The following is a 56,380-nucleotide window of genomic DNA, read 5'->3' as shown; positions in this document are numbered from 1 at the left end:
CGCGGGCGGGTGACGCCGGGCGGCCGGGGTCGGCGGCTGCGGTTAGGCTGATGGCCGGGTCGAAACAGGAGGTGGCCGTGGCGGCAGCACGAGGCGGATCGACGGCGTCGAAGCCGAAGGCGAGCGCCAAGGTCGCCATCCCGCAGCTGGAATGGAACCAGGTGCGGCCCGCGCCGGTCATCCTGGTGTCCGGCACCGAGACCTTCCTGGCCGAGCGGGCGATCCGTCAGCTGCGCGATCTGCTGAAGGCGGAGGATCCGAGTCTCGAGGTGGCCGACATCGACGCGGCCTCGTACGCGCCCGGAGAGCTTCTGTCGATCGCCAGCCCTTCGCTGTTCGCCGAGCCGCGGCTGATCCGCATCGCCGCAGTCGAGAAGTGCTCCGACGCCCTGATCGAAGATGCCATCGCCTACCTCGGCTACCCGGCCGACGACACCTACGTGGTGCTGCGCCACGGCGGGGGAGTGCGCGGCAAGAAGCTGCTCGAGGCGGTGCGCGCCGCATCCGGCGTGGCCATCGAGATCGTGTGCACCGAGCTGAAGCGCGACTCCGACAAGCACGAATTCGCCTCGGCGGAGTTCCGGGCGGCGGGCAAGCGGGTCTCGCCCGGCGCGGTCCGCGCGCTGGTGTCGGCTTTCTCCGACGACCTGGCCGAGCTCTCGGCCGCCTGCGCGCAGCTGGCGTCCGACTCGGCGGACGAGATCACGGAGGTCACCGTTCAGCGCTACTACGCCGGGCGGGTCGAGACGAACGCCTTCGCCGTCGCCGATTCGGCGCTGGCCGGAAACTACGGCGAGTCCCTCGGCCTGTTGCGGCACGCCCTCGCCTCGGGCGCCGATCCGGTGCCCATCGTGGCGGCGTTCGCCATGAAGCTGCGCACGATGGCCAAGGTGCTCGGCACCCGCGGGGGTTCGGGTCAGCTCGCCGGTCAGCTCGGCATGGCGCCGTGGCAGATCGACCGCGCGCGTCGCGATCTCTCCGGCTGGACGGGTGAGGGCCTCGGCCGCAGCATCCAGGTACTCGCCGAGACCGACGAGAGCGTGAAGGGCGCCGGGCGCGATCCGGTGTTCGCCCTCGAACGGATGATCAGCATCGTCTCGGCCCGCGGAACCCTCTGAGTCTGGGCGACGAAGGAGGCTCCCCTCAGCCCGGGCACACGAAAAAGGCCCCGCCGAAGCGGAGCCTGATTCGCGGGGGACGCGGCTCAGAGAGCGGCGACCTGCTTCGCGATGGCCGACTTGCGGTTCGCGGCCTGGTTCTTGTGGATGACGCCCTTGGACACGGCCTTGTCGAGCTTCTTGCCGGCGAGGACCAGCGCGGTCTCGGCCTTGCTCTTGTCGCCGGCGACGACGGCCTCGCGGGTAGCGCGGATGGCGGTCTTGAGCCCGCTCTTGACTGCCTTGTTGCGCTCCTGAGCCTTCTTGTTGGTGCCGATGCGCTTGATCTGCGACTTGATGTTTGCCACGGAAATAACCTCTGTATCTGTTCGGATGAATGCGGTGCGATGCTCCGCTGCGGCCGGGCCGCGGAAGGAGCCACTCGCTGTTCGCATCCCGCCGAAAGCGTGAATGCGTAAGCCAACAGGCAACATTACCAGTTCTGCACCGTCTGGACAATCCGAACTCCGGCTGGAGTCGAAGCCCACGCGGTACCGTAGAAGCCTATGCCACGTCTCGCCTCGCACACCGACACGGTCCCGCCCTCGGGCATCCGCCGCATCTTCGAGCTCGCGCTGTCGCTGGAGGACGTCGTCTTCCTCGCCGTGGGCGAGCCCGACGTTCCGGTGGCGCCGGAGGTGCTCGCCGTGGGTGCCGCCGCCTGGGCGGCCGATGACACCGACTACACGCCGAACGGGGGCATCCCCGAGCTTCGGAACGCCATCGTGCAGACCGTCGCCGAACGCAACGGGATCGACACCGATCCCGAGCAGGTGTGGGTGACCGTCGGCGCCACCCAGGGCCTGTACCTGGCGATGACGCTGCTGCTGGACGCGGGCGACGAGGTGCTCGTCCCCGATCCGGGCTACACGACCTTCACGATGAACGCGCACCTGCTCTCCGCCGTGCCGGTGCCGTATCCGCTTCGCCCCTCGGCCGGATTCACCCCCGACCTCGACGAGCTCGAGCGACTCATCACCGACCGCACCCGGGTGATCATCGTCAACTCCCCGTCCAACCCGCTCGGTGCGGTCTTCGACGAGCCCACGCTGCGCGCACTGCTCGCGTTCGCCCGGCGGCACGATCTCTGGCTGATCAGCGACGAGGTGTACGAGCGCTTCACCTACGGCGCGCCGCACGTGAGCATCGCCGCTCTCGCCGCCGAGGGCGACGGGCGCGACCTCGAGCGTGTTCTGACCGTCTTCTCCGCGTCGAAGACCTACGCGCTCACCGGCGCGCGCGTGGGCTGGCTGTTGATGCCGCCCGGATTCTCGACCCTCTTGGGAGCCTCGCAGGAGGCGATGGTCAGCTGCGTGAACACGCCCGCCCAGCGCGCTGCGGTGGCGGCCCTCACCGGCTCGCAGGAGTCGGTCGAGCGCGCGGCCGAGCACTACGGCGAGAACCTGCGGCTGGCCACGAGCGCGCTGCGCGAGCGCGGCATCCGGTACCTCGAGCCCTCAGGCGCCTTCTATCTCTGGGTGGACGTGACCTACGCCAGCGGCGGTGACGTGGCCGCCTGGGCCGAGCGGCTCCTGCTCCAGCGACGCGTCGCCGTCGCACCCGGCAGCGCTTTCGGGCGGACGGGCGAGGGCTGGATCCGATTGTGCGTCGCCGCGTCGTCGGCCGATCTGCTCGAAGGCATCCGCCGCCTGCCCGACCCGGGGTCACCCGGCGCCGACCTCGTCTCCGCGCGATGAAACTCGCCGTGATCGGCGCGGGAGCCGTGGGCGGCGTGATCGCCGCGCTCGCCGACAGGAACGGCCACGAGGTGGCGGTCACGGCGCGCGGTGCCCAGCTCGCCGCCGTCCGTGAGCGAGGTCTGCACCTCACGGGTCACTGGGGCGAGCACACGGCGCGAGTGCACGCATCCGCGACCCTGGAACAGGCGCCCGACCTGGCCCTGATCTGCGTGAAGGCCCAGGATGCCCACCAGGCCCTGGCCGACAACGCGGCGGTGCTCGAGGGGGTGCCGCTGGTCGTCGTGCAGAACGGACTGGGTGGCGCGGAGGCGGCAGCCGAGCAGCTTCCCACCACGCCGGTGATCGGTGCGCTCGCGCTGTTCGCCGCGTCGTTCCTCTCGCCCGGCGAGGTGGCGATCACCACCCCCGCCTCGACTTATCTCGGCCGCCTCGACTCGACGCCGGATCCGGCGTTCGAGCTCGCCCGCGCGACCCTGAGCGACTTCCTGCCGATCGAGACCACGGCGAACTTCACCGGCGCGCAGTGGACGAAGCTGATCGTCAACCAGGTCAATGCGCTCCCGGCGATCACCGGACTCTCGGTGCAGGAGACGATCGCCGACCCGGGCCTTCGGGCGGTGCTCACGGCGAGCATGCGCGAGGCGGTCGGCGTCGCCCGCGCGCGCGGCGTGCGGTTCGAGACGCTGCTCGGCCTGAGCGACGCACTGCTCAGCGTGTTCGCGCGTGCACCGCGGCCGGTGGCGCAGCTGCTGCCGCGGCTGATGTCCAGGCGCATCGGCGCGACGCCGAATCCGGGTTCGACGCTGCAGAGCATCCGGCGCGGTCAGCTCACCGAGATCGACCACCTCAACGGCGCGGTCGTGACCGAGGCGCGCGCGGCCGACCGCGACGCCCCCGTCAACGAGGCTCTCGTTGCCCTCGTCCACCGTGTCGAGGTGCAGGGCGCCTTCATCGCCCCCGCCGAGGTGGCACGTCTCGCCCTCCGCGCCTGAGCCGCCCCCCCGCCTGAGTCATTCGATGGCCTCCCCTCGTCGCGCCCACGGCAGCGCGCCGTCAACGAGGTCGACGGCCGGTGCCCAACGCAAAAAAGGCTGCAAATAACGGAGACCGACGCCATGTACGGGGTCGGTCACCGTTATTTGCAGCCTTTTCGAACGCCACACCGCGCCGCGGGGACGCGCCTCAGCCCACGTACGAGCCCGAGCGCAGCTCGTCGAGCAGGGTGGGGCCGTTCGGCTCCCAGCCGAGGTCGATGCGGGCGGCCGATCCGGTGGCCTGCTGGTCGAGCAGCAGCGCGTCGCCGAAGCCCTCGCCGAGCCAGGCGTGAACCTGCTCGATCGAGGTCGGGGCGACCCGCCCCTCGAGGCCGACGCCCACCGAGGCCGCCTCGCCGATCTCGCGCACCGTCGGGTTCTCGCCGCTGGCGCCGATGTAGTACGAGCCGGCGTCGGCCAGGTCGAAGGCGAGCACGTACAGCTCGGCGAGGTCTTCGACGAACACCGTGGTCCAATGCTGCGACCCCGACCCCACGATCTGCAGCGCCGGGTCGCCCGAGGCATCCGACCGCCGAGGCGCCCCCGCCACCAGGGCGGGGATGCCGGCGCCGTGCCCGAACACGATTCCAGGAGCGATGATCGTCGTCTTGACGCCCGCGGCGCTGCGCACCCGCGCCTCGATCGGCACGCGCCACGAGGTGAGTGCGGGCGGATCGAACGGGGTGCGCTCGGTGAGGTCGGAGCCGTTGCCGAAGATCCAGATGCCGCCGGTGTGCACGTACGGCTTGTCGCTGCCCTCGAGCCCGGCGAACACGGCCGAGACGAACGTGTCGTCGGTGGCCGCGCTGGAGTCGTCGCCGGGGGAGGCGGTGTGGATCACGCCGTCGCTGTCGAGTGCGAGCTTGGTGACGAGCTCGCGGTCGGTGACCGAGCCGAGCACGGTGTGCGCGCCGGTCTGCTGAAGCTCCGCCGCCTTCTCCTCGCTGCGCACGAGGGCGACGACGTCGCGCCCCTGCGCGCGGAGCTGACGGAGGACTGCGGATCCGATGTAACCGGTCGCGCCGGTGAGGAAGATGGCCATGCTCCTATTCAACCCATCCCTCGGCCCGGTCGGCCAGCTCGGTGACGAGATGAGTCGCGACGAGACGAGAGGAGTCGCTCCCGGCGGCGCATGGCAGAATGGAACGTCCGCCGACCCAGAGGAATGCGTGAGCCCCCAATCACTGAAGGCCCTCCAACCGGCCTCCACCGACCCCGCATTCATCCGCAACTTCTGCATCATCGCGCACATCGACCACGGCAAGTCCACCCTGGCCGACCGGATGCTCGGCATCACCGGCGTCGTCAGCGACCGCGACATGCGCGCCCAGTACCTCGACCGGATGGACATCGAGCGCGAGCGCGGCATCACCATCAAGAGCCAAGCCGTGCGGATGCCGTGGTCGCTGGGCCCCGACACCTTCGCCCTCAACATGATCGACACCCCCGGTCACGTCGACTTCTCCTACGAGGTGAGCCGTTCCCTCGCCGCCTGCGAGGGCGCCATCCTGCTGGTCGACGCGGCCCAGGGCATCGAGGCCCAGACGCTCGCGAACCTCTACCTGGCGCTCGAGAACGACCTCACGATCATCCCGGTGCTGAACAAGATCGACCTCCCGGCGGCGGATCCCGACAAGTACGCCAAAGAGCTCGCGAGCCTCATCGGCGGCGACCCGAACGACGTGTTGCGCGTCAGCGGCAAGACCGGCATGGGCGTCGAAGACCTGCTCGACCGGGTCGTCGAGCGCATCCCGGCCCCGGTCGGGAATCCGGATGCCGCGGCCCGCGCCATGATCTTCGACTCCGTCTACGACGCCTACCGCGGCGTGGTCACCTACGTGCGCATGATCGACGGGCACCTCAGCCCGCGCGAGCGCATCCAGATGATGTCGACCCGGGCGACGCACGAGATCCTCGAGATCGGCGTCTCCAGCCCCGAGCCCACGCCCTCGAAGGGCCTCGGCGTCGGCGAGGTCGGCTACCTCATCACCGGTGTGAAAGACGTGCGCCAGTCCAAGGTCGGCGACACCGTCACCACCGCGATGAAGCCCGCCACGCAGGCGCTGCCCGGCTACACCGAACCGCTGCCGATGGTGTTCTCGGGCCTGTACCCGATCGACGGCAGCGACTACCCGGTGCTCCGCGAGGCGCTCGACAAGCTGAAGCTCAGCGACGCCGCCCTCGTCTACGAGCCCGAGACATCCGTCGCCCTCGGTTTCGGCTTCCGCTGCGGGTTCCTCGGCCTGCTGCACCTCGAGATCATCACCGAGCGGCTCGAGCGCGAATTCAACCTCGACCTGATCGCCACCGCGCCGTCGGTGATCTACGAGGTCACCACCGAAGACAAGAAGACCGTCACGGTCACGAACCCGAGCGAGTTCCCGGGCGGCAAGATCGTGAGCGTGCAGGAGCCCGTGGTGAACGCGGCCATCCTGGCGCCCAAGGATTACGTCGGCACCATCATGGAACTCTGCCAGAGCCGCCGCGGCATCCTGCAGGGCATGGACTACCTCGGCGAAGACCGGGTCGAGATCAAGTACACGATGCCGCTCGGCGAGATCGTGTTCGACTTCTTCGACAACCTGAAGTCGAAGACCGCGGGTTACGCGAGCCTCGACTACGAGCCCGCCGGCGAGCAGTCGGCCGACCTCGTGAAGGTCGACATCCTGTTGCAGGGCGAGCAGGTGGATGCGTTCAGCGCCATCGTGCACCGCGACAAGGCCTACGCCTACGGTGTGCTGATGACGGGACGGCTTCGCGAGCTCATCCCGCGCCAGCAGTTCGAGGTGCCCATCCAGGCCGCGATCGGTGCCCGCATCATCGCGCGCGAGTCGATCCGCGCCATGCGGAAGGACGTTCTGGCCAAGTGCTACGGCGGTGACATCACCCGAAAGCGCAAGCTGCTCGAGAAGCAGAAAGAGGGCAAGAAGCGCATGAAGATGGTGGGCCGCGTCGAGGTTCCGCAAGAGGCGTTCATCGCGGCGCTCAGCGGCGACGTCGAGAAGAAGGACAAGAAGTAGTGGCCGCCGCCGCTGTCCGAACCGGTGGTGCCGGCGGGCCGGTGCGTTCGACGCGCGCCGCCGCCGAGCAGAACGACGACCCGAGGGCGGCCACGTCGCTGAGCTATGCGGCGATCGGCGCCACGCAGGCCGAAGACCTCCTGTACTACCCGCCGAAGGGCTTCCGCCCGATGGAGCGGCGCGCGCGCCTGGGCAGCGGGGTCGAGCGCTTCGAGAACGCCTCCGCCCGGTTGCTCGCCTGGGGCGTGCAGCGCGGAGCCGGCATCGGAGTGGGCGACATCCGCCCCCCGGCCCCTTCTGAGACGGATTACGCCGGTCTCGTCTACGACGAACTCGGCACCCCGTCGGCCGCGCGCACGGCCGCATCCGAACAGGCCTACGGCGAAGACGGCACACCGCTGGTTTCGGCCGGCACCACGGCGATGCTCGCCATCAGCGTTCTCTGGTTCCGGATGTACGCCCCGGTGCGCGTGGTCTACGTCGTGAACGAGCCGGGCCGGATCGGCTTCGCCTACGGCACCCTCCCCGGCCACCCGGCATCGGGGGAGGAGAGCTTCCTGGTCGAGCACCTCTCCGACGACTCGGTGTGGATCGTGGTGCGCGCGTTCTCGCGCCCGAGCACCTGGTTCTACCGCCTGGGCGCGCCGGTGCTGCGGATCTTCCAGGCGCGCGCCACCAAGCGCTACCTGCGCTCGCTGCTGCCGAGCATGGCTGCCACCACCCCGGGCGCAGCTTCCGGCACGCCCGGCGGTTCCCCGGCCGTGCCGGCCCCCTCCGCGCTCAATGCCGCCCCGGCATCGGCCACCCCCGCCCGCTCCGGCGCGGGGGTCTAGGCGCCATCGTGCCCTCCATCCTCCCGGTGGGAGACCCCGCTCCGGCGGACGGCCTGCTGCCGCGCACGGGTTCGCCTGACGGCGCCGGTTCGTCGCTCGAGCGCGACTTCGGGCTGTACGTGCACGTGCCGTTCTGTCGCGTGCGCTGCGGCTACTGCGACTTCAACACCTACACGGCCACCGAGTTGCGCGGCGTGAAGCAGTCCGACTACGCGGCCCAGGCGATCGCCGAGATGCACTTCGCGCAGGGGGTGCTGGGCGCATCCGGAGTCGCCGAGCGCCCGCTCTCCACCGTCTTCTTCGGCGGCGGCACGCCCACGCTCCTGCCGGCGCAGCAGCTCGTGGCCATGCTCCACGCGGCGCGGGACACCTGGGGCTTCGCTCCGGATGCCGAGATCACCACCGAGGCCAACCCCGACTCGGTCGATGCGGCCTACCTGCAGGCGCTGGCGGATGCCGGGTTCACCCGGGTGAGCTTCGGGATGCAGTCGGCGGTGCCGAGCGTGCTGGCCACGTTGGAGCGCACGCACGATCCGGCCCGCGTCCCGCTGGTCGTGCGCTGGGCCCGCGAGGCCGGCCTGCACGTCAGCCTCGACCTCATCTACGGCACTCCCGGCGAGACGATCGACGACTGGCAGCGGTCGCTCGACGCGGTCGTGGCCGAGCAGCCCGACCACGTCTCGGCCTACGCCCTGATCGTGGAGGACGGCACGAAGCTCGCCCGCCAGATCCGCTCGGGCGTCGTGCCCGAACCCTCCGACGACCTCCAGGCCGACATGTACGAGCGAGCGGATGCGACGCTCGAGGCCGCCGGGTACGACTGGTACGAGGTGAGCAACTGGGCGCACCGCGACACCGGCGCGCCCTCGCGGCACAACCTCGGCTACTGGGTGGGCAACGACTGGTGGGGCATCGGCCCGGGCTCGCACAGCTACGTCGGCGACACCCGCTGGTGGAACGTGAAGCACCCCGCGGCCTACGCCCAGCGCATCGCCGCGGGCGAGTCGCCGGCGGCCGGCCGCGAGACCATCGACGGCGACACCCGGGAACTCGAGCGCATCCTCCTCCTCACCCGGGTGCGCGGTGCCCTCCGCATCCCCACCCTGGCCCCCGCCGCGCGCCGAGAGGTCGCCGGCCTGATCGCCGACGCCCTCGTCGAAGGGCCTGCAGCCCTCGCGGGCACCCTCACGCTCACCCTCAAGGGCCGCCTCCTCGCCGACGCCGTGGTCCGCCGTCTCACCTGACCTCTCCCCTCACCAGGAAACGACGAACGGGTTCTCTTTCCGTCGCCTCTGGGCGAAGCCCAGTCGAAGACGGAAAGAGAACCCGTTCGTCGTTCTTACGACCCCTTACTTGATGAAGCGGAAGTTGAAGAAGTAGCGGTAGGTGCCGCCCGCGTTGACGCGCAGGCCGGCGATGATCGCGAAGATCAGGCCGACGATCTGCACCGCCCAGGCGAGGAAGTAGAACAGGAAGCCGATGAAGATGAAGGCCGTGATGGTGCCCAGGATGTAGAGCCCCACCACGAAGATCGCCACCGTGATCTGGAAGTTGAGGGACTCCTTGGCCTCCTGGTTGGTCAGCGGGCCACGGTCTTTGAAGACCAGCCAGATGATCAGCGGCGGGATCCAGCCCAGGATGCCGCCCAGCTGGCCGAGGAAGGCCCACTGCTTGTCTTCGGCGGGGGAGAGCGGCGCGGCCGCGGCCGGTGCTCCCTGGTAGCCGGGCGGGGGCGCCTGGTACCCGGGCGGCGGGGCCTGGTAGCCGGGAGGAGGGGTCTGCCCGGGGGGAGGAGTCGGCTGCCCGGCTGCCGGGTCGTACGGCGGGGTTGCGTTGGGGTCAGTCATGTCTCGTGCCTTTCGGACGGGGGTCGATGGGTACGGCGATCGCGGACGACGGTCGTGTACAGGAGACAAGATAGTGCCACCTCTGCCCGGCGGCAATGATTATCACGCCGCAAGTCGAACATGGCTCATCAAGCGGACCGCGGGCCGGAACGGAGTCCACGCGGGCGTGCCCGGCGGATGCGGGATATAATTGGCACTCCGGCGGCGTGAGTGCCAGGCGCCGGCGAGGGGCCGGCGATCCGGCTCCCGGCGGCGGAGAGAGGATGGTGTTCAGATGGTCTCCGAACGCAGTCTCGAAGTGCTCCGCGTGATCGTGCAGGACTACGTGGCCTCCCGCGAGCCCGTCGGCTCGAAGAGCATCGCCGAACGGCACTCGTTCGGCGTGTCGGCCGCCACGATCCGCAACGACATGGCGCTGCTGGAGGAAGAGGAGCTCATCACCGCTCCGCACACCTCCAGCGGCCGCGTTCCCACCGACAAGGGCTACCGCCTGTTCGTCGACCACCTCTCCGACCTGCGCCCGCTCACCAGCGCTCAGCGGCACGCGATCGAGACCTTTCTCGACTCCTCGGTCGACGTCGACGACGTGCTCGCGCGCACCGTGCGCCTGCTCTCCCAGCTCACCCATCAGGTGGCGCTCGTGCAGTACCCGGTGCGCTCGCTGGCGCGCATCCGGCATCTCGAGCTGGTGTCGTTGGCTCCCCGCAAACTGATGACCGTGATCATCACCGACGGAGGCCATGTCGACCAGCGGATCGTCGACGTGCCGAGCGACCTCGACGACACGGCGGTGGCCGAGCTGCGCACCCGCTTCAACGAATCGATCGGCGGGCTCGGGCTCACCGAGGCCGTCGCGGCGCTCGGTGCCGTCGCCGACAAGTTCCCGCCCGGGCAGGCGGCCAACGCCGCGGCCGTGGCGCAGACCGTGCGCGAGCAGGTCTCGGCCAACCGGCAGGAGAAGCTGCTGATCGCCGGGGCGGCGAACCTGGTGCGCACCGAAGACGACTTCCACGGCAGCATCCTGCCCGTGCTGGAAGCGGTCGAGGAGCAGGTGGTGCTGTTGCGCCTGTTCAGCGAGATGGAGGCCGACCAGCGCGGCATCACCGTCTCGATCGGCCGCGAGAACGAATCGTTCGGCCTCGGCGAGACCTCGATCCTCGCCTCGGGCTACAGCGGCGTGGGCACCGCGGTGTCACGCCTCGGGGTGCTCGGCCCCACCCGGATGGATTACTCGAGCAACATCTCGGCGGTGCGCGCGGTGGCGCGCTACCTCTCCCGCACCCTCGGCGAACCCGGCGGCCCGGCCTGATCGGCGCCGCGTGATCGGCGCCCGATCCGATCGACGACTGCGAACCACACCCAACGAAGGAGTAGCCCCCGGTGGCTGACCATTACGACGTGCTCGGCGTCTCGCGCGAAGCGACGCCCGAAGAGATCAAGAAGGCGTACCGGCGCCTGGCCCGCGAACTGCACCCCGACGTCAATCCGAGCCCGGATGCGCAGGAGAAGTTCAAGCAGGTCACCCACGCCTACGACGTGCTGAGCGACCCCGGGCAGCGCCGTGACTACGATCGCGGACCGCAGCAGGGCTTCGGCGGCGGGGGAGGCCAGGGTTTCGGCGGCTTCGGCGACATCTTCGAGACCTTCTTCGGCGGCCAGGCCGGCGGATCGCGCGGCCCCAAGTCGCGCGCCGAGCGGGGCCAGGATGCGTTGCTGCGCGTGGAGGTCGACCTCGGCGAGGTCATCTTCGGCACCCACCGCGACCTCGAGGTCGACACGGCGGTGCTCTGCGAGACCTGCAACGGATCGTGCTGCCAGCCCGGCACGTCACCGGTCACCTGCGACATCTGCCGGGGATCCGGCTCCATCCAGCGCACCGTGCGCTCGCTGCTGGGCAACGTGGTCACGAGTGCTCCCTGCGGCACCTGCCGCGGCTACGGCACGGTCATCCCGAACCCCTGCCCCACCTGCCAGGGCCAGGGCCGCGTGCGCGCCCGCCGCACGATCCCGGTCGACATCCCGGCCGGCGTCGAGACGGGTCTGCGCCTGCAGATGCCTGGCCAGGGCGAGGTCGGCCCCGCCGGCGGCCCCCAGGGCGACGTGTACCTCGAGATGAAGGTGAAGCACCACGACATCTTCTCGCGCAACGAAGACGACCTGCTCTGCACCCTCGAGGTGCAGATGTGGGATGCGGTGCTCGGCACCACGACCACCATCCAGGCGCTGGACGGCGACATCGAGATCGAGATCAAGCCTGGCACGCAGAGCGCCGAGGTGCTGACGGTCAAGGGCCGGGGGGTCTCGCACCTGCGCGGCAACGGCCGCGGCGACCTGCGGGTGGGCATTCAGGTGGTCACGCCCACCAAGCTCGACCACAAGCAGCGCGAGCTGGTGAAGCAGCTGGCGACCGCGCACAAGTACCCGGCGCCGAGCCTCGGGCACTTCCAGCAGGGGCTGTTCGCCAAGTTGCGCGACCGCTTCCTGAACGTCTGACCGGGCAGACCCGCCGATGAGTTCGCTGTTCCTGCGCGAAGACCTGTCCGCCGTTCCGCACGAGGTCGGCGACGTCGTGGTGCTCTCGGGCGACGAAGCGCGCCACGCGGCCACGGTCAACCGGATGCGGGTCGGCGAGCACACGGCGATCTCCGACGGCCGGGGCCTCGTGGTCTCGGGCGTCGTGACGCGGGTGGAGCCGAGAGAACTGGATGTCGCGGTCGAGACCGCGGTGCGGCATCCGGAGCCCTCGCCCCCGCTCGTGCTCGTGCAGGCGCTCGCCAAGGGCGACCGCGACGAGCTGGCGATCCAGGCGGCCACCGAGCTCGGCGTCTCGGCGGTCGTGCCCTGGCAGGCCGAGCGGTCGATCTCCCGCTGGAGCGGCCCGAAGGTCGAGAAGGGGCTCGACCGCTGGGCGAGCATCGTGCGCGAGGCGGCCAAGCAGTCGATCCGTCCGTTCGTCCCCTCGGTGGGGGCGCTCGCCGACCTGGCCGGGCTGGTGAGGCTGGCGGGGGAGAACCGGATGCTCGTGCTCGAGCCGACCGCGTCCGAGCGGCTCACCCAGGTGGTGCTCGAGCCGGTCGACGCGGACGAGACGCCCATCCTGCTCGTGGTCGGTCCGGAGGGCGGCATCTCGCCCCGCGAGCTCGACGCGCTCACCGCAGCCGGTGCCCGCCCGGTGAAGCTGGGCGACGAAGTGCTGCGCACCTCGACCGCGGGCCCGGCGGCGCTCGCCGTGATCAACGCGGCTCTCGGCCGGTGGTGAGCCATCGAAAGTAGGATGGACCGCATGTCCACCGAAACCGACTCGCCCTCGATCTTCAGCCGCATCATCGCCCGGGAGATCCCGGCCACGATCCTCGCCGAGACCGAGAACGTCATCGCGTTCCCCGACATCGCGCCGCAGGCGCCGGTGCACGTGCTCGTCGTGCCGAAGACCGAGCAGTACCGCAACGTGGTCGAACTGGCCGCGGGCGACCCCGGGCTCCTCGCCGAGCTCGTCGAGGTCGCGAATTCCCTCGCCGCGGAATTGACCGACGGTGACTTCCGTTTGATCTTCAACACCGGCGAGAACGCCGGGCAGACCGTCTTCCATGTGCACGCCCACGTGCTCGGTGGAGGACTGAAGGAAGGAACCCTTGGAAAGGGCTGACGCAACTCCCACCACCCCACCCCAGGGCCCCACTGCTGAGGCCCGCCTGCACATCGACGGCATCGAGATGGTGCGCCTGCTCGGTCCGCAAGACCGGCTGCTCACCACCGTCGAGCGCCAGTTCCCGCTGGTCAGCGTCTTGGTGCGCGGCAACGACATCACGATCGCCGGCGACGCCGAGCAGGTGGAGTCCGCCCGCCGGCTGGTCGAAGAACTGCTGCAGATGGTGCGCCAGGGGCACGAGCTGACGCCGACGGAGGTCAACTCCTCGGCGCGCATCCTGGAGAAAGACCGAGGTTCGAGCCCGGCAGAACTGCTGAGCCAGTCGATCGTCACCGCGCGCGGCAAGAGCGTGCGCCCCAAGACGATGGGCCAGAAGAGCTACGTCGACGCCATCGACGAGAACACGATCGTATTCGGCATCGGCCCGGCCGGTACCGGCAAGACTTATCTCGCCATGGCCAAGGCCGTGCAGGCGCTGCAGCGCAAAGAGGTCGAGCGCATCATCCTCACCCGCCCCGCGGTGGAGGCCGGCGAGCGGCTGGGCTACCTGCCCGGCACGCTCACCGACAAGATCGACCCCTACCTGCGCCCGCTCTACGACGCGCTGAACGAGATGATGGACCCGGAGATCGTGCCCAAGCTGCTCGCGGCCGGCACCATCGAGGTGGCGCCGCTGGCCTACATGCGCGGCCGCACGCTGAACAACTCCTTCATCGTGCTCGACGAGGCGCAGAACACCACGCCCGAACAGATGAAGATGTTCCTCACCCGTCTGGGCTTCGGATCGAAGATGGTCGTCACGGGCGACATCACCCAGGTCGACCTGCCCACCGGGACGAGCGGTCTGCAGGTAGTGACCCGCATCCTCGATCACCTCGACGACATCCACTTCGCCACGCTCACGAGCGCCGACGTGGTGCGGCACACCCTGGTGGGACTGATCGTCGACGCCTACACGAAATACGACCAGGTGCAGATGGCCCGCCGAGACGGCCAGAGCGCCACCAGCCCGCACCCGAGCGATCGCGATCGCCGCTACACGAGAAAACGATAAGGACCGCATTGTCTATAGAGGTCAACAACGAGTCGCAGATCCCGGTCGACGAGACCGCTCTGCTGCGTCTGGCGAGCTACGCGCTCGATCAGATGCACGTGCATCCGGATGCCGAACTCGCGATCGTGCTGGTCGACGAGGCGGCGATGGAGCAGCTCCACGTGCAGTGGATGGACGAGCCCGGCCCCACGGACGTGCTGAGCTTCCCGATGGACGAGCTGCGCCCGGGCACCGAAGACGCCCCCACCCCTGCGGGCCTCCTCGGTGACGTCGTGCTCTGCCCCCAGGTGGCTGAGACGCAGGCCGAGGCGGCGAACCACTCCACGCTCGAAGAGCTGCTGCTGCTCACCACCCACGGCATCCTGCACCTGTTGGGCTTCGACCACGCCGAGCCCGAGGAGGAGCGCGAGATGTTCGGTATCCAGCGCGACATCCTGGTCGGCTTCGCGATGAGCGAGCGCCGTCGCCCGTAATGACCATCATCCTGTTCCTGCTCGCGGCCATCGTGCTCGTGGCGTTCGGCGGCCTGTTCGCGGCCGTCGATTCGGCGATCCTCTCGCTGTCGCGATCCGACATGCAGGAGCTCGCCGAGCGCTACCGGCCGAAGCGGTCGCTTCGGGCGATCGCCGCCGACCCCGGCGCGCACCTGAACGCCGTGAACTTCGCGCGCGTCGTGTTCGAGACCACGGCCGCGGTGCTGGTCACCATCTCGTTCGCCTTCACCATCGACCAGCTCTGGCTGGCGCTCGTGCTGTCGGCCGTGGTGATGACCGCGGTCTCGTTCGTGCTGGTGGGCTCGAGCCCGCGCAGCGTCGGACGGGTGCACGCCAAGACGGTCGTGCGCCTCGGCGCGCTGCCCGTGCACGCGGTGCGCGTGGTGCTCGGCCCGATCGCCACGGCGCTCGTGGCCATCGGCAACCGGGTCACGCCCGGGCGCCCGCGCTCGGGCACGTTCTCGTCGGAGGAGCAGCTGCTCAGCATGGTCGACGAGGCCACCGAGCTCGACGTGCTCGAAGAAGACGACCGCGAGCTCATCCACTCGATCATCGAGTTCAACGACACCGTCGTGCGCGAGGTGATGATCCCGCGCACCGACATGGTCACCATCGGCGACGACGAGACGGTGGGGCACGGTCTCGGCCTGTTCCTCAGCAAGGGCGTCTCGCGCATCCCGGTGGTCAAGGGCGAGAACGTCGACGAGATCTCCGGCGTGCTCTATCTGCGCGATGCGGCCCGCCTCAGCTACGAGCGGCCCACAGTGCTCGACACCATGCCCGTCGGCGAGCTGGCGCGCGAGCCGCTGTTCATCCCCGAGTCGAAGAAGGTCGACGACACGCTGCGGCAGATGCAGCTGGAGTCGAACCACCTCGCGATGGTGGTCGACGAGTACGGCGGCATCGCGGGCCTGGTGACCCTCGAAGACCTGATCGAAGAGCTGGTCGGCGACATCTCCGACGAGTACGACCGCGACGTCGTGGAAGTGGAGAAGTTGCCCGACGGCGCCTTCCGCGTCAGCGCGCGCCTGCCGGTCGACGAGCTGGGAGAGCTGTTCGACCTCGAGCTCGACGACGACGACGTCGATTCGGTCGGCGGCCTGCTGTCGAAGTCGCTCGGCCGGCTCCCCGAGCCGGGGTCCGAGGCGCGCACCTCGGGGCTCGTGCTCACCGCAGACCGCACCGACGGCCGGCGCAAGCGCATCATCACCGTCATCGTCCGGCGCGATCCGGATGCCCCGGCCGAGTCCCTGAAGACGTCGACCGGTCCTGTCCTCACCACCACCACCAGCAGCACCAAGGAGCACGCATGAGCGAGCACGACACCGTCGATCCCGACGCCACCGCCGTCGATCCCGACGACTTCCGGGCGGGCTTCGTGACCTTCGTGGGCCGCCCGAACGTGGGCAAGTCCACCCTCACCAACGCCCTGGTGGGCGAGAAGGTGGCGATCACGAGCTCCAAGCCGCAGACCACGCGGCAGACCATCCGGGGCATCGTGCACGACCCGGCGGGGCAGGTGATCGTCGTCGACACCCCGGGGATGCACCGCCCGCGCACGCTGCTCGGCGAGCGGCTCAACTCGCTCGTGCAGTCCACGCTCGGCGACGTCGACGTGATCGGCTTCTGTCTGCCGGCCGACGAGAAGCTCGGGCCGGGCGACCGCTACATCAACGATCAGCTCGACCAGTTCCCGGGCGCGAAGAAGATCGCGATCGTCACGAAGATCGACTCCGCCTCGAAGCAGCAGGTGGGGGAGCAGCTGCTCGCCGTCTCGGAGCTGCGCGACTGGGAGACCGTCATCCCGGTGTCGGCCACCAGCGCCATCCAGCTCGACGTGCTGGTGAGCGAGCTCATCCGGATGCTGCCGCGTTCCGAGAAGCTCTACCCCGAAGACCAGTACACCGACGAGGGCCTCGAGTCGCGCATCTCCGAGCTGATCCGCGAGGCCGCGCTGGAGGGCGTGCGCGACGAGCTGCCGCACTCGATCGCGGTCACGATCGACGAGATGAACCAGCGCGAAGACCGGGAGCTGGTGGAGATCCACGCCAACCTCTTCGTCGAGCGCGACAGCCAGAAGGGCATCATCATCGGGCCGAAGGGATCGCGGCTCGGCGAGGTGGGGGCGCGTGCCCGGGCCCAGATCGAGCCGCTGCTCGGCCAGCAGGTGTACCTGAACATCCGGGTGAAGGTGGCGAAGGACTGGCAGCGCGATCCGAAGCTGCTCGGCAGGCTCGGGTTCTGAGCGCGGTGGCGGAAGCGGGCGGAATCTGTTCACCCGAACCCGATACCCTGTAATCGTGTCTACCGCTACGAACCCGTTCGGCCAGGTCCTGGTCGCCATGGTCACCCCGTTCACCGCCGACGGCGAAGTCGACTGGCCCGGGGTCGAGAAGCTCATCGACGAACTGATCACGGGCGGTGCCGACGGCATCGTGGTGACCGGCACCACCGGTGAGACCTCCACCCTCACCGACGCCGAGAAGCTGCGCCTGGTCGAGGTCGGGAAGGCCGTGTCGTCGGGCCGCGCGAAGATCATCACCGGCGGCGGCTCGAACGAGACCGCGCACGCCATGCAGCTGGCCCGCCAGAGTGAGAAGGCCGGTGCCGACGGCAACCTCGTCGTCACCCCGTACTACAACAAGCCCACCCAGGCCGGCATTCTGACGCACTTCCGGATGATCGCGGATGCGACCGACCTGCCCGTCATCCTCTACGACATCCCCGGCCGCACCGGCGTGCCGATCAAGTACGAGACGATGCTGCGTCTGGCCAAGCACCCCAACATCCTCGCGGTGAAAGACGCCAAGGGCGACTTCAGCGAGGTCAGCCGGGTGATCAACCAGACCGACCTGCTCTACTTCTCGGGCGACGACGCCAACGTGCTTCCGCACATGGCGATCGGGGCCTCGGGGCTCATCGGCGTCACCGCCAACATCGCCCCGGCGCCCTACCGGGTGATCGTCGACGCCGTGAACGCCGGCGACCTCGCCACCGCGACGGCTGCCCACAAGTCGCTCGAGCCGCTGGTCCGCGCGGTCATGACCCACGTCCCCGGCACGGTGGCCGCGAAGTACATCCTGCACGGCCTCGGCCGCATCGGGAGCCCTCGCGTGCGCCTGCCCCTGGTCGGCCCGGAGGAGTGGGAGGCCGCTCAGATCGAGAGCGAGATCGACCTCGTCCGCGACATCCCGGGTCTCGACTTCAAGAACTTCCGCCCCGACCGCAACGCGGCCGCGGGCGGCGCCCTTCCCCAGATCGCGGGGACGACCCGCTGAGGGTCTCGTCCGGCGAGAGCGGGGCATCCGGGGCACCACTCCACAGCGCGAGCACGAAGCCGCGCACCTGCACGAAGAACGAGGAGGGCCCATGCAGAGCCCGATAGCGAATCCGCCCGCCCTGGAGGCCGGCACACTCCGAATCACCCCGGTCGGCGGCCTGGGCGAGATCGGCCGCAACATGACCGTGTTCGAATACGAGGGCAAGCTGCTCATCGTCGACTGCGGCGTGCTGTTCCCCGAGGAGCACCAGCCCGGTGTCGACCTGATCCTGCCCGACTTCAGCGTCGTGCGCGACCGGCTCTCCGACATCGTCGGCATCGTGCTGACCCACGGCCACGAAGACCACATCGGCGCGGTGCCGTACCTGTTGCGCCTGCGCAACGACATCCCGCTGATCGGTTCGGCCCTCACCCTCGCGCTGGTCGAGGCGAAGCTCAAAGAGCACCGCATCAAGCCGTACACCTTCGACGTGACCGAGGGGCAGACCGAGAACCTCGGCCCCTTCGAGTGCGAGTTCGTGGCCGTGAACCACTCGATTCCGGATGCGCTGGCCGTGGCCATCAAGACGCCCGCCGGCGTGGTGCTGCACACGGGCGACTTCAAGATGGACCAGCTGCCGCTGGACAACCGACTCACCGACTTGCGCGCCTTCGCGCGGCTCGGCGAGGCGGGTGTCGACCTGTTCCTGGTCGACTCCACGAACGCCGACGTGCCGGGCTTCACGCCCACCGAGCGCGAGATCGGCCCGGTGCTCGAGTCGGTCATCGCCCGTGCTCCCCGCCGCGTGGTCGTCGCGAGCTTCTCCAGCCACGTGCACCGCGTGCAGCAGGTTCTGGATGCCGCCCACGCGAACGGCCGCCGGGTCGCCTTGCTCGGCCGCTCGATGGTGCGCAACATGACCATCGCCGCCGACCTCGGCTACCTCAAGGTGCCCGAAGGTGTGCTGGTCGACTTCAAGAAGGCCGGCGACATCCCCGACGACAAGATCGTCTACATGTCCACCGGTTCGCAGGGCGAGCCGATGGCCGTTCTGTCCCGCATGGTGAACCTCGAGCACCAGATCGAGGTGGGCCCGGGCGACACCGTCATCCTCGCCTCCAGCCTCATCCCCGGCAACGAGAATGCTGTCTACCGCATCATCAACGGGCTCACCAAGCTCGGCGCCAACGTGGTGCACAAGGCGAACGCGAAGGTGCACGTCTCCGGCCACGCGGCCGCGGGCGAGCTGCTGTACTGCTACAACATCCTGAAGCCGAAGAACGTGCTCCCGGTGCACGGCGAATACCGCCACCTGGTGGCCAACCAGAAGCTCGCCATCGCGAGCGGGGTGCCCGAGCAGAACACGATCATCGCCGAAGACGGAACCGTCATCGACCTCAAGGCCGGCGTGGCGAAGGTCGTGGGGCAGTACGACCTCGGCTTCGTGTACGTCGACGGCTCCTCGGTGGGCGAGATCACGGATGCCGACCTCAAAGACCGCCGCATCCTCGGCGAAGAGGGCTTCATCTCGATCATCGTCGTGGTGGAGGCCCAGACCGGACGCATCGTGTCGGGCCCCGAGATCCACGCCAAGGGCTTCGCCGAAGACGGCAAGGTCTTCGACGCGCTCAAGCCGAAGATCAGCGCCGCTCTGGCGGAGGCCGCCGGCAACGGCGTGCGCGAGTCGTACGCCCTGCAGCAGGTCGTGCGCCGCACGACCGGCCGCTGGGTGAACACCACGTTCCGCCGCCGGCCGATGATCGTGCCGGTCGTTATCGAGGCGTGAGGTCGCGTTAGCGGTTTCATGCGGGTGACTTGTGTTGCTGTGCTTGTTGCCGGTCGCGCCGGGCTTCGCTCGGCGTGACCGGGCGGCGCCGGTCCCTGCCCGGCGCCGCGCGACATGTGAGCGCGCGGTCGACGGGCGCGGGCTTCGCTCGCACCCGTCGGCCACACGCTCACCTTGGGTCGTCGAGTAGGGCCTGGTGCGTGGTGTTCTCGACTTCTGCTGCGGTCAATTCTCGGACACCCTTTGGGGTTCGGCGGGGAAGTCGGGGGTGGCGGGTAGTTTGAGCGCATGGCCACCAGCAGTAGATCTACGCCCCGCGCCAAGGGGGGCACTCCGGCTCGCGGAACGAGCGCGAGCTCGCGTAAGCCGGCGACTCCTCGGGCCGGCACCGCCGCTCAGAAGACCGCCGCTCAGAAGACGGTGAGGTACCCGGCGGTCGTGGAGAGCGATCGGCCGAACCCGCTCGTCACGGCGTGGCTGGGGCTGGCCCATGTGGTGGGCGGGGCTGCTCGTGCGTTCGGGCCCGAGAAGCTGGCCAAAGAAGAGCGGCGCGACGGGCTGCCGTTCCTGTTCTTCCTGCTCGCGGTCGCCGGGGCGGCCACCGAGTGGTTCTTCGCCTCGAACGCGGTGGCCATCGCGATCAATGCTTGGACCTTCGGCGGGCTGTTCGGCCGCGTCTCCTACGCGCTGCCCGTCATCCTTCTGCTGCTCTCCCTGTGGCTGTTCCGGCATCCGAATTCCGTGCACGACAACGGGCGCATCGGGATCGGCCTCTCGGTCTTCCTGGTCTCGGTCTCGGGCCTCTGTCACATCTTCGGATCGGCGCCCGACCCGTCCGCCGGCATCGACCAGCTGGCGGTGGCCGGCGGCATCCTGGGCTGGATCGTGGCGGCACCGCTGGTAGCCCTGATCACCCCGATCGGCGCCACCATCGTGATGGTCGTGTTCGTGGCGCTGTCGCTGTTCATCATCACCAAGACCCCGCCGAACAAGATCGGCCGGCGGATGCACGAGCTCTACGCCTACCTGTTCGGCGCCCCCTCGCCGGCCGAGGAGGAGCCCAAGGTCAAGGGCGAGAAGGGCAAGGCCAAATCCTCCGACAAGGCCGTCGACGACATGCTCGACTTCGACGCCGATCGCGCTTCGGGCGACGGTGACGACGACGACAGCGGGGCCCTCCCGTGGTGGCGCCGCAACAAGAGCCAGCGCGAGATCGATCCCGCGTTCGACACCCCGCTGATCGCGCCGCGCATCGAAGACCGCACACCGCCGGCCGAAGAGGTCGTCCCGTTCCAGAGTGCGGCCGACATCGAGACCCCCGAGAGCTTCGGCAACGGCCTGCTGCACGACATGGAGGCCGCCGAAGAGGCGATCAAACGGATCACCGGCGAGGTCTTCCCCGGCAAGCTCCAGGCCACGGGCCTGCTCGACGACGAGGGCACCGAGGCGCTGCCCGCCTTCGCGACGCCGCTGCCCGACCCGACCGCCACCGGCCCGATCGAGGGCATGGCCCCGCCGGCGCCGGCATCCGACCCCGCCAACTACCGCCTGCCCTCGGTCACCAACCTCGGCGTGGGCGAGCCGTCGAAGGCACGCTCGGCGGTCAACGACGAGGTCGTGCGCGCCATCACGGATGTGCTAACCCAGTTCTCGGTCGACGCCACGGTCACCGGCTTCTCCCGCGGCCCCACCGTCACGCGCTACGAGATCGAGCTCGGCCCGGGCGTGAAGGTCGAGCGCGTCACCGCGCTGTCGAAGAACCTCGCCTACGCCGTCGCCTCGAACGAGGTGCGCATCCTGTCGCCGATCCCCGGCCGCAGCGCCATCGGCATCGAGATCCCGAACACCGACCGCGAGACGGTCTCGCTCGGCGACGTGCTGCGATCGCAGAAGGCGATGAACGACCCGCACCCGATGACCATCGGCGTGGGCAAAGACGTCGAGGGCAAGTTCGTGCTTGCCAACCTCGCCAAGATGCCGCACCTCCTGGTGGCCGGCTCGACCGGATCCGGAAAGTCCAGCTTCATCAACTCGATGGTCACCAGCGTGCTGATGCGCGCGAAGCCCAGCGAGGTGCGGATGGTGCTGATCGACCCCAAGCGAGTCGAGCTCACGGCCTACCAGGGTGTTCCCCACCTGATCACGCCCATCATCACGAACCCCAAGAAGGCGGCCGAAGCCCTCTCCTGGGTCGTGAAGGAGATGGACATGCGCTACGACGATCTGGAGAGCTTCGGCTTCCGCCACATCGACGACTTCAACCGCGCCGTGATCAACGACGAGATCCAGCTGCCGCCGGCTTCGCAGCGGGTTCTGAAGCCCTACCCGTACCTGCTCGTGGTCGTCGACGAGCTCGCCGACCTGATGATGGTCGCTCCGCGCGACGTCGAAGACTCGATCGTGCGGATCACCCAGCTCGCGCGCGCCTCGGGCATCCACCTGGTGCTCGCCACCCAGCGGCCTTCGGTCGATGTCGTCACCGGCCTCATCAAGGCCAACGTGCCCTCGCGCCTGGCCTTCGCGGTGACGAGCGTCACCGACTCCCGTGTCATCCTCGACCAGCCCGGCGCCGACAAGCTGATCGGCCAGGGCGACGCCCTGTTCCTGCCGATGGGCTCGTCGAAGTCGATCCGCGTGCAGGGCGCCTGGGTGCCCGAGAGCGAGATCGCCAAGGTGGTCGAGCACGTCACCCGCCAGGCCCGCCCCGAGTACCGCGACGACGTGGCGGTCACGGCCGAGAAGAAGAACATCGACTCCGACATCGGCGACGACCTCGAGGTGCTGCTGCAGGCGGCCGAGCTGGTGGTAAACACCCAGTTCGGATCGACCTCGATGCTGCAGCGCAAGCTCAAGGTCGGCTTCGCCAAGGCCGGCCGCCTGATGGACCTGCTGGAGTCGCGCGAGATCGTCGGCCCCTCCGAAGGGTCCAAGGCCCGTGACGTGCTGGTGACGGCCGAGCAGCTGCCCGAGGTGCTGGCCATGCTGCGCGGCGAGACCGGCGGCGGCTCGGCATCCGCTGCGGCGCCGGCTGCTGCGCCGAGGCCTCCGGCGGGCCCGGCGGCTCCGCAGGCCTCGCACAGCGCCGCCTCCTACGCCGCGGCACCCGAGGCGAATCCGTTCCCCGACGACGCCGAGCCCTCGACCTACACCTTCGCGTCGATCCCGAAGCCGACGCCGGGGGAGAACCCGTTCCCGTCGGCCGATCTCGACCAGTACCCTGAAGTGGAGGGCGGGTCCGACGACGACGCCTGGGGTCTGACCGGCAGGGAGTAACACGTGACGAGCACCGACCACGGCGATGGCGCGGTGTCCAAGCCGAGCAACTGGAACCTTCCGAACGCGATCACGGTGGTGCGCATCCTGCTCGCCCCGGTGTTCTTCGTCATGCTGCTGGTCGACGGCGGCGACGACGGCTGGCTGCGCTGGGCGGCCGCGATCCTGTTCATCCTGGCCATCGCCACGGACGGGATAGACGGGCACATCGCGCGCAGCCGCAACCTGGTCACCGATCTCGGGAAGCTCCTCGATCCGATCGCCGACAAGGTTCTCACGGGCGCGGCCCTCGTGGGCCTCTCGATCCTCGGCGAGCTGCCCTGGTGGGTCACCGGCCTCATCCTGGTGCGCGAGGTGGGCATCACCGTCTGGCGCTTCGTGCAGCTGAGCGACCGGGTCATCCCGGCTTCTCGCGGCGGCAAGCTGAAAACGCTCGCCCAGTCGATCGCGATCTCCCTCGCGCTGCTGCCCTTCCCCGAGCTGTTCGGTGACTGGGTCAACTGGGTCAACGGCGTGTTCATGGCCATCGCACTCGTGCTCACGGTGGTCACCGGTATCGACTACCTCGTGCAGGCCTGGCGCCTCAACCGCACCTCGGCCGCCCCGAAATGACGACGGATGCCGCGGAGATCATCGCGGCGCTGACCGCGCGGCATTCTTCGATCGCGATCGCGGAGTCGCTGACCGGCGGACTCGTCACCGCCGCCCTGGTCGAGATCCCCGGAGCGTCCGCCGTGCTCCGCGGGGGAGTGGTGGCCTACGACACCGCCGTGAAGCACACCGTGCTGGGCGTGCACGCGGAGGTGCTCGCCGCACACGGGCCGGTGCATCCGGACGTCGCGATGCAGATGGCGGTCGGCGTGCGCTCGGCGCTGGCGGTCGGCGGATACGACGCCGAGATCGGGTTGGCGACCACGGGAGTCGCGGGGCCGGATCCGCAAGACGGGCACCCGCCGGGAACGGCGTTCGTGGGCCTGGCGATCGGCGGAGACGTGCGCAGCCTCGAACTGCACCTCGACGGCGATCGGAACGCCGTTAGGGCCGAGGTGACCCGGCGCGCTCTGGCATTCCTGCGAGAATCCCTTTAGGCCCGGTCGCCGGGAATGGCACGCGTTTCGATCTCGTTACATCTGAAGTCATTCACAAGATATGTCCAGTCCCCGTCCTTTAGAGTTTCTGCTACGAACCACTGGCAACAACGGTTCGAGTGCCACTCGAAAGACCGTGACGGGAACGCAAGGAGGGTCCAATGATTCTAGTTCGTCAGGAAATCGGCGACGTGCTTCGGGACTTCCGCCTGCAGAAGGGGCGCACCCTTCGTCAAGTGGCAAGTAAAGCCAGCGTCGCGCTCGGCTACCTGAGCGAGGTCGAGCGGGGCCAGAAAGAGGCGTCCAGCGAGATCCTCGCCTCGGTCGCAGAAGCGCTCGACACGCCGATCTCGGTCATCATGCGCGAGGTCGGAGACCGGCTCGCGATCGTCGAGGGCATCGACCCGATCCCCGACACCGTCCCGGATGAGTTCGTCGCCGACTTCGACGCCGATCTCGTCGTCCGCTAGTTGAGACTCAGTGAATTCCGTCAGGCCATAACCGATGAGTTCGGTCCGGCCTACGGTCAGGTCGTCACGAACGACCTGGTGCTGGTGGATCTCAGTGATCGCACCCCACAGCAGGCGCTGAAGGCAGGAATCTCCCCGCGAGAGGTGTGGCTCGCGGTCTGCCGGGCGGCGGATGTCCCGCCCGCACGCCGGCACGGCGCAGGCCTCCCGGCCCAGCCCCGCAGCTGAAGACTTCGAAAGCCCCCGACTCCGGTCGGGGGCTTTCGTCATGCCCGGGAACCCCGAGGCGGCGGCCCGGCGGCATTCGAACATCGGATGCGACACGCCGCGATTGAGTCGAACATATCTTCGGCCGCGAGTAGAGTTCTGCACATCGAGAGAATCGTTCCAGTTCTCCACAGATGAGGCTCCGATCGACCCAGTGTCGGTGGCTGTCCTTAGCGTGGTCCTTGTTCGAGACATCTTGTAAACGCCCTGTCGTTGCCGTTCAGAAGATTCGAACGCACACGACAGCCTGTGGGCACACCGACGCCGCCGAAAGGCGCACACCAGAAGGAGCATGACATGCCGTCAGACGCCAGCCGCGAGAAGTCCCTCGAGACCGCCCTCGCGCAGATCGACCGCCAGTTCGGCAAGGGCTCGGTGATGCGCCTCGGAAGCGACGAGCGGGCGCCCGTCGAGGTCGTTCCCACGGGCTCGATCGCCCTGGATGTCGCGCTGGGGATCGGCGGGCTTCCCCGCGGCCGCATCGTGGAGATCTACGGTCCGGAGTCCTCGGGTAAGACCACGCTCACGCTGCACGCCATCGCGAACGCGCAGCGCGCCGGCGGCATCGCCGCCTTCATCGACGCCGAGCACGCGCTCGACCCGGAGTACGCCAAGAAGCTGGGCGTCGACATCGACTCCCTCCTGGTGTCCCAGCCCGACACCGGTGAGCAGGCGCTCGAGATCGCCGACATGCTCGTGCGGTCGGGGTCCATCGATCTGATCGTCATCGACTCGGTCGCCGCGCTCGTGCCCCGCGCCGAGATCGAGGGCGAGATGGGCGACTCGCACGTCGGTCTGCAGGCCCGGCTGATGTCGCAGGCCCTCCGAAAGCTCACCGGTGGCCTCAGCCAGACCAACACCACGATGATCTTCATCAACCAGCTGCGCGAGAAGATCGGTGTCTTCTTCGGCAGCCCCGAGACCACCGCCGGTGGTAAGGCGCTCAAGTTCTACGCCTCGGTGCGGCTCGACATCCGCCGCATCGAGACCTTGAAAGAAGGCACCGAGGCCGTGGGTAACCGCACCCGCGTCAAGGTCGTCAAGAACAAGATGGCGCCGCCCTTCAAGCAGGCCGAGTTCGACATCCTGTACGGCATCGGCATCTCCCGCGAGGGCAGCCTGATCGACTTCGGTGTCGAGCACGAGATCGTGCGCAAGTCGGGTGCCTGGTACACCTATGAGGGCGATCAGCTGGGCCAGGGTAAAGAGAACTCGCGTCGCTTCCTCACCGAGAACCCCGACATCGCGCTCGAGATCGAGAACAAGATCCTGGCCAAGCTCGGTATCGGAGAGGTCGGCGCGGCCGCACTGGCGGCGGCCACCGCAGCCGCGGGTGCGGGCAAAGTCGACTCGATCGAGACCAAGATCGCCGCACGAAAGGGTGCGTAGCCCCGTATGAACGATGTCGTGAGCCTCGATGCCGTGCGGCGGGGGCGTCGTTCCGCGCCCCGCGGCATCGAGGCTCACCCCTCGTCGCGGTTCGCCGCGGGTGCTTCGGACGAGGAGTTCGATGACGACGCCGATCAGGCCGAGGTCGAGCAGATCTCCGACGAGGAGCGCCTCGAGCGTGTCAGCGACACGGTGGTGCGAGCACTCAGTCGCCGGCAGTTGTCGTCCGACGAAACCCACGCGCTTCTGATGGCCCAGGGGGCGTCCGACGCGGAGGCGGTCGTGCTCGTCGCCCGGTACGGAGAACTCGGTTACCTCGACGACCTGGCGATGGCGGAGGCCCTGGTCGAGCGGTTGAGCGAGCGCCAGCACAAGAGCCGTCAGGTCATCTTCCGTGAGCTGGTGTCCCGCAAGCTCCCGGTGTCGATCATCGAAGAAGCGCTCGACCAGCTCGGCGACGACCAGGAGTTCACGCTCGCACTCGACGCCGCGATGAAGAGGGTCGGCCAGCTCTCCTCCTACGACGACACGACGACCGAGCGTCGGCTGATGGCCTTCCTCGCCCGGCGGGGCTTCAACTCGGGTCTGGTGCGCGATGTCACGCAGCGTGCCATGGCCACACGCAAGTCGTCCAAGGGCCCGCGGTTCCGCTGAGAGGTCGGCGGGTTCGTAGACTAGGGGCACCATGAGCACAGTCAGCGAAGCCCCCACGATCATCGAGCCGTCGACCGCATCGCACGACGCCTCGGGTCGGGCGCGCACCTATGAGGTGCGCACCTTCGGGTGTCAGATGAACGTGCACGACTCCGAGCGGCTGAGCGGCTCGCTCGAAGCGGCCGGCTATGTGAAGGCCGAGGGCGTCGAGGCCGACGTCGTCGTCATCAACACCTGCGCGGTGCGCGAGAACGCCGACAACAAGCTCTACGGCAACCTCGGGCACCTCGCCTCGGTGAAGCGCCGGCACGAGGGTATGCAGATCGCCGTCGGCGGCTGCCTCGCCCAGAAAGACAAGAACGTCATCCTCGACAAGGCGCCGTGGGTCGACGTGGTGTTCGGTACGCACAACATGGGTTCGCTGCCGAGCCTGCTCGAGCGGGCGCGGCACAACGACCAGGCGCAGATCGAGATCCTCGAGTCGCTCGAGACCTTCCCCTCCACCCTGCCGACCAAGCGCGATTCGAGCTACAGCGGCTGGGTCTCGATCTCCGTGGGCTGCAACAACACCTGCACGTTCTGCATCGTCCCGTCGCTGCGCGGCAAGGAGAAGGACCGCCGTCCGGGCGAGGTGCTGAGCGAGATCCAGTCGCTCGTCGACGACGGCGCCATCGAGGTCACCCTGCTGGGGCAGAACGTGAACTCCTACGGTGTCGAGTTCGGTGACCGCCTCGCGTTCGGAAAGCTGCTGCGCGCCGCCGGGCAGATCGATGGCCTGGAGCGCATCCGCTTCACCAGCCCGCATCCGGCCGCCTTCGCCGATGACGTGATCGATGCGATGGCCGAGACGCCGGCCGTCATGCCGCAGCTGCACATGCCCCTGCAGTCTGGGTCCGATCGCATCCTGCGCGCCATGAAGCGCTCGTACCGGTCGGCGAAGTTCCTCGGCATCCTCGAGCGGGTGCGCGCGAAGATCCCGAACGCCGCCATCACGACCGACATCATCGTGGGCTTCCCCGGCGAGACCGAAGACGACTTCCTCGAAACGCTCCGGGTGGTCGAGGAGGCGCGCTTCGCCTCGGCGTTCACCTTCCAGTACTCCATCCGTCCGGGCACTCCGGCGGCCACGCTGCCCGATCAGGTTCCGCGCGCGGTCGTGCAGGAGCGTTACGAGCGCCTGGCAGCGCTGCAAGACCGCATCTCCTGGGAGGAGAACCAGAAGCTGATCGGCCGCCGCGTCGAGCTGCTGGTCGCCAACGGCGAGGGCCGCAAAGACACCGCGACACACCGGCTGAGCGGTCGTGCCGAAGACTCCCGCCTTGTGCACTTCGAGCTTCCCGAGGGCACGGAGCGTCCGCGTCCGGGCGATGTCGTCTCGGTCACTATCAGCCAGGCTGCCCCCTTCCATCTGATCGCCGATAGCGATGGTGCACCGCTCGAGGTGCGTCGCACGCGGGCGGGCGACGCCTGGGACCGCGCGCAGGCCGAGTCCTGCGCCGTGCCGTCTCCGGCCGGCGCCGCTGGGGCATCTGCGGTGCCCGGCCGGGTCTCGCTGGGGCTGCCCTCGCTCCGGGTCGGGCCGCCTTCCGGCTACGGTGCGCCGGCGCACTCGGAGACGCAGACGCGCGGCGTCGCGCACGGGCTGACCATGCCGATCTACAGCCCCACAGACGACCTCTGCGGGTAGCGGCCGATGAACGCGCCGCAGATCGTCGTGGTCGTCGGCGCCACCGGAACGGGCAAGTCCGATCTCTCGCTCGACATCGCCGAGCAGCTGGCCCATGAGGGGCGCGCGGCCGAGGTGGTGAACGCCGACGCCATGCAGCTGTACCGGGGTATGGACATCGGAACGGCCAAGCTGGCGCCGGCCGAGCGGCGTGGCATCCCGCATCACCTGCTCGATGTGCTCGAGGTCGCCGACGAGGCCTCGGTGGCCGCCTACCAGCGCGATGCGCGAGCGGCGATCGAGGGCATCCTGCGCCGTGGTGCGGTTCCGATCCTGGTCGGCGGATCGGGACTGTACGTGTCTTCGGTGCTCTTCGACTTCCGCTTCCCCGGCCGCGACGACGCGGTGCGAGCGCGCCTGGAGAGCGAGCTCGCGGAGACCGGCCCGGGGATGCTGCACCGCCGGCTCGCCGCGATCGATCCCGCTTCCGCGGCCTCCATCGGCCCCCACAACGGCCGGCGGATCGTGCGGGCCCTCGAGGTGGTCGAGCTCACCGGGGCGCCGGTCTCGGGCACACTTCCCGACGCACCCGTGTTCTGGAAGCCCGCCGCGATCGTGCACCTCCGCCTCGATCGCGAGCAGCTGGTGCTTCGGCTGGATGCGAGGGTCGAGCGGATGTGGGCGTCGGGCCTGGTCGGCGAAGTCGAATCCCTGCTCGCGCACGGCCTCCGCAACGGAACCACGGCCGTGCGCGCCATCGGCTACGCCCAGGCCCTCGCCCAGCTCGACGGCACCAGCTCGGAGCCCGAGGCGGTCGCCGAGGCCCAGGCCCTCACCCGCCGCTACGCCCGCCGCCAGGTCAGCTGGTTCAAGCGCTACCCCGACGCCCACGACCTCGACGCCGCCACCCCCGAGCCCCTCCACCGCGCCGCAGCAGACCTCGCCCGCTCCCTCTCCTGACCACCGGTCCGAACGGATGGAGTCCGGCCTCCTCAGACGGATCGGATGGAGCCTCAGTCCGCTCCAGGGGTGTGGCTCCATCCATTCGGAAGGCCGACACAGCGCGCCGCAGGCCTCGGTGAGCGCCCCTAGACTTGAGGCATGGCGGCGGATCTGCATTTCACCAAGGGTCAGGGCACGGGCAACGACTTCGTGTTGTTCACCGATCCGGAGGGCGAGATCGCGCTCAGCCCCACCCAGATTGCCGCGATCTGCGACCGTCATTTCGGTGTCGGTGCCGACGGGATCATCCGCGCGGTGCGTTCGGCGAACCTCGACGCGGGTGCCGCGGCTCTCGCCGAAGACCCCGCAGCCGAATGGTTCATGGACTACCACAACGCCGACGGCTCGGTCTCCGAGATGTGCGGTAACGGTATCCGGGTCTATGCCCGCTACCTGATCGAGAACGGTCTCGTCACGCTCGAGACCGGCGAGACTCTGGTCATCGGCACCCGCGCCGGCGTGCGCGACGTGCAGCGGAACAAGCTCGGCTTCCAGGTCGACCTCGGTCGCTGGCGGCTCGACGGCGGCGAGCCGCTGGTGCGCGCCAAGAACCTGCAGGTCGCCCGCCCCGGCCTCGGCATCAACGTGGGCAACCCGCACGTGGTGGTGGCCCTCGCCGACGACGACGAGCTCGACGAGGCCGACCTGAGCTTCATCCCGCACATCGAGCCCCAGCCGGAAGCCGGTGCGAACGTCGAATTCGTGGTGCCGGCCGAGCCACTGGTGCGCGACGGCGTGGGCCACATCCGGATGCGCGTGCACGAGCGCGGGAGCGGCGAGACGCTGTCCTGCGGTACGGGCGCGGTCGCGGCGGCCCTCGCCACCCGCTACTGGGCAGGCGCGGGCGCCCCCAACAACTGGAGCGTCGCCGTGCCGGGAGGCACCGTGGGCGTGCGGATGTTCCCCACCGAAGACGGCGAGCACGTGTCGCTCTCGGGCCCCGCCGACCTCGTGTACGAGGGCGATCTGGCGCTGGCCTGACACGCAGGCCGGCTAAGCCGATCCGATCCGATCCGATCAGGTCGGTCGCCCTAGCGGTTCCGCACCCTCAGGATGCGGAACCCCTTGTTCGTGCTGGCCCGCGTCACCGACAGGGCCGGGAACTCGCCCTCCATCCACCGCTGCAGCGAGTCGGAGCCGAGGTTCTTCTGCACCACGAGCCACGCGTCCGATCCGGGTTCCAGCCGCGGCAGCCAGTGCTGCAGCATCGAATGCAGCACGCCTTTGCCCACCCGGATGGGCGGATTCGACCAGATGGTCGTGAATTCGAGCCCCTCGGGAACATCTTCGGGCCGGCACGCGTTGAAGTTGTCGAGACCCATCATGTGAGCATTCCGCCGAACCAGATCCAGAGCCCGTTCGTTGACATCGACGGCCCACACCGTCGCGCGCGGTGATTCCAGGGCCAGCGTCAACGAGATCGGCCCCCATCCGCAGCCGAGATCAAGCAGATTTCCGCCGGGCGGGGGAGTCGGGACATTTGCGAGCAGCACCTGCGTGCCGGTATCGATCCGCTCGGGGCTGAAGATGCCCGAGGCCGTCACCACGCGGTGCGGCTGACCGGCCAGGGTGACCGTCAGCTCGCGGAGCGAGAGTTCTCCGGCCGGCTGTGCGGAGAAGTAGTGCTCGCCATCCATAGAGGGAATCTAGCAAACAAGGAGGCTAGTCTTGACTGCAATGTCAGACCACACGACCCCTGAGGCCGAGAACGCAACCGAGAACACCAGCGGCACCGAGGCCCGAGCCGAGACCGGTGGCACGAGCGACGACGTCGTCGCCCGTGTGCTCGCCAGCGCCGAGAAGCGCTCGAGCGGCTACTCGCTCTTCGAGCAGGGAGCGGCACAGGCGCTGCAGCGGCCCGAGACCACGGGCCAGGTGCGCGACGGATCCGGCTATGACGGCGATCAATTCGACCGCGAAGACCGCAAGTCGCTTCGGCGCGTGGCCGGGCTCTCGACCGAGCTCGAAGACGTCACCGAGGTGGAGTACCGCCAGCTGCGGCTGGAGAACGTCGTCATCATCGGCGTCTACTCGCAGGGCTCGCTGTCCGATGCCGAGAACTCGCTGCGCGAGCTCGCGGCCCTGGCCGAGACGGCCGGTGCCGCGGTGCTCGACGGATTGCTGCAGCGGCGGCCGACCCCCGACCCCAGCACCTACTTCGGCAAGGGCAAGGCGGAGGAGTTGCGCGCGATCGTGCAGAGTCTCGGTGCCGATACCGTGATCGCCGACACCGAGCTGGCCCCGAGCCAGCGGCGTGCCCTCGAAGACGTGGTGAAGGTGAAGGTGATCGACCGCACGGCCGTCATCCTCGACATCTTCAGCCAGCACGCCAAGAGCCGCGAGGGCAAGGCACAGGTCGAGCTCGCGCAGCTCGAGTACCTGTTGCCGAGGCTTCGCGGCTGGGGTGACTCGATGTCGCGCCAGGCCGGTGGCCAGGTGGGTGGCGCGGGTGCCGGTATGGGATCGCGCGGTCCGGGCGAGACGAAGATCGAGCTCGACCGCCGGCGCATTCACACCCGGATGGCCAAACTTCGCAAGCAGATCAAGGAGATGAAGCCGGCGCGGGATGCCAAGCGGGCCAACCGCAAGCGCAACGCGGTGCCGAGCGTCGCCATCGCGGGGTACACCAACGCGGGCAAGTCCTCGCTGCTGAACCGCATCACGAGCGCGGGCGTGCTGGTCGAGAACTCGCTGTTCGCCACCCTCGACGCCACGGTGCGCAAGAACGCCACCGCCGACGGCCGCCCGTACACGATCGCCGACACCGTCGGCTTCGTGCGGGCGCTGCCGCATCAGCTGGTGGAGGCGTTCCGTTCCACGCTCGAAGAGGTGTCGGACTCGGATGTCGTCGTGCATGTCGTCGACGCCTCGCATCCGGATCCCGCGAGCCAGATCACCACGGTGCGCGATGTGATGGGCGAGGCGGGCGCGCGGGGCATCCCCGAGATCGTGGTGTTCAACAAGAGCGACCTGGTGTCCGACGACGACCGGCTGGTGCTGCGCGGCCTCGAGCCGACCGCGATCTTCGTCTCGGCCCGCTCGGGCGAGGGCATTCCCGAGCTGCTCGCGGCGATCGATGCGATCATCCCGAAGCCGAGCGTCGAGGTCGAGGTGCTCCTGCCCTACGACCGCGGCGACCTGGTGACCCTGCTGCACGAGAAGAACACGGTTCTCGAGACCGAGTACGAAGAGGGCGGCACCTGGGTGCGCGCGCTCGTCAACCCCGAGTTCGAAGAGCGACTGAGCTCGTTCGCCGTCGTCCGCAGCTGATCACACGGCGCGGAGGACTGCGACCACCTTGCCGAGCACGGTGGCGTAGTCGCCGAGGATGGGCTCGAAGTTGCTGTTGCGGGGGAGCAGCCAGGTGTGGCCGTCGCGCTGGCGGAACACCTTGACGGTGGCCTCCTCGTCGAGCATGGCGGCCACGATGTCGCCGTTCTCGGCCGTGTTCTGCTGCCGGATGACCACCCAGTCGCCGTCGCAGATGGCCGCGTCGATCATCGACTCGCCCACCACCTTCAGCATGAAGAGGTCGCCGTTGCCCACGAGCTGGCGGGGGAGCGGGAACACCTCGTCGACCTGCTGCTCGGCGGTGATCGGGATGCCCGCGGCGATGCGGCCGACCAGGGGCACGAGGGTGGCGTCGCCCACCGGCGGGGCGGAGTCGGCGTCGGGCGCTGCGGCGCCCTCCTCGATGCTCGGGATGTCGATCAGCACCTCCATCGCGCGCGGGCGGTTGGGGTCACGGCGCAGGTAGCCGCTCAGCTCGAGCTGGTTGAGCTGGTGGGTCACGCTGGAGAGTGAGGCCAGGCCGACGGCGTCGCCGATCTCGCGCATGCTCGGCGGGTAGCCGCGCGAGGTGACCGAGCGCTGGATGACGTCGAGGATCGCGAGCTGCTTGTCGCTCAGGCTCTTGCGGCGCCTGGTGCGGCCGGAGTCGTTCGCCACGGAGACCTGCTTTCTGCTCGCATCCGTCGCCCCGGAATACTGCGGCCGGACGCCGCTCGGGACCCGATGTCGGTGGTTGGTGATTGAGTTCACCTGTTGATCGAAACTGTATCCGAGAACTGCTCGAATACGCACATGTCTTCGAGTGTGTCGCGCATTTCTCCCACGAATTCGACTTGACGAACCCCTAATTCGAATATATCTTCGGAACATAACTTCGCACCGGCGGTCCCGGCCGACCGTCGGTGCGAACACCTCAGGAGGAATCATGAGCATCGCAGCACAGCACCTCACCGCCCCCGGCTACACCGTCCGTGCCCTCACCGCCCCCACAGAGCGCCTCGCCGCTCCGGTGGCGTCGACCCGCCTGCGCATCACCGCGCGGGGTCGCAAGGTGCTCGCCGCGCTCGTAGCTCTGCCGGTGGTCGCCGTGCTCGCGTCGATCGCGCTGTTCGGGGGCGGCTCGGCCGTCGCCACGGGCGCTGCGGGCTCCGCCGATTTCGACTACCTGACGGTGCAGGCCGGCCAGAGCCTGTGGAGCATCGCCGAGACGCTCGCTCCGCAGGCCGACCCGCGTGACGTGATCGCCGAGATCCGCAGCCTCAACCAGCTCAGCACCTCGTCGGTGCAGCCGGGGCAGCGCATCGCGATCCCGGCCGACATCGCGGAGTAGCCTCTGCTCGTCGCGAGCTCGCCGTTTCACCACTGCGCTGAGCGCCGCCCACCCCACCCGGGTGGGCGGCGCTTTCGCGTTCACGCGAGCTGATGGCGCGAAGAGGGCCGGTAGAATTCTGCGGTGACCTCTCTCGACGACCTGCCCATTCGAGACGACCTTCGCGGTCTCGAGCCCTATGGGGCACCGCACCTGCACCTGCCGGTGGAGCTGAACGTCAACGAGAACACGCATCCGATTCCCGAAGACGTGGCGCGCGACATCATCGAGTCGGTCGCCCGCGAGCTCCTCTCCATCAATCGCTACCCCGATCGCGAGTTCACCGCGCTGCGCGACTCGCTCGCCGCCTACCTCGGCGAGGGCCTCACCCGCGAGAACATCTGGGCGGCGAACGGTTCCAACGAGGTGCTGCAGCACATCCTGCAGGCCTTCGGTGGTCCGGGGCGCTCGGTGCTCGGCTTCCCTCCCACGTACTCGATGCACTCGATCATCGCGGCCTCCACCGGAACCGAGTGGATCGCGGGGGAGCGCGATGCCGACTACCTCATCTCGCCCGAGACGGCGGTCGCCTGGATCGAGCGCACGAACCCCGACATCGTGTTCTTCTGCGCTCCGAACAACCCCACCGGCACGGCCCTCGGGCTCGACACCGTCCGCGCGGCCTACGACGCCTTCGACGGAATCGTGGTGGTCGACGAGGCCTATGCCGAGTTCATGCCCGACGGCGAGCCCAGTGCGCTCACTCTGCTCGAGGGCCGGCCGCGCCTTCTCGTCTCCCGCACGATGAGCAAGGCTTTCGCGTTCGCCGGCGCACGGCTGGGCTACCTGGCCGCCGATCCGGCGGTGACGGATGCGCTGCGGCTCGTACGCCTTCCGTACCACCTCTCCGCGCTCACCCAGGCCGCGGCGGTCGCCGCTCTGGCGCACGCGCCGGAGATGCTGGCGATGGTGGACGACATCAAGGAGCAGCGCGACCGCATCGTCAGCACGCTCACCGACCTCGGCTACACGCCGTGGCCGAGCGCGGCGAACTTCGTGCTCTTCGGCGGTGTCGAGAACCCGGAGCAGCTCTGGCAGCAGTTGCTCGACCGGGGCATCATCATCCGCAACCTCAGCATCCCGAACCACCTGCGGGTGAGTGCCGGCACCCGTGCCGAGACCACCGCGTTCCTCGACGCGATGCGCGAACTCACGCCTGCCCGCTCCTGAGCGCACGGCCGCACCCCGGTCGCCACACCATCCCTCGATAGGATTGCCGTCATGACCGCACCCCGCACCGCCCGCCTCGAGCGCTCGACGAGCGAGTCGACGATCGAGCTGAGTCTCGACCTCGACGGCACCGGCGTCTCCGACATCCAGACGAGCGTGCCGTTCTACGACCACCTGCTCACCGCGTTCGCGAAGCACTCGCTGACCGACCTCACGGTGCGCGCCAAGGGCGACATCGAGATCGACGTGCACCACACGGTCGAAGACATCGGGATCGTGCTCGGCCAGGCGATCAAGCAGGCGCTCGGCGACAAGTCGGGCATCTCGCGCTTCGGCGACGCCCTGGTGCCGCTCGACGAGGCGCTGGTGCAGGCCGTCGTCGACATCTCGGGCCGCCCGTACCTCGTGCACTCCGGTGAGCCCGCGGGCTACGAGTTCCACCTCATCGGCGGCCACTTCACGGGCTCGATGGTGCGTCACGTCTTCGAGGCGATCACCTTCAACGCCGGTCTGACCGTGCACGTCACCGTGCTCGGCGGCCGCGATCCGCACCACATCGCGGAGGCCGAGTTCAAGGCCTTCGCGCGAGCGTTCCGTCAGGCGAAGGCGCTCGACCCTCTGGTGAGCGGCGTGCCCTCCACCAAGGGTGCACTGTGACGTCGGACCGGCCCACCGTGGTCGTTCTGGACTACGGAAGCGGCAACATCCACTCGGCAGCGAAAGCCCTGGAGCGCGCCGGTGCCGAGGTCGAGATCACCGCGAAGCGCCAGGCGGTTCTGGATGCGGACGGGCTCTTCGTGCCCGGCGTGGGCGCATTCGACGCGGTCATGAACCAGCTGAACGCGGTGCGCGGCGGCGAGCTCATCGGCCGTCGCCTGGCCGGCGGGCGCCCCGTGCTCGGCGTCTGCGTGGGCATGCAGGTGCTCTTCACCGACGGGATCGAGCGCGGCGTCGACACCGAAGGGCTGGGCGAATGGCCCGGAACCGTCGAGCTGCTCAAGGCCGATGTGGTGCCCCACATGGGCTGGAACACGGTCCAGACTCCCTCTGACACGGTACTGTTCGACGGCATCGAGGATGAGCGCTTCTACTTCGTGCACTCCTACGCGGCGCAGAACTGGGAGCTCACCGAAGAGGTGACGCACCGCCCACCGAAGGTGACCTGGGCCGAACACGGCTCGCGATTCGTCGCGGCGGTCGAGAACGGCCCGCTGTCGGCCACGCAGTTCCACCCGGAGAAGTCGGGGGACGCCGGCATCCGGCTGCTGGAGAACTGGATCGGTACCCTGCGCTGAGCGCGGGAGACGACCGCGGCCCCCGTTTCGACGTGGGCCGCGCGAGTCGCTACGATCGCGGAGGGTCTTCGCCATCCGGCGCCCGGGCCCCACGATCGCGAAGCGCCCACCGCGGCGCGCGCCGCAGCACGCACAGCAAGGACAGGCAATGAGTGAGTTCAACAAGGCACCGGCTCTCGTGCTGCTGCCCGCCGTCGACGTGGCCGGCGGCAAGGCCGTCCGTCTGACCCAGGGTCAGGCCGGCACCGAGACCTTCCACGGCGACCCGGTGGATGCGGCGCTGGACTGGATCTCGCAGGGCGCCGAGTGGATCCACCTCGTCGACCTCGACGCCGCCTTCGGCCGTGGCAGCAACCTGAGCGTGATCAAGAAAGTCATCCGCCAGGCCAAGGGCGTGAACGTCGAGGTGTCGGGTGGCATCCGCGACGACACGAGCCTGGAGACCGCGCTGGAGTCCGGTGCCAAGCGCATCAATCTCGGCACCGCGGCCCTCGAGAACCCCGAGTGGGCGGCTCACGTCATCGCCCAGTACGGCGAGGCGATCGCGGTCGGCCTCGACGTGCGCGGCACCACCCTGGCCGCCCGCGGCTGGACGCAGGACGGCGGGGACATCTGGAACGTGATGGAGCGCCTCGAAGAGGCCGGCTGCGCGCGCTACGTGGTGACCGACGTCACCAAAGACGGCACCCTCAAGGGCCCGAACGTCGAGCTGCTGCGTCAGGTGATGGAGCGCACCTCGCGCCCCGTGATCGCTTCCGGCGGCATCTCGAGCCTCGACGACCTCGCCGAGTTGCGGGCGCTCGTGCCGCTGGGGCTCGAAGGCGCCATCGTGGGCCGTGCTCTCTACTCGGGCGCGTTCACGCTCGCCGAGGCGCTGGACGTGGCTTCTGACTGATCACGGGCACGGCCACGAGCACGAGCTCGGAGGCGCTCCCCACGATCCCTCGCTCGCCGACTCGGCCGGCCAGCCCTGGAAGGGCCGGCATTTCGAGTCGCACGGCAGCGAGGCCGACGACGGAACCGCGCCGCCCGAGCTGATCGACGCGATCGTGCGCTTCCACGCCGGCGAGGCAGCGGCCTCCGAGGTGGTCGACGCCGTGCGCGGCGTCCGTCTGCTGGTGCCGCTCGTCGCGCACGCGGGCGATGAGGGGCTGACGGATGCGGGGCTCCGCGTCGACAAGACCCAGGAGCTCTCGCTCGTCACGGTCGCGGGCCCGGACGGCCGCACGGTGCTGCCCGCGTTCACCTCGGTGGATGCGCTCACCACCTGGAACCCGAAGGCGCGCCCCATCCCGGTGGCCTCGCGCCGCGCCGCACTCGCGGCGGCCTCCGAGGGCACCGAGCTGATCGTGCTCGACCCGGGTTCGCCCACCGAGTTCGCCCTGCGCCGCCCCGCGGTCTGGGCCGTGGCCCAAGACCTGCCGTGGGCGCCTCCGGTTCAGGATGCCGACGTCACCGACGCCTTCGAGCTCTCGATCGCGAGCGAGCGAGCGGTCGCCGGCCTCCGTCTGGTGGAGGGAGATCCGGATGCCCGGCTGCGGGCACCCGAAGTGGTGATCGTGCTCGCGCTGGAACCCGGCCTGGACCAAGCGGCCCTGCAGGCGCTGCTGAGCCGTCTGCAGAACCGCTGGGCGGAGCATCCGGTGATCGCCGAACGCGTCGACTCGCTCAGCGTGCGCCTGACCGCCCTGAACTGACGCGGCGCCACCGCCCTCAGCTGACGGGGCCGGTGTACTTCTCGCCCGGGCCCTGCCCGATCGGGTCGGGGTAGGTCGAGGCCTCGCGGAAGGCCAGCTGCAGCGAGCGCAGCCCGTCGCGGAGGCTCCGGGCGTGCTGGTCGCCGATCTCCGAGGCCGAGGCCGTGACCAGCCCGGCGAGGGCGATGATCAGCTTGCGCGCCTCGTCGAGGTCGGTCTCGTTCTCGGGGTCGTCGGAGAGGCCGCATTTCACGGCCGCAGCGCTCATCAGGTGCACCGCGGTCGTCGTGATCACCTCGACCGCCGACACCTCCGCGATGTCCCGGATGACGCCGGCTTCGTACTCGTCACGGTCTACGGGCCCACTGAATTCGCTCATCGCGACAGATCCTTACTGTTTCGGCAAAGTCTCTGATAGACTCTGTGCGGCTCTGAGGCCATTGGTCTCAGCACGAAAGTGGAGATTCTCCCACCCGCGCATACCGCTCTTCAGGTTACCGGGTCATTGCACTGCAGTATTTATGGCTGGCCCTCCGGGCCATGCACTAGGTCGTATGTGCGGGATTCCTCTGCGTTCGTGACAACGAACGAAACTAAGGAGTAACGCATCAGCGATCCCCGTACCAACGACCGTATTCGAGTCCCCGAGGTCCGCCTCGTGGGTCCGGGCGGCGAGCAGGTAGGCGTCGTCAGTATCGACGTCGCCCTTCGGCTTGCCCAGGAGGCAGACCTCGACCTCGTCGAGGTCGCACCCAACTCCAAGCCCCCGGTCGCGAAGATCATGGACTACGGAAAGTTCAAGTACGAAGCCGCGCAGAAGGCCAAGGAGGCCCGCCGCAACCAGGCCAACACCATCCTCAAAGAGGTGCGTTTCCGCCTGAAGATCGACGTGCACGACTACGAGACCAAGCGCAAGCGCGCCGAAGGCTTCCTGAAGGCCGGCGACAAGGTCAAGGCGATGATCCTCTTCCGTGGCCGTGAGCAGTCGCGTCCCGACCAGGGCGTCCGCCTCCTCCAGCGCTTTGCGGAAGACGTGTCCGAGTTCGGCACCGTGGAGTCCACCCCCACGATCGACGGCCGCAACATGGTCATGGTCATCGGCCCGCTGAAGAACAAGTCCGAGGCCAAGGCCGAGCAGAACGCCAAGCGCGATGCCTCGAAGGCCCGCAACCACGACTCGGCCCCGGCCGACGACGAGGCGCCGGAGATCGCTGCACCCGCTGCGGCCGCCGCGCCCGCATCCGCTACCGAAGCCCCTTCGGCCTCGTAGCCCCACCAGCCACCCGGCCCTCGTCGGCCGGGTCATCCACCCGAACAAGACATAGGAGAACCCCATGCCCAAGATGAAGACGCACTCCGGTGCCAAGAAGCGTTTCAAGGTCACCGGAACCGGCAAGCTCGTGAAGCAGCAGGCCGGCATGCGCCACAACCTGGAGGTCAAGGCCCCGGGGCGCAAGGCTCGCCTGAACAAAGACCAGGTGCTGTCCAAGGCCGACACCAAGGTCGCCAAGAAGCTTCTCGGCCTGTAGTCACCACTACAGCAGCCGACCGAAACCAGAAGGAACAGAACAATGGCAAGAGTCAAAAGGGCGGTCAACGCTCACAAGAAGCGTCGCGTCATCCTCGAACGCGCCGAGGGCTACCGCGGTCAGCGGTCGCGCCTCTACCGCAAGGCCAAGGAGCAGGTCACTCACTCCCTCGTCTACTCCTACCGTGACCGCCGTGCGCGCAAGGGCGACTTCCGCCGCCTGTGGATCCAGCGCATCAACGCCGCCTCGCGTGCGAACGGCCTCACCTACAACCGCTTCATCCAGGGTCTGGCCCTGGCCGGCATCGAGGTCGACCGCCGCATCCTGGCCGAGCTCGCCGTGAACGAGCCCGCCACCTTCGCGGCCATCGTCGCGAGCGCCAAGGCCGCCCTTCCCGCCGACACCTCGGCGCCGAAGACCGCCGCGTAGGCAGCTGTTCCTGACAACCGAATAGAGTGAGCCACATGCTGGACAATCCGCGATCACCTCGCGTCCGGGCCGTGGCGAAACTCGCCAAGAAAGGAGCCCGGTCCGAGACCGGGCTCTTTCTCTTGGAAGGCCCGCAGGCCGTCACCGAGGCCCTGACCTTCCGTCCCGAACTGGTGGTCGACCTGTTCGCCACCCCGACGGCGCTGGAGCGGTACGGCGACATCGCCGAGCGGGCCGAGGCGGCCGACCTCGAGGTCGAATTCGTCACCGAGCAGGTGCTCGACACGATGGCCGATACGGTCACCCCCCAGGGCTTCGTGGCGGTCTGCCGCCAGTTCCCCACGGCGGTGAAAGACATCTTCGCCGCCTCGCCGCGCCTGATCGCCGTGCTCGAAGAGGTACGCGATCCGGGCAACGCCGGCACCATCATCCGGGCAGCGGATGCGGCGGGGGCGGATGCGGTCATCCTGACCGGCCGCTCGGTCGACCTCTACAACCCCAAGGTCGTGCGCTCCACCACCGGGTCGCTGTTCCACCTTCCGGTCGCGGTCGAGGCCACCCTCGAAGACGTGGTCTCCCGCGCTCGCGCCGAAGGGCTGCAGACGCTCGCCGCGGACATCAAGGGTGACGACCTGCTCGATGTGCGTACCGCCGGACTGCTCGGCGCTCGCACGGCCTGGGTTTTCGGGAACGAGGCCCGGGGTCTGCCCGACGACTACCTGACCCTCGTCGATCGCGCCGTCTCGCTGCCGATCTACGGGCAGGCCGAGTCACTGAACCTCGCCACGGCCGCCTCCGTGTGCCTCTATGAGAGCGCGTTCGCGCAGCGCTCCTGACCGTGTGCGGTTCGTGTGAAACGTCTATGAACGGTGTTTCGCTTCGGTTACGAGCAGTGATTACTCATTGCGACCCCCCTTAAGGTTGTGATTGGGTAAGCCCCATGGCATCCGACAGCACCCCCGTTCGAGGCACAGTTTCTCGAGAGGGCGCCGGCGATCCACTCGTCGTCATCGATCACGTCGACAAGCATTTCGGCGAGCTCCACGTTCTGAAAGACATCACCACCACCGTCGCCCGTGGCGAGGTCGTGGTGGTGATCGGGCCCAGCGGGTCAGGCAAGTCCACGCTCTGCCGGGCCATCAATCGTCTCGAGACCGTCGATTCCGGCACCATCTCGATCGATGGCACGCTGCTGCCGAGCGAGGGGCGTGAGCTCGCGAAGCTGCGCTCCGACGTGGGCATGGTGTTCCAGTCGTTCAACCTGTTCGCGCACAAGACGGTGCTCGAGAACGTCACCCTCGCGCCGATCAAGGTGCGCGGCCTCTCGCGCAAAGACGCCGACAGGCGGGGGATGGAGCTGCTCGAACGGGTCGGGGTGGCCAACCAGGCGCAGAAGATGCCCGCCCAGCTCTCCGGCGGTCAGCAGCAGCGCGTGGCCATCGCGCGCTCGCTGGCGATGGATCCCAAGCTCATCCTGCTCGACGAGCCCACCAGCGCGCTCGACCCCGAGATGATCAACGAGGTGCTCGACGTGATGGTCGGCCTCGCGAAAGACGGCATGACCATGATCGTGGTCACGCATGAGATGGGCTTCGCCCGCCGTGCCGCCGATCGGGTGATCTTCATGGCCGACGGCCGCATCGAAGAGGAGGCCGCCCCCGAGGCGTTCTTCGACGACCCCCAGTCACCGAGAGCGAAGGACTTCCTCTCCAAGATCCTCGCCCACTAGGCGGGTACCAGCCCGCCGCACAGCCATGAGGCGGGCCATCGCACACAAGACCAGTGCACAACACGAGAGGTAGACCGATGAGGCACCAGAAGAAGCTATCGATCATCGCACTCGCGGCGGCGACAGCCATCGTCCTGAGCGGATGCGCTGGGAGCGACGACGCCGCAGTCCCCGTCGAGGAGGCGCCCACCTTCGCGGCCGGCTCGACGATGGAGACCCTCTCCGCCGCCGGTGAGATCACGATCGGCACCAAGTTCGACCAGCCGCTGTTCGGCCTGATGGGCCCGAGCGGCACGCCGGAGGGCTTCGACGTGGAGATCGGCAAGATCATCGCCGCCAAGCTCGGCATCGCCGAAGACAAGATCAACTGGGTCGAGACCGTCTCGGCCAACCGCGAGCCGTTCATCCAGCAGGGCGAGGTCGACCTGGTCGTCGCCACCTACACCATCAACGACAAGCGCAAAGAGGTCATCTCGTTCGCCGGGCCCTACTACGAGGCCGGCCAGAGCATCCTCACCCTCGCCGACGACGACACCATCGAGAGCGAAGACGACCTGGTGGGCAAGCCCGTCTGCTCGGTCACCGGATCGACGCCGGCGGCCAACCTCGAGGCGCTCGGCGCCCAGACGGTACTGACCGACACCTACACGAACTGCCTCGAGCCGCTGCGCACGGGCCAGGTGGTCGCGGTATCGACCGACAACGTGATCCTCGCCGGTCTCGCCGCCCAGAACGAGGGCGAGTTCAAGGTGGTGGGGGAGCCGTTCACGCAGGAGCCCTACGGCATCGGCCTGGCGCTGGACGACACCGAGTTCCGCGACTTCGTCAACGACGTGCTCGAGGAGTCGTACTCCGACGGCAGCTACGAGGCCGCCTGGGAGAAGACGGCCGGCGCGGTGCTCCCGTTCGTGGAGCCGCCGGCGGTCGACCGGTACTGATCCCCGGGGAATGAGGGGCGCCGCCTCGGGCGCCCCTCACTTCCTGCCCGGAATCCGCCCCACCGCACCTGAGAACCACCGCACCTGAGACCCCACCGCACCAGAGAGGAGGATGCGTGAACGTCGTCATCGACAACCTGCCGGCCTATCTCGAGGGCTTCGGCCAGACACTGTCCCTGCTGATCATCTCCGGCATCGCCGCGCTCGTGCTGGGCACGGTCGTCGCCGCGATGCGGATCTCGCCGATCCCGGCACTCAGCCGGGTGGCGGCCATCTACACCGAGCTGCTGCGCAACACGCCGCTCACCCTGGTGCTGATCTTCTGCGCCATCATCCTGCCCTACCTCGGTTCGGAGCTTCCGTACTTCTGGGCGGCGATCGTGGGCCTCACCGCCTACACGTCGCCGTTCGTCGCGGAGGCATTGCGCTCGGGGATCAACGGTGTGCCGATCGGTCAGGCCGAGGCCGCCAGGAGCCTGGGCTTCGGTTTCGGTCAGACCGTCTCGCTGGTGGTGTTCCCGCAAGCGTTCCGGATGGTCATCCCGCCGCTGATCAACGTGCTGATCGCGCTCACCAAGAACACCTCGGTGGCTGGAGGCCTGTTCGTGGCCGAGCTGTTCGGCGTGGGGCGCACCCTGGCCAATGAGAACGGCAATGCCGTCGTGGCGGTGCTCCTGGCCGTAGCCACCTTCTACCTGATCATCACCATTCCCCTCGGCATCCTGGCCGGGGCGCTGGAGAAGAGATTCGCGGTGCAACGATGAGTGCCTCAGTCCTGTTCGACGCCCCCGGCCCCCGTGCACGCCGACGGTCGCGCATCGCCTCCGCGGTGGTGGTCGTCGCCGTTCTCGCCGTTCTCGCCTGGGGCATCTACATCCTCGCTCAGCCGCGGGAATCCGGCGGGATAACCCTTCCCGGCTTCTTCGACTGGAGCCGCTGGGAGAAGTTGGTCGTCGACCCCGAATTCTGGGGCGCGGTCGGGCGCGGTCTGCTGAACACGCTGCAGGCGGCGGCGCTGGCCGCCGTGATGGCGCTCGTGGTCGGTGTGCTGTTCGCGCTGCTGCGCACCTCGCCGCGCAAGGCGGTGCGGATCCCCACAATGATCGTGCTCGAGTTCTTCCGCGGCATGCCCGTGCTGCTGATGATGCTGTTCATCCTGCTGGCCTTCGCCACCGGTGCCTTCTGGGCGGTGGTGCTGGCACTCGGCATCTACAACGGCGCCCTGATCGGTGAAGCCCTCCGTGCCGGTATCGCCTCGTTGCCCCGCGGGCAGCACGAGGCCGGCCTGAGTCTCGGGATGACGAGGCTGCAGACCAAGATGCTGATCGAGTTCCCCCAAGCCTTCCGGCAGATGCTGCCGATCATCGTGGCGCAGCTCGTGGTGCTCTTGAAAGACACCAGCCTCGGCTACATCGTGGGGTACAACGAGCTGATCCGCACCACCATGAACAATCTTTCGAGCTTCTACGGCAACCGCTACCTGTTCAGCCTCTTCGCCATCACCCTCATCATCTATCTGGCCGTCAACCTCACGTTGTCCTGGTTCGCCCGGTACCTCGCGCGCCGCAGCATGAGCGGGCGCGCCGCCAAGAAGATCGCCGGCCCCGCCGACCCCAACGACGCGACCACTGAATAGTGGCTCGGTGCCGAGCGCTTCGCGCAGCGCCCGCACCGCGTAAACTTGTGCCTCGTGTCTGAACCCATCGCCATCACCGAGCAGGCGGTGACCGACGCGGTGGATGCCGCGCTCGCCGCGCTCGAGTCCGCCACCGACTCCGTGAGTCTGCGCGCCGTGCGCGCGGAGCACGCCGGCGAGAACTCGGCTCTCGCCGCGTTCAACGCCGCCATCAAGTCGCTGCCCGGTGACCAGAAGGCCGCGGCCGGCAAGCTCGTCGGCCAGGCCCGCGCTCGCGTCAATCAGGCGATCGCCGCGCGCGAGACCGAGGTCGTCGCGCTCGAAGAGCAGCAGCGCCTGGCCGCCGAAGCGGTCGACGTGACGGCCCTCGCCAGCCGCCGCCGCATCGGCGCGCGCCATCCGCTGTCCCTCTTGCAAGACCGGATCGCCGACATCTTCGTGGGCATGGGCTGGGAGGTGGCCGAAGGCCCCGAGGTCGAGAGCGAGTGGTTCAACTTCGACGCCCTCAACTTCGACGCCGACCACCCGGCGCGCGCGATGCAGGACACCTTCTTCATCGACCCGCCCGAGTCGCACCTCGTGCTGCGCACGCACACGAGCCCGGTGCAGGTGCGGAGCCTGCTCGAGCGCGAGCTGCCGGTCTACGTCATCGCACCCGGCCGGGTGTACCGCACCGACGAGCTCGACGCCACGCACACGCCCGTGTTCAGCCAGGTCGAGGGCATCGCCATCGACAAGGGCCTCACCATGGCGCACCTGCGCGGTACGCTCGAGCACTTCGCCCGGCAGATGTTCGGCGAGGGTGCGAAGATCCGCCTGCGCCCGAACTACTTCCCGTTCACCGAGCCGAGCGCCGAGATGGACGTCTGGCAGCCGAACGCCAAGGGCGGTGCGCGCTGGGTGGAGTGGGGCGGCTGCGGCATGGTCAACCCCAACGTGCTCCGCTCGGCGGGCATCGATCCCGACGAGTTCTCGGGTTTCGCCTTCGGCATGGGCATCGAGCGCACTCTCCAGTTCCGCAACGACCTCAACGACATGCGCGACATGGTCGAGGGCGATGTGCGGTTCTCGCAGCAATTCGGAATGGTGGTCTAGTCATGCGAGTGCCGATCAGTTGGCTCGCCGAATACGTCGATCTGCCCGCGGGGGCCTCGATCGCCGACATCCACGCAGCCTTGGTGAAGGTGGGGCTCGAAGAAGAGGGCTCGCACGACTTCGACCTCACCGGCCCGATCGTGGTCGGGCAGGTGCTCGAATTCGTCGAGGAGCCGCAGTCCAACGGCAAGACCATCCGCTGGTGCCAGGTGCGCGTCGCGCCCGAGGGCGCCCAGGCGGCCGACGGGGGAGCGGATGTGCGCGGCATCGTCTGCGGCGCCGGTAACTTCTTCCCCGGAGACAAGGTCGTCGTCACGCTGCCGGGCGCGGTGCTGCCGGGCGGGTTCGCCATCGCGGCCCGCAAGACCTACGGCCACGTCTCCGACGGCATGATCGCCTCGGCGCGCGAGCTCGGTCTCGGTGAAGACCACGACGGCATCCTGCGATTGAGCACGCTCGGCCTCGACCCCGAGGTCGGCACGGATGCTCTGGCCTTGCTGAGCCTGGACGATGCGGCCGTCGAGGTGAACGTCACCCCCGACCGCGGCTACGCGTTCTCGATCCGCGGCATCGCCCGCGAGTACTCGCACTCCACCGGAGCGTCGTTCCACGACCCCGTGCACCGGGTCACGCCGGTCGCCGGCACCGGCTTCCCGGTGTCCATCCACGACGAGGCGCCCATCCGGGGCCGTGTCGGCGCCACGGTGTTCGTCACCCGCGTGGTGCGCGGCATCGACCCCACCCGGCCGAGCCCCGCCTGGCTGATCGCGCGCCTCAAGCTCGCCGGCATCCGCTCGATCTCGTTGCCGGTCGACATCACGAACTACGTGATGCTCGAGTTCGGCCAGCCCACCCACGTCTACGACCTGGATGCTCTGCAGGGCGGCATCGTGGTGCGCCGGGCAGCCGAGGGGGAGACCCTCGAGACGCTCGACGGGCAGACCCGCACGCTGCACCCCGAAGACCTGGTGATCGCCGACGACAGCGGAGCGATCGGCCTCGCCGGAGTCATGGGCGGCGCTTCGACCGAGTTCGGCGACACGACCGTGAACGTGCTGATCGAGGCCGCGAATTTCGACCCGGTGTCGGTCGCGCGCACCGCCCGCCGGCACAAGCTGCCGAGCGAGGCCTCACGCCGCTTCGAACGCGGTGTCGATCCGAAGGTGGCGCAGCCCGCGGCCGCCCGGGTGGTCGAGCTGCTGGTCGAGCTGGCCGGCGGCACCGCCGACGATCTGGGATCGCTGCACCACGAGCATCCCGAGGCCGGCTCGATCGTGCTGCCCTTCGGCTATGTACAGCGCCTGATCGGCGTCGACTTCACCGGCGACGAGACGGCGAGCTCGCTCGTCGAGATCGGCGCAGAGGTCGAGGAGACCTCGGCCGGTTTCGTCGTCGTGCCGCCGTCGTGGCGCCCCGACATCACCGACAAGGCCTCGCTGGCCGAAGAGGTGGCGCGGATCATCGGCTACGACCGCATCCCGTCGATCCTCCCCGTGGCGCCTCCCGGTCGCGGCCTCACGGTGTCGCAGGTCACCCGCCGTCGCACGGCCGACGTGCTCGCGGCCGGCGGTCTCACCGAGGTGCTGGCCTACCCGTTCCTCACGACCGCGCAGAACGCCCTGTTCGGCAGCCCCGCCGACGTCGAGGTGCCCGCGATCCGCGTGGCGAACCCGCTCGACTCCGAGGCGGCGCTGCTGCGCACCTCCCTCATCCCGGGCCTGATCGACATCGCGCGCCGCAACCTCTCGCGCGGTCTCACCGATCTCGCCCTGTTCGAGATCGGCCTGGTGTTCACCCCCGAGGCCGGCAAGGCCTACGGTCAGGATGCGCTGCCGCTCGGCGCAGCCCTGCCGAGCGCCGAGCAGCTGACCGAACTGCACGCGGGTATCCCGCCGCAGCCGCGTCACGTGGGCGTGCTCACCCTGGGTAACGCGGTCGACAAGCAGCCCGGCCAGCCGGCCGTGGCCGCGGGTCTCGCCGACGTGCTCGACGTGGTCCGCCTGCTCGAATCGGCGCTCGCGATCCGCATCCGGGTCGCCACCGGCGCCCACAAGGCGATGCATCCCGGCCGCACGGCCGAGCTGTTCGTCCAGACGGGCTCGGGTGACGTCAGCGTCGGCTTCGCCGGCGAGCTGCTCCCGTCGCTCACCCACGAACTCGACCTGCCACGGGTCGTCGCGGTGGCCGAGCTCGACCTCGATGCGCTGATGGCCGCGGCCGGCAGCACCATCGACGTCGCTCCGATCAGCGGCTACCCGGCGGCCACGCAAGACCTGTCGCTGGTGGTGGCCGCCTCGGTTCCGGCCGGCGACGTCGAGCGCGCGGTGGCCGAGGGCGCGGGCGAGCTGTTGGAGAGCATCCGGCTGGTCGACGACTACCGCGGCACCGGCCTGCCCGATTCCTCGAAGAGCCTCACCTTCGCCTTGCGATTCCGTGCGCCCGACCGCACCCTCACCGCGGCCGAGGCGAGCGAGGCCAAGCTCGCCGGCGCCGCCCGTGCGGCCGACCTCTTCGAGGCCGCCGTCCGCGAGTAGGGTGCCCTCTTCTAGCTAGTAAGTTGGATCCATGGTCTTTTCAGTCGCGGTCGCGGGAGCGAGCGGATACGCCGGAGGCGAGGTGCTCAGGCTGCTGAGCGCGCATCCGGAGTTCGAGGTGCGAACCGTCACCGCGCACTCGAACGCGGGTCAGCGCCTCACCGACGTGCACAGCCACCTGCGCTCGTACGAGGGGCTCGTGCTGAAAGACACCAGCCCCGAGTCGCTCAAGGGCCACGACGTCGTCTTCCTCGCCCTGCCGCACGGCCACTCCGGTGCGCTCGCCGAGGAGCTCGGCGACTCCAGCCTGGTGGTCGACTGCGGAGCCGATCACCGGCTCACCAGCGCGGATGCCTGGCTTCAGTTCTACAAATCCGAATACCACGGGTCGTGGCCTTACGGTCTGCCCGAGCTGGTGCTCGAGAACGGTGAGAAGCAGCGCGTCAACCTGGCCGGGGTCAACCGCATCGCGGTGCCCGGATGCAATGTGACCGCGGTCAGTCTCGCGCTCGCGCCCGGGCTGCGGGCGGGCGTCATCCAGCCGGCCGACCTCTCCGCCGTGCTTGCCGTCGGTCCCTCGGGCGCCGGCAAGGCGCTGCGCACCGACCTGCTGGCGAGCGAGATCCTCGGATCGGCGCACGCGTACGGGGTCGGCGGCGTGCACCGCCACGTGCCCGAGATCATCCAGAACCTCAGCGCCGCCTCCGGCGAGAAGGTCACCGTCTCGTTCACGCCGATGCTCGTGCCGATGGCCCGTGGCATCCTCGCCACCTCGACGGCCCGCCTGCAACCCGGGGTCAGCGCCGCCGACGTGCGCTCGGCCTGGGAGCTCGCCTACGGCGACGAGCCGTTCGTGCACCTGCTCCCGGAGGGCTCGTTCCCCAAGGTCAGCGACACGATCGGCGCGAACACCGCTCTGATCGGCCTCGCCGTCGACGAGGAGGCCGAGCGGGTCGTCACCGTCACCGCGCTCGACAACCTCGTGAAGGGCACCGCGGGTGCCGCCATCCAAGCCACCAACATCGCACTCGGGCTGCCCGAGAGCACCGGTCTTCCCGTGAACGGAGTCGCGCCGTGAGCGTCACCACCCCCGCCGGTTTCCTCGCCTCCGGCGTCGTCGCCGGCCTCAAGTCCACCGGCGCGCGCGACCTCGCGCTCGTGGTGAACAGCGGCCCGAGCCTGCACGCTGCGGCCGTGTTCACCTCCAACCGCGCCAAGGCGAACCCGGTCATCTGGTCGGAGCAGGTCATCCGCGACGGCCAGGTCGCCGCGATTGTGCTCAACTCCGGCGGGGCCAACTGCTTCACGGGCTCCTTCGGCTTCCAGACCACCCACGCCACGGCCGAAGCGGTCGCCGAGGCGCTGCAGGTCTCGGCATCCGATGTGCTCGTCTGCTCCACCGGGCTGATCGGCGTGGGCGACCAGAGCTTCCGCGACTCCCTCCTCGACAACGTGCCGCACGCGGCGCAGACCCTCTCCGACGAGGGTGGGGCGGATGCGGCGCTGGCCATCATGACGACCGACTCGAAGCCGAAGGAGGCCGCGGTCATCTCGCCGGCCGGCTGGTCGATCGGCGGCATGGCGAAGGGCGCCGGGATGCTCGCACCGGGCCTCGCGACGATGCTCGTGGTCCTTACCACCGATGCCGAGCTCGATCCTGCCGGGCTGGACCGTGCCCTGCGCGCCGCCACCCGCGTCACCTTCGACCGCGTCGACTCCGACGGCTGCATGTCGACGAACGACACCGTCGCCCTGATGGCCTCCGGAGCATCCGGAGTCGACGCCGACGAGGCCGAGTTCACCGCGGCGCTCACCGGGCTCTGCCACGACCTCGCGCTGCAACTGCAGGGTGACGCTGAGGGTGCCAGCCACGACATCGCCATCGAGGTGGTGAACGCCGCCTCCGAAGACGACGCCGTGGTGGTCGGCCGCGCCGTCTCGCGCAGCAACCTGCTGAAGGCCGCGATCTTCGGCAACGACCCCAACTGGGGCCGGGTGCTCGCCGCCCTCGGAACGACGAATGCGGTCTTCGACCCGTACAAGATCGACGTCTCGATGAACGGCGTGATGGTGTGCAGGGAGGGCGAGCCCGGCGAGAGCCGCGATCTCGTCGATCTGACGCCGCGCGCCTGCCACATCCTGATCGACCTGAAGTCGGGCACCGAGACCGCCACGATCTTCACCAACGACCTCACGCACGACTACGTGCACGAGAACAGCGCGTACGCCAGCTGATGGTCGAGTACGCCGCATCCTCCTCCGCCGACTCCGAGCTGGTGCACGTCAAGGCGCGCACGCTGATCGAGTCGCTGCCGTGGCTCAAGCGTTTCCACGGCCAGATCATCGTGGTGAAGTTCGGCGGCAACGCCATGGTCGACCCCGAGCTGCAGCGCACCTTCGCCGAAGACATCGTCTACCTGCGCTACGCCGGCATCAAGCCGGTCGTCGTGCACGGCGGTGGCCCGCAGATCTCGGCCATGCTCGACCGGCTCGGCATCCGGAGCGAGTTCCGCGGCGGCTACCGGGTCACCAGTCCCGAGGCGATGGACGTGGTGCGGATGGTGCTCACCGGCCAGATCAGCCGCGACATCGTCAGCCACATCAACGAGCACGGTCCGCTCGCCGCGGCGCTCTCCGGCGAAGACGCCGGCTTGTTCGAGGGCCGCAAGCGCGGTGTCGAGATCGATGGTGAAGTCGTCGATCTCGGTCTCGTCGGAGACGTCATCGGGGTGAATCCCGAGGGCGTTCTCGCGCAGCTGGAGGCCGGCCGCATCCCGGTCGTCTCCTCGATCGCCCCCGACATCGACGAGCCAGGCCAGGTGCTCAACGTCAACGCGGATGCCGCGGCGGCGGCGCTGGCGGTGGCGATCGGCGCCGCGAAACTGGTCGTCCTCACGGATGTCGCCGGGCTCTACGCCGACTGGCCGAACCGCGACTCGCTCGTCTCGGTGATCGAGAGCGAAGAGCTGCGATCCCTGCTCCCGTCGCTGGAGTCGGGGATGATCCCGAAGATGGCGGCCTGCCTCGAGGCGGTCGACGGGGGAGTGGCCAAGGCGGCGATCATCGACGGTCGCGAGCCGCACTCCATCCTGCTCGAGGTGTTCACGCAGGGTGGTGTCGGCACCGAGGTGGTTCCGGCTCCGGCCCGCTGAACGCGACGCCCCGCCCCGCTCCCCACCACTCACCCGCCCCCTCAGATCGGAATACCGGAGGACCTCGTGTCAGGCACTGAGACCGAAACCCTGTGGACCACTCGCTTCGAGTCGTCCCTCATGCGCACGATGGGGCTGCCGTTGCGCTTTCTCGTGCGAGGGGAGGGCTCCTACGTGTGGGACGAGCAGGGCACGCAGTACCTCGACTTCCTCGCCGGCATCGCGGTGAACTCGCTCGGGCACGCGCATCCGGTGTTCGTCGAGGCGGTCACCAAGCAGGCCTCGACGCTCGCGCACGTCTCGAACTACTTCTCCACCCCGCCCCAGCTCGAGCTGGCCGAGCGGCTGATCCGCCTCACCGGGGCGGGGGAGGGCGGCCGCGCCTACTTCTGCAACTCGGGCGCCGAGGCCAACGAGGCCGCGTTCAAGCTGGCGCGCCTGAACTCCTCGCCGTCGCGCCGCCGGATCGTGGCCCTGACCAACGGATTCCACGGCCGCACGATGGGTGCGCTCGCGCTCACCGGCAAGCCCGCCATGCGCGAGCCCTTCGAGCCGATGCCGGGCGGCGTCGAGCACATCGACACCACGATCGCCGCCCTCGAGGCCACGATCGACGACTCGGTCGCCGCGCTCATCCTCGAACCGATCAAGGGCGAGGCCGGGGTGATCGGACTGCCCGAGGGCTTCCTCGTGCGAGCCCGCGAACTCACCGAGCAGCACGGTGTGCTGCTGATCGTCGACGAGATCCAGACCGGCGTCGGGCGCACGGGCGAGTGGTTCTCGTACATGCACGACGGCGTGCGACCGGATGCCGTCACGGTGGCCAAGGGCATGGGCGGCGGTTTCCCCATCGGCTCGCTGGTCACCTTCGGCTGGGCCTCCGACCTGTTCACCCGCGGCCAGCACGGCAGCACCTTCGGTGGCAACCCGCTGGCCACGGCCACCGCGAACGCCGTGCTGGGCGAGATCGAGCGCGCCGGCCTGGTGCAGAATGCAGCAGTGCGCGGAGAGCAGTTGCGCGAGGTCATCCGGTCGTTCGATTCACCGCTCGTACACGAACTGCGCGGGCAGGGCCTCTTGATCGGCGTCGGCCTCACCGAGCCCGTCGCCGGTGCGATCGTCGATGCGGCCCTGGCCAACGGCCTGATCGTGAACGCGGCGAACGACTCCACCCTGCGGATCGCCCCGCCGCTGATCATCGGCGACGATGAGGTGCGCGAGTTCGGTCTGCGGATGCGTGCCGCGTTCGACACCGTCTCCGCCACCTGAGCCGGGCGCGCGCCGCCTGCCCGCAGCGGCCGGCACGGCCGCACCGCTATCCTGATCCTTTCGACACCCCGAGACCGAGGCGCACCATGACCAGGCACTTCCTTCGCGACGACGACGTCACTCCCGCCGAGCAGGCGCAGATCCTCGATCTCGCCGAGCAGCTGAAGAAGGATCGCTTCCAGGCCCGACCCCTCGAGGGCCCGCAGACCGTGGCGGTGATCTTCGACAAGTCCTCCACCCGTACCCGGGTGTCGTTCGCGGTCGGTATCGCCGATCTGGGGGGCATCCCGCTGATCATCTCCACCGCCTCGAGCCAGCTCGGCGGCAAGGAGACGGCATCCGACACCGCCCGCGTGCTCGAACGCCAGGTGGCCGCGATCGTCTGGCGCACCTACGCGCAGTCGGGGCTCGAAGAGATGGCCGCCGGCACTCGTGTGCCGGTCGTGAATGCGCTCTCCGACGACTTCCACCCCTGCCAGCTGCTGGCCGACTTCCTCACCATCCGCGAGCACCGCGGCGAGCTGAAAGGCCTCACCGTCTCCTTCCTCGGTGACGGGGCGAGCAACATGGCGCAGTCCTACCTGCTCGCCGGGGCGACGGCCGGGATGCACGTGCGCGTCGCGAGCCCGGTGGAATACGCACCCTCCGCCACGGTGGTGGCCGATGCGAAGAAGCGTGCCGAAGAGACCGGCGGCTCCGTCACCGTGCTGACCGATCCGGATGCTGCAGCGCACGGCGCCGACGTCATCGTCACCGACACCTGGGTCTCGATGGGCAAGGAGGCCGAGAAGGCCGCCCGCGTGGAGACCTTCGGCGGTTTCCAGGTCGACGCCGAGCTGATGGCGAAAGCGAAGCCGGATGCGCTCTTCCTGCACTGCCTGCCGGCCGACCGGGGTTACGAGGTCGCGGCCGACGTGATCGACGGCCCGCAGAGCGTCATCTGGGACGAGGCGGAGAACCGCCTGCACGCCCAGAAGGCGCTGCTGGTGTGGCTGTTCCAGCAGAACGCCGAAGGGGCGACCGCATGACCGACGACCTCTCTACCCGCGCCGGCGAGGCCGGATCCCTCTGGGGCGGGCGCTTCTCCGGTGGACCTGCCCCCGAGCTCACCGAGCTGAGCCGGTCCACGCACTTCGACTGGCAGCTCGCGCAGTACGACATCGCCGGGTCGCGCGCCCATGCCGCGGCCCTGGCTCGCGCCGGCTACCTCACGGCCACCGAGCTCGAGGGCATGCTCGCGGCGCTCGACCAGCTGTCGACGGCGGTGGAGGACGGCACCTTCCGCCCCACCCCCGACGACGAAGACGTGCACTCGGCCCTCGAGCGGGGCCTGATCGAGTTCTCGGGAGTCGAGCTCGGCGGCAAACTCCGTGCGGGCCGCAGCCGCAACGACCAGATCGCCACATTGGTGCGGATGCTGCTCCGAGACCATGCGGCGACCATCACCCGGATGCTCGTCGACCTGATCGACGCGACCGCCTCGCAGGCCGAGGCCCACTTCGACGCCATCCTTCCCGGCCGCACCCATCTGCAGCACGCGCAGCCCGTGCTGCTGGCCCACCAGCTTCTGGCGCACACCTGGCCGCTGGTGCGCGACATCGAGCGCCTGCGCGACTGGGATGCGCGCGCGAATGCCTCGCCGTACGGGTCCGGTGCCCTGGCCGGCAACACCTTGGGCCTCGACGCCGAACTCGTGGCGCACGACCTCGGTTTCGCCCACGGGGTGGAGAACTCGATCGACGGAACGGCCTCCCGCGACGTGGTGGCCGAGTTCGCCTACGTCACCGCCCAGATCGGCATCGACCTCTCGCGTTTCGCGGAGGAGATCATCATCTGGAACACCAAGGAGTTCGGCTTCGTCACCCTGTCCGACTCGTACTCGACCGGCTCGTCGATCATGCCGCAGAAGAAGAATCCCGACATCGCCGAGCTCGCGCGCGGCAAGTCGGGTCGCCTGATCGGCAACCTCACCGGCCTGCTCGCCACCCTCAAGGGTCTCCCGCTCGCCTACAACCGCGATCTGCAGGAAGACAAAGAGCCGGTCTTCGACTCGATCAAGACGCTCGAAGTTCTGCTGCCCGCCTTCACCGGCATGGTCGCCACGCTCACCTTCCACACCGAACGGATGGCCGAGCTCGCGCCGCAGGGCTTCTCCTTGGCCACGGATGTCGCCGAGTGGCTCGTGAAGCAGCACGTCACCTTCCGTGACGCCCACGAGATCACCGGCAACCTGGTGAAGTTCGCCGAAGACCACGAGCTCGAACTCGACGGTCTCACCGACGAGCAGTTCTCCTCGATCTCGGAACACCTCACCCCCCAGGTGCGCAGTGTGCTCACCATCCAGGGTTCCGTCGCCAGTCGTGACGGCTCGGGCGGAACCGCGGGCGTTCGCGTGCGGGAGCAGCTGACCGCTCTCACCGAGCGGGTGCGCGCCCTCGTCTCCTCGACCACCGCTCTGCCCGGAGGTGCTGCATGACCGAACCCGACACGACTCCCGATCCGGCGAAGGCCGGCAAAGCGGCCAAGCCGGACCGTGCTCCCGGGGATCCCGGATTCTGGCGGCGCCCACTTCCGTCGTGGGCGGTCTGGGGCCTGATCGGCCTCGCCGCGCTCGTCGTGATCGCGGCCCTCGTCGTATCGCTCTCCCTCGGAGTGAAGCTGTTCTGATCGACTTCTCGGCCTCTGCGCTCGAGGTGGCACCGCAGCTGCTCGGCGCGATCCTCTCGCACGACTCGGACGAGGGGCGGGTCTCGGTGCGCCTGACCGAGGTCGAGGCCTACCTGGGCGAAGGCCAAGACCCCGGATCGCACGCCTTCCGGGGGCGCACCCCGCGCACGGCCTCGATGTTCGGTGAGCCGGGGCACCTGTACGCGTACTTCACCTACGGGATGCACGTCTGCGCCAATGTGGTGTGCTCGCCGGTGGGGGAGGCGTCCGCCGTGCTGCTGCGCGCCGGCGAGATCGTCGACGGAGTCGACCTCGCGCGTCGTCGCCGGCCGACCGCCCGTCTGGATCGCGACCTCGCGCGGGGACCGGCCCGACTGGTCCTCGCTGTGGGAATCGCCCTTGCCGAGGACGGTGCCGACCTGTCCCGCCCGCCGTTCCAGCTCGAGCCGCCGCGCGAACCCGCAGCGACTCCCGTCACCAGTCTCCGCACCGGAGTGAGCGGCGACGGTGGCCGGCCGCCGTTCGCCTGGCGGTTCGCTCTCGCCGGCGACCCGACCGTCTCGCCCTACAAGCGCCACCCCAAAGCGTGAACTCCGCGGGAACACGGGGCGACACGCCCGGGCGGCACGGTGATTTGCGAGCCCTGTAACGTCCGCGTAATGTTCTAACTCGTCACCCCACAGGTGCGGAAAAGCGGAAGAGCTTACCGGCCTCAAGCGGAGACCAAACCCCCTACTTCATCTCCTCTTCGGAGTGAGATATCTCCTTCGGGAGAGGGAATCCGGTTCGAACGTCGATTTGACAGCGGGCCGGAAAATGGTAGGGTTGAGAAGTTGCCCGGAGGGCCGCCTAGTTTGTCTGGGTGGGGCCGGTGCGTCCGATCCTTGAGAACTCAACAGCGTGCACAATGTCAAATGCCAAAAACCCGTGCGGTCTT

General features: G+C 68.9%; 57 protein-coding genes. 51 read left to right on the top strand and 6 right to left on the bottom strand.

What is annotated here, in order from left to right; translation table 11 throughout:
* Nucleotides 1-50 precede the first annotated feature (50 nt).
* Nucleotides 51-1,118, top strand: a complete 1,068-nt coding sequence (gene holA, locus Q0D75_RS11825) for a DNA polymerase III subunit delta (RefSeq protein WP_291053607.1) — start codon at nucleotides 51-53, stop codon at nucleotides 1,116-1,118.
* A gap of 86 nt (nucleotides 1,119-1,204) precedes the next feature.
* Here the strand turns inward: holA and rpsT are convergent, their stop codons facing one another.
* Nucleotides 1,205-1,465 carry a 30S ribosomal protein S20 gene (rpsT, locus tag Q0D75_RS11820; protein ID WP_291053592.1) on the bottom strand — a complete coding sequence of 87 codons (261 nt, stop codon included), beginning with the start codon at nucleotides 1,463-1,465 and terminating at the stop codon, nucleotides 1,205-1,207.
* A 198-nt stretch (nucleotides 1,466-1,663) separates the two neighbouring features.
* Here rpsT and Q0D75_RS11815 point away from each other — a divergent pair, with 198 nt between their 5' ends.
* Both Q0D75_RS11815 and Q0D75_RS11810 read left to right on the top strand, forming a co-directional pair.
* Complete coding sequence (locus tag Q0D75_RS11815) at nucleotides 1,664-2,854, top strand: aminotransferase class I/II-fold pyridoxal phosphate-dependent enzyme (RefSeq protein ID WP_291053589.1); 1,191 nt, start codon at nucleotides 1,664-1,666, stop codon at nucleotides 2,852-2,854.
* A complete protein-coding gene (locus Q0D75_RS11810) occupies nucleotides 2,851-3,849 on the top strand; it encodes a ketopantoate reductase family protein (protein WP_291053587.1) in 999 nt (332 codons plus the stop codon). The genes Q0D75_RS11815 and Q0D75_RS11810 overlap by 4 nt, the downstream gene beginning before the upstream one ends.
* Nucleotides 3,850-4,039: 190 nt before the next feature.
* On the opposite strand, the gene Q0D75_RS11805 is transcribed toward Q0D75_RS11810, so the two are convergent.
* Complete coding sequence (locus tag Q0D75_RS11805; protein ID WP_291053584.1) at nucleotides 4,040-4,933, bottom strand: NAD-dependent epimerase/dehydratase family protein; 894 nt, start codon at nucleotides 4,931-4,933, stop codon at nucleotides 4,040-4,042.
* A gap of 127 nt (nucleotides 4,934-5,060) precedes the next feature.
* Here Q0D75_RS11805 and lepA point away from each other — a divergent pair, with 127 nt between their 5' ends.
* From lepA to hemW, 3 genes are read left to right on the top strand one after another with little or no spacing between them, the layout of a single operon-like run.
* Nucleotides 5,061-6,911 (top strand): translation elongation factor 4, encoded by a 1,851-nt coding sequence (gene lepA, locus Q0D75_RS11800; RefSeq protein ID WP_291053580.1) that lies wholly within the window; start codon nucleotides 5,061-5,063, stop codon nucleotides 6,909-6,911.
* Nucleotides 6,911-7,744 carry a DUF1990 domain-containing protein gene (locus Q0D75_RS11795; protein ID WP_291053578.1) on the top strand — a complete coding sequence of 278 codons (834 nt, stop codon included), beginning with the start codon at nucleotides 6,911-6,913 and terminating at the stop codon, nucleotides 7,742-7,744. The genes lepA and Q0D75_RS11795 overlap by 1 nt, the downstream gene beginning before the upstream one ends.
* An 8-nt stretch (nucleotides 7,745-7,752) precedes the next feature.
* On the top strand, nucleotides 7,753-8,988 hold the full coding sequence (gene hemW, locus Q0D75_RS11790) for a radical SAM family heme chaperone HemW (RefSeq protein WP_291053575.1): 1,236 nt from the start codon (nucleotides 7,753-7,755) through the stop codon (nucleotides 8,986-8,988).
* 105 nt (nucleotides 8,989-9,093) lie between these two features.
* Here hemW and Q0D75_RS11785 read toward each other — a convergent pair whose 3' ends face one another.
* Nucleotides 9,094-9,591, bottom strand: coding sequence for a DUF4870 domain-containing protein (locus Q0D75_RS11785; protein WP_291053572.1), 498 nt, complete (start codon nucleotides 9,589-9,591; stop codon nucleotides 9,094-9,096).
* Nucleotides 9,592-9,865: 274 nt separating this feature from the next.
* On the opposite strand from Q0D75_RS11785, the gene hrcA reads away from it, so the two are divergent.
* The 20 genes from hrcA to dapF all read left to right on the top strand — a co-directional run bounded on the left by hrcA (nucleotide 9,866) and on the right by dapF (nucleotide 30,624).
* Nucleotides 9,866-10,900: a heat-inducible transcriptional repressor HrcA gene (hrcA, locus tag Q0D75_RS11780; RefSeq protein ID WP_291053570.1), complete on the top strand. Its 1,035-nt coding sequence runs from the start codon at nucleotides 9,866-9,868 to the stop codon at nucleotides 10,898-10,900.
* Between the two features lie 71 nt (nucleotides 10,901-10,971).
* Nucleotides 10,972-12,084 (top strand): molecular chaperone DnaJ, encoded by a 1,113-nt coding sequence (gene dnaJ / locus Q0D75_RS11775; protein WP_291053567.1) that lies wholly within the window; start codon nucleotides 10,972-10,974, stop codon nucleotides 12,082-12,084.
* 16 nt (nucleotides 12,085-12,100) lie between these two features.
* Entirely contained in the window at nucleotides 12,101-12,850 is a 750-nt protein-coding gene (locus tag Q0D75_RS11770) for a 16S rRNA (uracil(1498)-N(3))-methyltransferase (RefSeq protein WP_291053565.1), read from the top strand.
* A gap of 24 nt (nucleotides 12,851-12,874) precedes the next feature.
* Nucleotides 12,875-13,237, top strand: coding sequence for a histidine triad nucleotide-binding protein (locus tag Q0D75_RS11765; protein WP_291053562.1), 363 nt, complete (start codon nucleotides 12,875-12,877; stop codon nucleotides 13,235-13,237).
* Between the two features lie 67 nt (nucleotides 13,238-13,304).
* Nucleotides 13,305-14,294 (top strand): PhoH family protein, encoded by a 990-nt coding sequence (locus tag Q0D75_RS11760; RefSeq protein WP_291053605.1) that lies wholly within the window; start codon nucleotides 13,305-13,307, stop codon nucleotides 14,292-14,294.
* A gap of 8 nt (nucleotides 14,295-14,302) precedes the next feature.
* A complete protein-coding gene (ybeY, locus tag Q0D75_RS11755; RefSeq protein ID WP_291053559.1) occupies nucleotides 14,303-14,767 on the top strand; it encodes an rRNA maturation RNase YbeY in 465 nt (154 codons plus the stop codon).
* Nucleotides 14,767-16,101, top strand: a complete 1,335-nt coding sequence (locus tag Q0D75_RS11750) for a hemolysin family protein (RefSeq protein ID WP_291053556.1) — start codon at nucleotides 14,767-14,769, stop codon at nucleotides 16,099-16,101. The genes ybeY and Q0D75_RS11750 overlap by 1 nt, the downstream gene beginning before the upstream one ends.
* A complete protein-coding gene (gene era, locus Q0D75_RS11745; protein WP_291053553.1) occupies nucleotides 16,098-17,033 on the top strand; it encodes a GTPase Era in 936 nt (311 codons plus the stop codon). The genes Q0D75_RS11750 and era overlap by 4 nt, the downstream gene beginning before the upstream one ends.
* A 55-nt stretch (nucleotides 17,034-17,088) precedes the next feature.
* Nucleotides 17,089-18,066: a 4-hydroxy-tetrahydrodipicolinate synthase gene (gene dapA, locus Q0D75_RS11740; protein ID WP_291053549.1), complete on the top strand. Its 978-nt coding sequence runs from the start codon at nucleotides 17,089-17,091 to the stop codon at nucleotides 18,064-18,066.
* Nucleotides 18,067-18,157: 91 nt separating this feature from the next.
* Nucleotides 18,158-19,834, top strand: a complete 1,677-nt coding sequence (locus Q0D75_RS11735; protein ID WP_291053547.1) for a ribonuclease J — start codon at nucleotides 18,158-18,160, stop codon at nucleotides 19,832-19,834.
* A 288-nt stretch (nucleotides 19,835-20,122) separates the two neighbouring features.
* Nucleotides 20,123-23,107, top strand: coding sequence for a DNA translocase FtsK (locus Q0D75_RS11730; protein ID WP_291053544.1), 2,985 nt, complete (start codon nucleotides 20,123-20,125; stop codon nucleotides 23,105-23,107).
* Between the two features lie 3 nt (nucleotides 23,108-23,110).
* Entirely contained in the window at nucleotides 23,111-23,719 is a 609-nt protein-coding gene (pgsA, locus tag Q0D75_RS11725) for a CDP-diacylglycerol--glycerol-3-phosphate 3-phosphatidyltransferase (protein ID WP_291053542.1), read from the top strand.
* Entirely contained in the window at nucleotides 23,716-24,195 is a 480-nt protein-coding gene (locus tag Q0D75_RS11720; protein ID WP_291053539.1) for a CinA family protein, read from the top strand. The genes pgsA and Q0D75_RS11720 overlap by 4 nt, the downstream gene beginning before the upstream one ends.
* Nucleotides 24,196-24,356: 161 nt before the next feature.
* Nucleotides 24,357-24,665 carry a helix-turn-helix transcriptional regulator gene (locus tag Q0D75_RS11715; protein ID WP_291053536.1) on the top strand — a complete coding sequence of 103 codons (309 nt, stop codon included), beginning with the start codon at nucleotides 24,357-24,359 and terminating at the stop codon, nucleotides 24,663-24,665.
* Entirely contained in the window at nucleotides 24,666-24,893 is a 228-nt protein-coding gene (locus Q0D75_RS11710) for a DUF3046 domain-containing protein (RefSeq protein WP_291053534.1), read from the top strand.
* 336 nt (nucleotides 24,894-25,229) lie between these two features.
* A complete protein-coding gene (recA, locus tag Q0D75_RS11705; protein ID WP_291053531.1) occupies nucleotides 25,230-26,321 on the top strand; it encodes a recombinase RecA in 1,092 nt (363 codons plus the stop codon).
* A gap of 18 nt (nucleotides 26,322-26,339) precedes the next feature.
* Complete coding sequence (locus tag Q0D75_RS11700) at nucleotides 26,340-26,975, top strand: regulatory protein RecX (protein WP_291053528.1); 636 nt, start codon at nucleotides 26,340-26,342, stop codon at nucleotides 26,973-26,975.
* Nucleotides 26,976-27,006: 31 nt separating this feature from the next.
* Nucleotides 27,007-28,662, top strand: coding sequence for a tRNA (N6-isopentenyl adenosine(37)-C2)-methylthiotransferase MiaB (gene miaB / locus Q0D75_RS11695; RefSeq protein WP_291053525.1), 1,656 nt, complete (start codon nucleotides 27,007-27,009; stop codon nucleotides 28,660-28,662).
* Nucleotides 28,663-28,668: 6 nt separating this feature from the next.
* On the top strand, nucleotides 28,669-29,601 hold the full coding sequence (gene miaA, locus Q0D75_RS11690) for a tRNA (adenosine(37)-N6)-dimethylallyltransferase MiaA (RefSeq protein WP_291053522.1): 933 nt from the start codon (nucleotides 28,669-28,671) through the stop codon (nucleotides 29,599-29,601).
* Between the two features lie 141 nt (nucleotides 29,602-29,742).
* Entirely contained in the window at nucleotides 29,743-30,624 is an 882-nt protein-coding gene (gene dapF, locus Q0D75_RS11685) for a diaminopimelate epimerase (RefSeq protein ID WP_291053519.1), read from the top strand.
* A 50-nt stretch (nucleotides 30,625-30,674) separates the two neighbouring features.
* On the opposite strand, the gene Q0D75_RS11680 is transcribed toward dapF, so the two are convergent.
* On the bottom strand, nucleotides 30,675-31,280 hold the full coding sequence (locus Q0D75_RS11680) for a methyltransferase (RefSeq protein ID WP_291053516.1): 606 nt from the start codon (nucleotides 31,278-31,280) through the stop codon (nucleotides 30,675-30,677).
* Nucleotides 31,281-31,320: 40 nt separating this feature from the next.
* On the opposite strand from Q0D75_RS11680, the gene hflX reads away from it, so the two are divergent.
* Nucleotides 31,321-32,913, top strand: coding sequence for a GTPase HflX (hflX, locus tag Q0D75_RS11675; protein ID WP_291053603.1), 1,593 nt, complete (start codon nucleotides 31,321-31,323; stop codon nucleotides 32,911-32,913).
* On the opposite strand, the gene lexA is transcribed toward hflX, so the two are convergent.
* Nucleotides 32,914-33,591, bottom strand: coding sequence for a transcriptional repressor LexA (gene lexA / locus Q0D75_RS11670; RefSeq protein WP_291053514.1), 678 nt, complete (start codon nucleotides 33,589-33,591; stop codon nucleotides 32,914-32,916).
* Between the two features lie 268 nt (nucleotides 33,592-33,859).
* Between lexA and Q0D75_RS11665 the strand changes: the two genes are divergently transcribed.
* The 6 genes from Q0D75_RS11665 to Q0D75_RS11640 all read left to right on the top strand — a co-directional run bounded on the left by Q0D75_RS11665 (nucleotide 33,860) and on the right by Q0D75_RS11640 (nucleotide 38,465).
* Nucleotides 33,860-34,264, top strand: coding sequence for a LysM peptidoglycan-binding domain-containing protein (locus Q0D75_RS11665; RefSeq protein ID WP_291053513.1), 405 nt, complete (start codon nucleotides 33,860-33,862; stop codon nucleotides 34,262-34,264).
* A gap of 123 nt (nucleotides 34,265-34,387) precedes the next feature.
* Complete coding sequence (locus tag Q0D75_RS11660; protein ID WP_291053510.1) at nucleotides 34,388-35,473, top strand: histidinol-phosphate transaminase; 1,086 nt, start codon at nucleotides 34,388-34,390, stop codon at nucleotides 35,471-35,473.
* A gap of 51 nt (nucleotides 35,474-35,524) precedes the next feature.
* The gene (gene hisB, locus Q0D75_RS11655; RefSeq protein WP_291053508.1) at nucleotides 35,525-36,130 is read left to right on the top strand and encodes an imidazoleglycerol-phosphate dehydratase HisB; all 606 of its coding nucleotides are present in this window, start codon (nucleotides 35,525-35,527) and stop codon (nucleotides 36,128-36,130) included.
* Nucleotides 36,127-36,768 (top strand): imidazole glycerol phosphate synthase subunit HisH, encoded by a 642-nt coding sequence (hisH, locus tag Q0D75_RS11650; RefSeq protein ID WP_291053505.1) that lies wholly within the window; start codon nucleotides 36,127-36,129, stop codon nucleotides 36,766-36,768. Before hisB ends, hisH begins: the two co-directional genes overlap by 4 nt.
* Before the next feature lie 148 nt (nucleotides 36,769-36,916).
* Nucleotides 36,917-37,663: a bifunctional 1-(5-phosphoribosyl)-5-((5-phosphoribosylamino)methylideneamino)imidazole-4-carboxamide isomerase/phosphoribosylanthranilate isomerase PriA gene (gene priA, locus Q0D75_RS11645; protein ID WP_291053502.1), complete on the top strand. Its 747-nt coding sequence runs from the start codon at nucleotides 36,917-36,919 to the stop codon at nucleotides 37,661-37,663.
* The gene (locus Q0D75_RS11640; RefSeq protein WP_291053499.1) at nucleotides 37,605-38,465 is read left to right on the top strand and encodes an SseB family protein; all 861 of its coding nucleotides are present in this window, start codon (nucleotides 37,605-37,607) and stop codon (nucleotides 38,463-38,465) included. Before priA ends, Q0D75_RS11640 begins: the two co-directional genes overlap by 59 nt.
* A gap of 16 nt (nucleotides 38,466-38,481) precedes the next feature.
* On the opposite strand, the gene Q0D75_RS11635 is transcribed toward Q0D75_RS11640, so the two are convergent.
* Nucleotides 38,482-38,844 carry a DUF1844 domain-containing protein gene (locus Q0D75_RS11635; protein ID WP_291053496.1) on the bottom strand — a complete coding sequence of 121 codons (363 nt, stop codon included), beginning with the start codon at nucleotides 38,842-38,844 and terminating at the stop codon, nucleotides 38,482-38,484.
* Nucleotides 38,845-39,072: 228 nt separating this feature from the next.
* On the opposite strand from Q0D75_RS11635, the gene infC reads away from it, so the two are divergent.
* The 18 genes from infC (at nucleotide 39,073) to Q0D75_RS11545 (ending at nucleotide 56,033) form a co-directional block, all read left to right on the top strand.
* Entirely contained in the window at nucleotides 39,073-39,735 is a 663-nt protein-coding gene (gene infC, locus Q0D75_RS11630; protein WP_291053600.1) for a translation initiation factor IF-3, read from the top strand.
* Nucleotides 39,736-39,799: 64 nt separating this feature from the next.
* Nucleotides 39,800-39,994, top strand: a complete 195-nt coding sequence (rpmI, locus tag Q0D75_RS11625; RefSeq protein WP_066042944.1) for a 50S ribosomal protein L35 — start codon at nucleotides 39,800-39,802, stop codon at nucleotides 39,992-39,994.
* Nucleotides 39,995-40,036: 42 nt separating this feature from the next.
* Nucleotides 40,037-40,423 (top strand): 50S ribosomal protein L20, encoded by a 387-nt coding sequence (gene rplT, locus Q0D75_RS11620; RefSeq protein ID WP_291053490.1) that lies wholly within the window; start codon nucleotides 40,037-40,039, stop codon nucleotides 40,421-40,423.
* Nucleotides 40,424-40,458: 35 nt separating this feature from the next.
* Nucleotides 40,459-41,259 carry an RNA methyltransferase gene (locus tag Q0D75_RS11615; protein ID WP_291053488.1) on the top strand — a complete coding sequence of 267 codons (801 nt, stop codon included), beginning with the start codon at nucleotides 40,459-40,461 and terminating at the stop codon, nucleotides 41,257-41,259.
* A 104-nt stretch (nucleotides 41,260-41,363) separates the two neighbouring features.
* Nucleotides 41,364-42,152 carry an amino acid ABC transporter ATP-binding protein gene (locus Q0D75_RS11610; protein ID WP_291053485.1) on the top strand — a complete coding sequence of 263 codons (789 nt, stop codon included), beginning with the start codon at nucleotides 41,364-41,366 and terminating at the stop codon, nucleotides 42,150-42,152.
* A gap of 77 nt (nucleotides 42,153-42,229) precedes the next feature.
* A complete protein-coding gene (locus Q0D75_RS11605; protein WP_291053482.1) occupies nucleotides 42,230-43,090 on the top strand; it encodes a glutamate ABC transporter substrate-binding protein in 861 nt (286 codons plus the stop codon).
* A 116-nt stretch (nucleotides 43,091-43,206) separates the two neighbouring features.
* On the top strand, nucleotides 43,207-43,854 hold the full coding sequence (locus Q0D75_RS11600) for an amino acid ABC transporter permease (RefSeq protein ID WP_291053479.1): 648 nt from the start codon (nucleotides 43,207-43,209) through the stop codon (nucleotides 43,852-43,854).
* Entirely contained in the window at nucleotides 43,851-44,726 is an 876-nt protein-coding gene (locus Q0D75_RS11595) for an amino acid ABC transporter permease (protein ID WP_291053477.1), read from the top strand. The genes Q0D75_RS11600 and Q0D75_RS11595 overlap by 4 nt, the downstream gene beginning before the upstream one ends.
* A 54-nt stretch (nucleotides 44,727-44,780) precedes the next feature.
* Complete coding sequence (gene pheS / locus Q0D75_RS11590; protein WP_291053474.1) at nucleotides 44,781-45,821, top strand: phenylalanine--tRNA ligase subunit alpha; 1,041 nt, start codon at nucleotides 44,781-44,783, stop codon at nucleotides 45,819-45,821.
* Nucleotides 45,822-45,823: 2 nt separating this feature from the next.
* Nucleotides 45,824-48,355, top strand: a complete 2,532-nt coding sequence (gene pheT / locus Q0D75_RS11585) for a phenylalanine--tRNA ligase subunit beta (protein WP_291053472.1) — start codon at nucleotides 45,824-45,826, stop codon at nucleotides 48,353-48,355.
* 31 nt (nucleotides 48,356-48,386) lie between these two features.
* Nucleotides 48,387-49,433, top strand: coding sequence for an N-acetyl-gamma-glutamyl-phosphate reductase (gene argC / locus Q0D75_RS11580; protein ID WP_291053470.1), 1,047 nt, complete (start codon nucleotides 48,387-48,389; stop codon nucleotides 49,431-49,433).
* Entirely contained in the window at nucleotides 49,430-50,590 is a 1,161-nt protein-coding gene (argJ, locus tag Q0D75_RS11575) for a bifunctional glutamate N-acetyltransferase/amino-acid acetyltransferase ArgJ (protein WP_291053467.1), read from the top strand. Before argC ends, argJ begins: the two co-directional genes overlap by 4 nt.
* Entirely contained in the window at nucleotides 50,590-51,507 is a 918-nt protein-coding gene (argB, locus tag Q0D75_RS11570; RefSeq protein WP_291053465.1) for an acetylglutamate kinase, read from the top strand. Before argJ ends, argB begins: the two co-directional genes overlap by 1 nt.
* Before the next feature lie 90 nt (nucleotides 51,508-51,597).
* Entirely contained in the window at nucleotides 51,598-52,776 is a 1,179-nt protein-coding gene (locus Q0D75_RS11565; RefSeq protein ID WP_291053598.1) for an acetylornithine transaminase, read from the top strand.
* An 86-nt stretch (nucleotides 52,777-52,862) separates the two neighbouring features.
* The gene (argF, locus tag Q0D75_RS11560; RefSeq protein WP_291053462.1) at nucleotides 52,863-53,804 is read left to right on the top strand and encodes an ornithine carbamoyltransferase; all 942 of its coding nucleotides are present in this window, start codon (nucleotides 52,863-52,865) and stop codon (nucleotides 53,802-53,804) included.
* Nucleotides 53,801-55,252, top strand: coding sequence for an argininosuccinate lyase (argH, locus tag Q0D75_RS11555; RefSeq protein ID WP_291053460.1), 1,452 nt, complete (start codon nucleotides 53,801-53,803; stop codon nucleotides 55,250-55,252). The genes argF and argH overlap by 4 nt, the downstream gene beginning before the upstream one ends.
* The gene (locus tag Q0D75_RS11550) at nucleotides 55,249-55,443 is read left to right on the top strand and encodes a hypothetical protein (RefSeq protein WP_291053458.1); all 195 of its coding nucleotides are present in this window, start codon (nucleotides 55,249-55,251) and stop codon (nucleotides 55,441-55,443) included. The genes argH and Q0D75_RS11550 overlap by 4 nt, the downstream gene beginning before the upstream one ends.
* A complete protein-coding gene (locus Q0D75_RS11545) occupies nucleotides 55,440-56,033 on the top strand; it encodes a DNA-3-methyladenine glycosylase (RefSeq protein ID WP_291053595.1) in 594 nt (197 codons plus the stop codon). The genes Q0D75_RS11550 and Q0D75_RS11545 overlap by 4 nt, the downstream gene beginning before the upstream one ends.
* Nucleotides 56,034-56,380: the final 347 nt, after the last annotated feature.

The organism is Herbiconiux sp. (assembly GCF_023264855.1).
Classification (GTDB): domain Bacteria; phylum Actinomycetota; class Actinomycetes; order Actinomycetales; family Microbacteriaceae; genus Herbiconiux.
Note: the sequence above shows the minus strand (reverse complement) of the source record. Positions and strands in the feature narration are given on the sequence as shown.

Coding starts and splice junctions, on each gene's coding strand:
- Q0D75_RS11750 (WP_291053556.1), top strand. CDS start 14,767: ATGACCATCATCCTGTTCCTGCTCGCGGCCATCGTGCTCGTGGCGTTC.
- era (WP_291053553.1), top strand. CDS start 16,098: ATGAGCGAGCACGACACCGTCGATCCCGACGCCACCGCCGTCGATCCC.
- Q0D75_RS11805 (WP_291053584.1), bottom strand. CDS start 4,933: ATGGCCATCTTCCTCACCGGCGCGACCGGTTACATCGGATCCGCAGTC.
- hrcA (WP_291053570.1), top strand. CDS start 9,866: ATGGTCTCCGAACGCAGTCTCGAAGTGCTCCGCGTGATCGTGCAGGAC.
- Q0D75_RS11665 (WP_291053513.1), top strand. CDS start 33,860: ATGAGCATCGCAGCACAGCACCTCACCGCCCCCGGCTACACCGTCCGT.
- Q0D75_RS11815 (WP_291053589.1), top strand. CDS start 1,664: ATGCCACGTCTCGCCTCGCACACCGACACGGTCCCGCCCTCGGGCATC.
- Q0D75_RS11635 (WP_291053496.1), bottom strand. CDS start 38,844: ATGAGCGAATTCAGTGGGCCCGTAGACCGTGACGAGTACGAAGCCGGC.
- argF (WP_291053462.1), top strand. CDS start 52,863: ATGACCAGGCACTTCCTTCGCGACGACGACGTCACTCCCGCCGAGCAG.
- Q0D75_RS11610 (WP_291053485.1), top strand. CDS start 41,364: ATGGCATCCGACAGCACCCCCGTTCGAGGCACAGTTTCTCGAGAGGGC.
- Q0D75_RS11715 (WP_291053536.1), top strand. CDS start 24,357: ATGATTCTAGTTCGTCAGGAAATCGGCGACGTGCTTCGGGACTTCCGC.
- pheT (WP_291053472.1), top strand. CDS start 45,824: ATGCGAGTGCCGATCAGTTGGCTCGCCGAATACGTCGATCTGCCCGCG.
- argC (WP_291053470.1), top strand. CDS start 48,387: ATGGTCTTTTCAGTCGCGGTCGCGGGAGCGAGCGGATACGCCGGAGGC.
- holA (WP_291053607.1), top strand. CDS start 51: ATGGCCGGGTCGAAACAGGAGGTGGCCGTGGCGGCAGCACGAGGCGGA.
- Q0D75_RS11615 (WP_291053488.1), top strand. CDS start 40,459: ATGCTGGACAATCCGCGATCACCTCGCGTCCGGGCCGTGGCGAAACTC.
- Q0D75_RS11595 (WP_291053477.1), top strand. CDS start 43,851: ATGAGTGCCTCAGTCCTGTTCGACGCCCCCGGCCCCCGTGCACGCCGA.
- Q0D75_RS11765 (WP_291053562.1), top strand. CDS start 12,875: ATGTCCACCGAAACCGACTCGCCCTCGATCTTCAGCCGCATCATCGCC.
- miaA (WP_291053522.1), top strand. CDS start 28,669: ATGAACGCGCCGCAGATCGTCGTGGTCGTCGGCGCCACCGGAACGGGC.
- rpmI (WP_066042944.1), top strand. CDS start 39,800: ATGCCCAAGATGAAGACGCACTCCGGTGCCAAGAAGCGTTTCAAGGTC.
- recA (WP_291053531.1), top strand. CDS start 25,230: ATGCCGTCAGACGCCAGCCGCGAGAAGTCCCTCGAGACCGCCCTCGCG.
- Q0D75_RS11770 (WP_291053565.1), top strand. CDS start 12,101: ATGAGTTCGCTGTTCCTGCGCGAAGACCTGTCCGCCGTTCCGCACGAG.
- Q0D75_RS11720 (WP_291053539.1), top strand. CDS start 23,716: ATGACGACGGATGCCGCGGAGATCATCGCGGCGCTGACCGCGCGGCAT.
- Q0D75_RS11735 (WP_291053547.1), top strand. CDS start 18,158: ATGCAGAGCCCGATAGCGAATCCGCCCGCCCTGGAGGCCGGCACACTC.
- hflX (WP_291053603.1), top strand. CDS start 31,321: ATGTCAGACCACACGACCCCTGAGGCCGAGAACGCAACCGAGAACACC.
- rplT (WP_291053490.1), top strand. CDS start 40,037: ATGGCAAGAGTCAAAAGGGCGGTCAACGCTCACAAGAAGCGTCGCGTC.
- Q0D75_RS11680 (WP_291053516.1), bottom strand. CDS start 31,280: ATGGATGGCGAGCACTACTTCTCCGCACAGCCGGCCGGAGAACTCTCG.
- argH (WP_291053460.1), top strand. CDS start 53,801: ATGACCGACGACCTCTCTACCCGCGCCGGCGAGGCCGGATCCCTCTGG.
- miaB (WP_291053525.1), top strand. CDS start 27,007: ATGAGCACAGTCAGCGAAGCCCCCACGATCATCGAGCCGTCGACCGCA.
- Q0D75_RS11785 (WP_291053572.1), bottom strand. CDS start 9,591: ATGACTGACCCCAACGCAACCCCGCCGTACGACCCGGCAGCCGGGCAG.
- Q0D75_RS11550 (WP_291053458.1), top strand. CDS start 55,249: ATGACCGAACCCGACACGACTCCCGATCCGGCGAAGGCCGGCAAAGCG.
- hisB (WP_291053508.1), top strand. CDS start 35,525: ATGACCGCACCCCGCACCGCCCGCCTCGAGCGCTCGACGAGCGAGTCG.
- Q0D75_RS11605 (WP_291053482.1), top strand. CDS start 42,230: ATGAGGCACCAGAAGAAGCTATCGATCATCGCACTCGCGGCGGCGACA.
- Q0D75_RS11810 (WP_291053587.1), top strand. CDS start 2,851: ATGAAACTCGCCGTGATCGGCGCGGGAGCCGTGGGCGGCGTGATCGCC.
- Q0D75_RS11730 (WP_291053544.1), top strand. CDS start 20,123: ATGGCCACCAGCAGTAGATCTACGCCCCGCGCCAAGGGGGGCACTCCG.
- priA (WP_291053502.1), top strand. CDS start 36,917: ATGAGTGAGTTCAACAAGGCACCGGCTCTCGTGCTGCTGCCCGCCGTC.
- dapF (WP_291053519.1), top strand. CDS start 29,743: ATGGCGGCGGATCTGCATTTCACCAAGGGTCAGGGCACGGGCAACGAC.
- Q0D75_RS11760 (WP_291053605.1), top strand. CDS start 13,305: ATGGTGCGCCTGCTCGGTCCGCAAGACCGGCTGCTCACCACCGTCGAG.
- argB (WP_291053465.1), top strand. CDS start 50,590: ATGGTCGAGTACGCCGCATCCTCCTCCGCCGACTCCGAGCTGGTGCAC.